This is a genomic window from Seinonella peptonophila (assembly GCF_900129355.1).
GTDB classification, from domain to species: domain Bacteria; phylum Bacillota; class Bacilli; order Thermoactinomycetales; family Thermoactinomycetaceae; genus Seinonella; species Seinonella peptonophila.
On sequence record NZ_FQVL01000014.1, the window covers coordinates 1 to 57,671 of the forward strand.

At 40.2% G+C, this 57,671-nt stretch carries 57 protein-coding genes, 1 pseudogene and 1 riboswitch; of the genes and pseudogenes, 38 read left to right on the forward strand and 20 right to left on the reverse strand.

The window, feature by feature from the left end:
• The first annotated feature begins 612 nt into the window (after positions 1-612).
• Entirely contained in the window at positions 613-1,227 is a 615-nt protein-coding gene (locus tag BUB71_RS15915) for an N-acetylmuramoyl-L-alanine amidase family protein (protein WP_073157076.1), read from the forward strand.
• A 75-nt stretch (positions 1,228-1,302) separates the two neighbouring features.
• On the opposite strand, the gene BUB71_RS15920 is transcribed toward BUB71_RS15915, so the two are convergent.
• The 4 genes from BUB71_RS15920 to BUB71_RS15935 all read right to left on the reverse strand — a co-directional run bounded on the left by BUB71_RS15920 (position 1,303) and on the right by BUB71_RS15935 (position 4,562).
• Positions 1,303-1,740, reverse strand: a complete 438-nt coding sequence (locus BUB71_RS15920; RefSeq protein ID WP_073157079.1) for a peptidylprolyl isomerase — start codon at positions 1,738-1,740, stop codon at positions 1,303-1,305.
• Positions 1,741-2,065: 325 nt separating this feature from the next.
• A complete protein-coding gene (locus BUB71_RS15925) occupies positions 2,066-3,352 on the reverse strand; it encodes a UDP-glucose dehydrogenase family protein (RefSeq protein ID WP_073157083.1) in 1,287 nt (428 codons plus the stop codon).
• 27 nt (positions 3,353-3,379) lie between these two features.
• Positions 3,380-4,240, reverse strand: coding sequence for a sugar phosphate nucleotidyltransferase (locus BUB71_RS15930; protein ID WP_073157086.1), 861 nt, complete (start codon positions 4,238-4,240; stop codon positions 3,380-3,382).
• 64 nt (positions 4,241-4,304) lie between these two features.
• Entirely contained in the window at positions 4,305-4,562 is a 258-nt protein-coding gene (locus tag BUB71_RS15935) for a hypothetical protein (RefSeq protein WP_073157089.1), read from the reverse strand.
• A gap of 189 nt (positions 4,563-4,751) precedes the next feature.
• Here BUB71_RS15935 and BUB71_RS15940 point away from each other — a divergent pair, with 189 nt between their 5' ends.
• The 10 genes from BUB71_RS15940 (at position 4,752) to BUB71_RS15985 (ending at position 20,648) form a co-directional block, all read left to right on the forward strand.
• Positions 4,752-5,045 (forward strand): YerC/YecD family TrpR-related protein, encoded by a 294-nt coding sequence (locus BUB71_RS15940; RefSeq protein ID WP_073157092.1) that lies wholly within the window; start codon positions 4,752-4,754, stop codon positions 5,043-5,045.
• Positions 5,046-5,128: 83 nt separating this feature from the next.
• The gene (pcrB, locus tag BUB71_RS15945) at positions 5,129-5,872 is read left to right on the forward strand and encodes a heptaprenylglyceryl phosphate synthase (RefSeq protein ID WP_073157096.1); all 744 of its coding nucleotides are present in this window, start codon (positions 5,129-5,131) and stop codon (positions 5,870-5,872) included.
• 154 nt (positions 5,873-6,026) lie between these two features.
• Positions 6,027-8,213 carry a DNA helicase PcrA gene (pcrA, locus tag BUB71_RS15950; protein WP_073157292.1) on the forward strand — a complete coding sequence of 729 codons (2,187 nt, stop codon included), beginning with the start codon at positions 6,027-6,029 and terminating at the stop codon, positions 8,211-8,213.
• Between the two features lie 39 nt (positions 8,214-8,252).
• Positions 8,253-10,262 (forward strand): NAD-dependent DNA ligase LigA, encoded by a 2,010-nt coding sequence (gene ligA / locus BUB71_RS15955; RefSeq protein ID WP_073157099.1) that lies wholly within the window; start codon positions 8,253-8,255, stop codon positions 10,260-10,262.
• 104 nt (positions 10,263-10,366) lie between these two features.
• Entirely contained in the window at positions 10,367-12,037 is a 1,671-nt protein-coding gene (locus tag BUB71_RS15960) for a transglutaminase-like domain-containing protein (RefSeq protein ID WP_073157102.1), read from the forward strand.
• Positions 12,038-12,314: 277 nt separating this feature from the next.
• Positions 12,315-14,975: a transglycosylase domain-containing protein gene (locus BUB71_RS15965; protein ID WP_073157105.1), complete on the forward strand. Its 2,661-nt coding sequence runs from the start codon at positions 12,315-12,317 to the stop codon at positions 14,973-14,975.
• Positions 14,976-15,101: 126 nt separating this feature from the next.
• Positions 15,102-16,142, forward strand: a complete 1,041-nt coding sequence (locus tag BUB71_RS15970) for a YkvI family membrane protein (RefSeq protein ID WP_073157108.1) — start codon at positions 15,102-15,104, stop codon at positions 16,140-16,142.
• A gap of 18 nt (positions 16,143-16,160) precedes the next feature.
• On the forward strand, positions 16,161-16,643 hold the full coding sequence (locus BUB71_RS15975; RefSeq protein WP_073157111.1) for a glycerol-3-phosphate acyltransferase: 483 nt from the start codon (positions 16,161-16,163) through the stop codon (positions 16,641-16,643).
• Between the two features lie 73 nt (positions 16,644-16,716).
• Positions 16,717-18,096: a 3' terminal RNA ribose 2'-O-methyltransferase Hen1 gene (locus BUB71_RS15980; RefSeq protein WP_073157115.1), complete on the forward strand. Its 1,380-nt coding sequence runs from the start codon at positions 16,717-16,719 to the stop codon at positions 18,094-18,096.
• Positions 18,096-20,648 carry a polynucleotide kinase-phosphatase gene (locus BUB71_RS15985; RefSeq protein ID WP_073157118.1) on the forward strand — a complete coding sequence of 851 codons (2,553 nt, stop codon included), beginning with the start codon at positions 18,096-18,098 and terminating at the stop codon, positions 20,646-20,648. The genes BUB71_RS15980 and BUB71_RS15985 overlap by 1 nt, the downstream gene beginning before the upstream one ends.
• Before the next feature lie 17 nt (positions 20,649-20,665).
• On the opposite strand, the gene BUB71_RS15990 is transcribed toward BUB71_RS15985, so the two are convergent.
• From BUB71_RS15990 to BUB71_RS16000, 3 genes are all read right to left on the reverse strand, one after another.
• Positions 20,666-21,529, reverse strand: a complete 864-nt coding sequence (locus tag BUB71_RS15990) for a hypothetical protein (RefSeq protein WP_073157121.1) — start codon at positions 21,527-21,529, stop codon at positions 20,666-20,668.
• A 65-nt stretch (positions 21,530-21,594) separates the two neighbouring features.
• A complete protein-coding gene (gene sugE / locus BUB71_RS15995) occupies positions 21,595-21,924 on the reverse strand; it encodes a quaternary ammonium compound efflux SMR transporter SugE (protein WP_073157124.1) in 330 nt (109 codons plus the stop codon).
• A gap of 28 nt (positions 21,925-21,952) precedes the next feature.
• A complete protein-coding gene (locus BUB71_RS16000; RefSeq protein WP_073157127.1) occupies positions 21,953-22,534 on the reverse strand; it encodes a TetR/AcrR family transcriptional regulator in 582 nt (193 codons plus the stop codon).
• A 118-nt stretch (positions 22,535-22,652) separates the two neighbouring features.
• A riboswitch (cobalamin riboswitch) is annotated at positions 22,653-22,837 on the forward strand.
• 69 nt (positions 22,838-22,906) lie between these two features.
• On the opposite strand from BUB71_RS16000, the gene BUB71_RS16005 reads away from it, so the two are divergent.
• The 6 genes from BUB71_RS16005 (at position 22,907) to BUB71_RS16030 (ending at position 28,004) form a co-directional block, all read left to right on the forward strand.
• Complete coding sequence (locus BUB71_RS16005) at positions 22,907-23,860, forward strand: ABC transporter substrate-binding protein (protein ID WP_073157130.1); 954 nt, start codon at positions 22,907-22,909, stop codon at positions 23,858-23,860.
• 2 nt (positions 23,861-23,862) lie between these two features.
• Positions 23,863-24,915 carry a FecCD family ABC transporter permease gene (locus BUB71_RS16010; RefSeq protein ID WP_073157134.1) on the forward strand — a complete coding sequence of 351 codons (1,053 nt, stop codon included), beginning with the start codon at positions 23,863-23,865 and terminating at the stop codon, positions 24,913-24,915.
• Entirely contained in the window at positions 24,912-25,694 is a 783-nt protein-coding gene (locus tag BUB71_RS16015) for an ABC transporter ATP-binding protein (RefSeq protein WP_073157138.1), read from the forward strand. Before BUB71_RS16010 ends, BUB71_RS16015 begins: the two co-directional genes overlap by 4 nt.
• A 140-nt stretch (positions 25,695-25,834) precedes the next feature.
• Positions 25,835-26,380: a cob(I)yrinic acid a,c-diamide adenosyltransferase gene (locus BUB71_RS16020; protein WP_073157141.1), complete on the forward strand. Its 546-nt coding sequence runs from the start codon at positions 25,835-25,837 to the stop codon at positions 26,378-26,380.
• A gap of 4 nt (positions 26,381-26,384) precedes the next feature.
• Complete coding sequence (locus tag BUB71_RS16025; protein ID WP_073157144.1) at positions 26,385-26,747, forward strand: arsenate reductase family protein; 363 nt, start codon at positions 26,385-26,387, stop codon at positions 26,745-26,747.
• Positions 26,748-26,903: 156 nt separating this feature from the next.
• Positions 26,904-28,004, forward strand: a complete 1,101-nt coding sequence (locus BUB71_RS16030; protein ID WP_073157148.1) for a hypothetical protein — start codon at positions 26,904-26,906, stop codon at positions 28,002-28,004.
• 312 nt (positions 28,005-28,316) lie between these two features.
• On the opposite strand, the gene BUB71_RS16035 is transcribed toward BUB71_RS16030, so the two are convergent.
• Positions 28,317-29,141: a hypothetical protein gene (locus tag BUB71_RS16035; protein WP_073157151.1), complete on the reverse strand. Its 825-nt coding sequence runs from the start codon at positions 29,139-29,141 to the stop codon at positions 28,317-28,319.
• Positions 29,142-29,729: 588 nt separating this feature from the next.
• On the opposite strand from BUB71_RS16035, the gene BUB71_RS16040 reads away from it, so the two are divergent.
• Positions 29,730-30,299: a hypothetical protein gene (locus tag BUB71_RS16040; RefSeq protein WP_073157155.1), complete on the forward strand. Its 570-nt coding sequence runs from the start codon at positions 29,730-29,732 to the stop codon at positions 30,297-30,299.
• A gap of 34 nt (positions 30,300-30,333) precedes the next feature.
• Here the strand turns inward: BUB71_RS16040 and BUB71_RS16045 are convergent, their stop codons facing one another.
• Positions 30,334-30,963: an AIM24 family protein gene (locus tag BUB71_RS16045; protein ID WP_073157159.1), complete on the reverse strand. Its 630-nt coding sequence runs from the start codon at positions 30,961-30,963 to the stop codon at positions 30,334-30,336.
• A 524-nt stretch (positions 30,964-31,487) separates the two neighbouring features.
• Between BUB71_RS16045 and BUB71_RS16050 the strand changes: the two genes are divergently transcribed.
• The 6 genes from BUB71_RS16050 to BUB71_RS16075 all read left to right on the forward strand — a co-directional run bounded on the left by BUB71_RS16050 (position 31,488) and on the right by BUB71_RS16075 (position 35,284).
• Positions 31,488-32,048, forward strand: coding sequence for a peroxiredoxin (locus BUB71_RS16050; protein ID WP_073157162.1), 561 nt, complete (start codon positions 31,488-31,490; stop codon positions 32,046-32,048).
• 109 nt (positions 32,049-32,157) lie between these two features.
• Entirely contained in the window at positions 32,158-32,610 is a 453-nt protein-coding gene (locus tag BUB71_RS16055; protein ID WP_073157295.1) for a redoxin domain-containing protein, read from the forward strand.
• Positions 32,611-32,991, forward strand: coding sequence for a glycine cleavage system protein GcvH (gcvH, locus tag BUB71_RS16060; protein ID WP_073157165.1), 381 nt, complete (start codon positions 32,611-32,613; stop codon positions 32,989-32,991).
• A gap of 201 nt (positions 32,992-33,192) precedes the next feature.
• The gene (locus tag BUB71_RS16065) at positions 33,193-33,612 is read left to right on the forward strand and encodes a YgiT-type zinc finger protein (protein WP_073157168.1); all 420 of its coding nucleotides are present in this window, start codon (positions 33,193-33,195) and stop codon (positions 33,610-33,612) included.
• 217 nt (positions 33,613-33,829) lie between these two features.
• Positions 33,830-34,213 (forward strand): S1 RNA-binding domain-containing protein, encoded by a 384-nt coding sequence (locus BUB71_RS16070; RefSeq protein ID WP_073157173.1) that lies wholly within the window; start codon positions 33,830-33,832, stop codon positions 34,211-34,213.
• Positions 34,214-34,420: 207 nt separating this feature from the next.
• On the forward strand, positions 34,421-35,284 hold the full coding sequence (locus BUB71_RS16075; RefSeq protein WP_245815676.1) for an SDR family NAD(P)-dependent oxidoreductase: 864 nt from the start codon (positions 34,421-34,423) through the stop codon (positions 35,282-35,284).
• A 29-nt stretch (positions 35,285-35,313) separates the two neighbouring features.
• Here the strand turns inward: BUB71_RS16075 and mnmM are convergent, their stop codons facing one another.
• Together mnmM and mnmL are read right to left on the reverse strand one after the other, a co-directional pair.
• Positions 35,314-35,886 carry a tRNA 5-(aminomethyl)-2-thiouridylate-methyltransferase MnmM gene (gene mnmM, locus BUB71_RS16080; RefSeq protein ID WP_073157176.1) on the reverse strand — a complete coding sequence of 191 codons (573 nt, stop codon included), beginning with the start codon at positions 35,884-35,886 and terminating at the stop codon, positions 35,314-35,316.
• Entirely contained in the window at positions 35,883-36,866 is a 984-nt protein-coding gene (mnmL, locus tag BUB71_RS16085) for a tRNA modification radical SAM protein MnmL/YtqA (RefSeq protein WP_245815678.1), read from the reverse strand. Before mnmL ends, mnmM begins: the two co-directional genes overlap by 4 nt.
• 87 nt (positions 36,867-36,953) lie before the next feature.
• On the opposite strand from mnmL, the gene BUB71_RS16090 reads away from it, so the two are divergent.
• From BUB71_RS16090 to lpdA, 5 genes are all read left to right on the forward strand, one after another.
• Positions 36,954-37,784: a hypothetical protein gene (locus BUB71_RS16090; RefSeq protein WP_073157179.1), complete on the forward strand. Its 831-nt coding sequence runs from the start codon at positions 36,954-36,956 to the stop codon at positions 37,782-37,784.
• Positions 37,785-38,026: 242 nt separating this feature from the next.
• Entirely contained in the window at positions 38,027-39,118 is a 1,092-nt protein-coding gene (gene pdhA / locus BUB71_RS16095) for a pyruvate dehydrogenase (acetyl-transferring) E1 component subunit alpha (RefSeq protein WP_073157182.1), read from the forward strand.
• Between the two features lies 1 nt (position 39,119).
• Entirely contained in the window at positions 39,120-40,100 is a 981-nt protein-coding gene (locus BUB71_RS16100) for an alpha-ketoacid dehydrogenase subunit beta (protein WP_073157187.1), read from the forward strand.
• A 51-nt stretch (positions 40,101-40,151) separates the two neighbouring features.
• The gene (locus tag BUB71_RS16105) at positions 40,152-41,423 is read left to right on the forward strand and encodes a dihydrolipoamide acetyltransferase family protein (RefSeq protein WP_073157191.1); all 1,272 of its coding nucleotides are present in this window, start codon (positions 40,152-40,154) and stop codon (positions 41,421-41,423) included.
• 1 nt (position 41,424) lies between these two features.
• Positions 41,425-42,843 carry a dihydrolipoyl dehydrogenase gene (gene lpdA, locus BUB71_RS16110; protein ID WP_073157195.1) on the forward strand — a complete coding sequence of 473 codons (1,419 nt, stop codon included), beginning with the start codon at positions 41,425-41,427 and terminating at the stop codon, positions 42,841-42,843.
• 125 nt (positions 42,844-42,968) lie between these two features.
• Here the strand turns inward: lpdA and BUB71_RS16115 are convergent, their stop codons facing one another.
• On the reverse strand, positions 42,969-43,238 hold the full coding sequence (locus tag BUB71_RS16115; RefSeq protein ID WP_073157199.1) for a YolD-like family protein: 270 nt from the start codon (positions 43,236-43,238) through the stop codon (positions 42,969-42,971).
• Between the two features lie 97 nt (positions 43,239-43,335).
• On the opposite strand from BUB71_RS16115, the gene BUB71_RS16120 reads away from it, so the two are divergent.
• Positions 43,336-43,743 carry an acyl-CoA thioesterase gene (locus BUB71_RS16120; RefSeq protein ID WP_073157202.1) on the forward strand — a complete coding sequence of 136 codons (408 nt, stop codon included), beginning with the start codon at positions 43,336-43,338 and terminating at the stop codon, positions 43,741-43,743.
• Here BUB71_RS16120 and BUB71_RS16125 read toward each other — a convergent pair.
• From BUB71_RS16125 to BUB71_RS16135, 3 genes are read right to left on the reverse strand one after another with little or no spacing between them, the layout of a single operon-like run.
• The gene (locus BUB71_RS16125; protein ID WP_073157204.1) at positions 43,740-43,964 is read right to left on the reverse strand and encodes a DUF1128 family protein; all 225 of its coding nucleotides are present in this window, start codon (positions 43,962-43,964) and stop codon (positions 43,740-43,742) included. The genes BUB71_RS16120 and BUB71_RS16125 overlap by 4 nt on opposite strands.
• A 16-nt stretch (positions 43,965-43,980) precedes the next feature.
• Complete coding sequence (locus BUB71_RS16130; RefSeq protein WP_175552402.1) at positions 43,981-44,565, reverse strand: YdcF family protein; 585 nt, start codon at positions 44,563-44,565, stop codon at positions 43,981-43,983.
• Positions 44,566-44,597: 32 nt separating this feature from the next.
• Positions 44,598-44,942, reverse strand: a complete 345-nt coding sequence (locus BUB71_RS16135) for a hypothetical protein (RefSeq protein ID WP_073157210.1) — start codon at positions 44,940-44,942, stop codon at positions 44,598-44,600.
• Positions 44,943-45,108: 166 nt separating this feature from the next.
• Here BUB71_RS16135 and tpx point away from each other — a divergent pair, with 166 nt between their 5' ends.
• The 3 genes from tpx (at position 45,109) to BUB71_RS16150 (ending at position 48,242) form a co-directional block, all read left to right on the forward strand.
• Positions 45,109-45,627, forward strand: a complete 519-nt coding sequence (gene tpx, locus BUB71_RS16140; RefSeq protein WP_073157213.1) for a thiol peroxidase — start codon at positions 45,109-45,111, stop codon at positions 45,625-45,627.
• Between the two features lie 212 nt (positions 45,628-45,839).
• Positions 45,840-46,646: an ATP-binding cassette domain-containing protein gene (locus BUB71_RS16145; protein ID WP_073157216.1), complete on the forward strand. Its 807-nt coding sequence runs from the start codon at positions 45,840-45,842 to the stop codon at positions 46,644-46,646.
• A gap of 150 nt (positions 46,647-46,796) precedes the next feature.
• Positions 46,797-48,242: a TcaA 3rd/4th domain-containing protein gene (locus BUB71_RS16150; RefSeq protein ID WP_073157219.1), complete on the forward strand. Its 1,446-nt coding sequence runs from the start codon at positions 46,797-46,799 to the stop codon at positions 48,240-48,242.
• Between the two features lie 34 nt (positions 48,243-48,276).
• Here BUB71_RS16150 and BUB71_RS16155 read toward each other — a convergent pair whose 3' ends face one another.
• On the reverse strand, positions 48,277-49,119 hold the full coding sequence (locus BUB71_RS16155; RefSeq protein WP_073157223.1) for a sugar phosphate isomerase/epimerase family protein: 843 nt from the start codon (positions 49,117-49,119) through the stop codon (positions 48,277-48,279).
• Positions 49,120-49,648: 529 nt separating this feature from the next.
• Here BUB71_RS16155 and BUB71_RS16160 point away from each other — a divergent pair.
• From BUB71_RS16160 to BUB71_RS19765, 4 genes are all read left to right on the forward strand, one after another.
• On the forward strand, positions 49,649-49,999 hold the full coding sequence (locus BUB71_RS16160) for a PadR family transcriptional regulator (RefSeq protein WP_073157226.1): 351 nt from the start codon (positions 49,649-49,651) through the stop codon (positions 49,997-49,999).
• The gene (locus tag BUB71_RS16165; protein WP_073157230.1) at positions 49,989-50,651 is read left to right on the forward strand and encodes a permease prefix domain 1-containing protein; all 663 of its coding nucleotides are present in this window, start codon (positions 49,989-49,991) and stop codon (positions 50,649-50,651) included. The genes BUB71_RS16160 and BUB71_RS16165 overlap by 11 nt, the downstream gene beginning before the upstream one ends.
• A gap of 52 nt (positions 50,652-50,703) precedes the next feature.
• Positions 50,704-51,333 (forward strand): hypothetical protein, encoded by a 630-nt coding sequence (locus BUB71_RS16170; RefSeq protein ID WP_073157233.1) that lies wholly within the window; start codon positions 50,704-50,706, stop codon positions 51,331-51,333.
• A gap of 96 nt (positions 51,334-51,429) precedes the next feature.
• Entirely contained in the window at positions 51,430-51,600 is a 171-nt protein-coding gene (locus tag BUB71_RS19765; protein WP_175552403.1) for a hypothetical protein, read from the forward strand.
• A 377-nt stretch (positions 51,601-51,977) separates the two neighbouring features.
• Here BUB71_RS19765 and BUB71_RS18940 read toward each other — a convergent pair.
• Positions 51,978-52,133, reverse strand: a pseudogene (locus BUB71_RS18940) (LysR family transcriptional regulator); the annotation flags it as partial.
• A 116-nt stretch (positions 52,134-52,249) separates the two neighbouring features.
• Between BUB71_RS18940 and BUB71_RS16180 the strand changes: the two are divergent.
• On the forward strand, positions 52,250-52,681 hold the full coding sequence (locus tag BUB71_RS16180; RefSeq protein WP_073157237.1) for an SgcJ/EcaC family oxidoreductase: 432 nt from the start codon (positions 52,250-52,252) through the stop codon (positions 52,679-52,681).
• A 70-nt stretch (positions 52,682-52,751) separates the two neighbouring features.
• On the opposite strand, the gene BUB71_RS16185 is transcribed toward BUB71_RS16180, so the two are convergent.
• The 3 genes from BUB71_RS16185 to acnA all read right to left on the reverse strand — a co-directional run bounded on the left by BUB71_RS16185 (position 52,752) and on the right by acnA (position 57,271).
• Positions 52,752-53,888, reverse strand: a complete 1,137-nt coding sequence (locus BUB71_RS16185) for an MFS transporter (RefSeq protein ID WP_073157240.1) — start codon at positions 53,886-53,888, stop codon at positions 52,752-52,754.
• 16 nt (positions 53,889-53,904) lie between these two features.
• Complete coding sequence (locus BUB71_RS16190; RefSeq protein ID WP_073157243.1) at positions 53,905-54,459, reverse strand: PadR family transcriptional regulator; 555 nt, start codon at positions 54,457-54,459, stop codon at positions 53,905-53,907.
• A 100-nt stretch (positions 54,460-54,559) separates the two neighbouring features.
• Positions 54,560-57,271 carry an aconitate hydratase AcnA gene (gene acnA, locus BUB71_RS16195; RefSeq protein WP_073157246.1) on the reverse strand — a complete coding sequence of 904 codons (2,712 nt, stop codon included), beginning with the start codon at positions 57,269-57,271 and terminating at the stop codon, positions 54,560-54,562.
• Between the last annotated feature and the right edge of the window lie 400 nt (positions 57,272-57,671).

Consider the following 57,671-nt stretch of genomic DNA (forward strand, 5'->3'; position numbering starts at 1 on the left):
TTTTCTGTCAATTTGACAGTCTGATCAGCGTACTTCGCTCGATCGACCAGTGGCTCCCAGATGGGAATCTCAATGATAATCAGCAATTTTATTTCTGTTTTATTTTATCATATCTTGATTAGCAGGATATACCAACAGCTTATTGACAATGTCATTTGATCTAATCATGATCGAGGTGCCCGACGGCACTTCGGTTGACAAGTTTGTTCATTGTGCTACATTGCTTTTTGGGGTTTATAATTTGAAATGAAATCTATCAATTCTTGTAAAAAATGATTGTGATCCAAGCAAATATAGGAGAAATATGTCGTAAAATGATGAATATTTCAAGTATCGTAGCGTGAAATCGCGTATTTTTTTCAAAGATTGGCTCCAAATATTATTACACCTATGTTACAATATAATTACATTTTTAATTGAGTCTAGATACTGCAAATCATCCAAATAGCTAAATAATACTACAAAGTTACATAGTGATGACAAAAGGGAAAGTATGGAAATAAAGAAAACTGAATCTTACATTTCCAGTATATTTTGTTTGGAAGTGATGGAAGTTGGGAAAAAGGAAAACATAAACGATAAGTTGCATAGGTTGGGTAAGAGGTGAATCGGATGAGCATCCTGATATGTCTAGATCCGGGACATGGAGGAACTGATCGAGGGTCTATAGGTTTTTCTTCTATAGAGAAAGATATTTGCCTTGATATAGCATATCGAGTAGAGAGAAAATTAAAGCGATATGAAGGCATGAAAGTCATTTTAACGAGATCGTTTGATCTCAATCGTACAGCAGAAGAAAGAAGCGAGTGGGCAAATCGAAGTAAAGCCGATTTGTTGATCAGTCTTCATAGTAACGCTGCGACCGATTCTACCCTGTCGGGTTTTACTTCATATGTAAGTGTTCTTGCAGGCGCAAGAACGAGGCGAATTCAGTGCTGGTTGCATAATCAAATAACATATTTTTTACGGCAGCGAGGTGTACAGGACTTAGGCAAAAAAAATGATACAGAGTCAATGACCGGTTCTCTGCATGTTTTGCAACTATCACGAATGCCAGCGATTGCATTAGGTTCATTATTTATGACGAACCCACAGGACCATCGTTTGTTAAGCGATAATAATTTCCTGGATCAATATTCAAGTTGTATTGCAAGTGGATTAGCTAGCATTTTCCGTTGCCCGGAAAAACAAACCACAGCATCAGAAGTATATGATTACTTTTTATAGGACTGATTCTTTATACTATTACATCAAACCCTCTGGTGCGCACCAGAGGGTTATTTCGTAGAGGATTGAGTTTGATTACTCAGCCCAGACTTCGACCTTGCTCATCCGCGTCCCTTGGCGCATGTTTTGTGCAGCCTCAAGACCAGAAGTAACTTGTCCGAAGACAGTATGTACACCATCTAGATGGGGTTGGGGTTGATGGACAATAAAGAACTGACTTGATCCAGTATCTTTCCCTGCATGAGCCATGGAAAGCGCTCCAGGGACATGAGTATGGGGATTTCCTTCCGTTTCACAAGGAATATTCTTTCCTGATCCACCTGTCCCATTGCCAAATGGACAACCGCCTTGACTTACGAAGCCAGGGATTACGCGATGGAAGTTTAAACCATCGTAGAAGCCTTTTTCTGCGAGCATTTTAAAATTTTCCACCGTAGTGGGAGCTTCCTCAGGAAAGAAGTCTATGAGTATCTCTTCACCTGTTTCTAATAAAATCCTACCTTTGATTGCCATGTATATGCCTCCTTTGCAAACTAACTCCTCTATCAGTCTATCCGAAAGAGTACGCCTACTTCAAGCGTTAGCTAAGTGGGTGGTGAATTTCAGTTCGACGTTAGCCGAAAGGCATTTGTTCCGAACGTTTGATCTTTTTTGTTCTCTATTATATAATCAGCTCCAATAGTAAAAATATTCCATTTAACTAAGTTGATGCTCCCATCGATGTAGCGAAACGTCGAGAATCAAGGAGATAAGTGAGATGAAAACAGATGCACAAGGCATTACGGAAGATTTGCATGTGAAGAATCTGGTCAAAAATCACAACTTAGCCAATACACCATTATTCAACTCGAATCGTAGGTCGTCCCACCGAATGATAGGTGATACGGAAGATACGGGCCAGTTTTTGTGCTCGCTTATATGGAAACAGGTTTCGTCCATCAAACAGATTGGAAATTCGAAATCGTTGAAGGAGTGACCAGTCAAGCTGTTGGAAATCTTCCCAATCTGTTGCAATGATAACCGCTTTGCTACCTTTGATTGCATCTTCAATTGTCTGGGCTAGCTGTAGTTGTTTGCATGGAGTGTCTTTGATCACAGGGTCATATGCCTGGACAATTGCCCCTCGTTGCAAGAGCAGCTCGGCTAGATACATGGCTTGTGATGCTTGAAGATCATTGGTATTTGGTTTAAAAGTAAGTCCTAATAAAGCGATTGGACATCCTTTTAAATCACCTAGCTCTGACTCAATTCGTTGTAATAAGAAATGGGGTTGTTGTTCATTGATTTGTGTAGTTGATGCTAGTAATGGAGACTCAGCTAATGTGGATAAAGCTGTTAGGTCTTTTGGAAGGCAAGGACCGCCATAGCCAAGCCCTGCTTGCAGGAATTGTGGACCAATCCGGGGATCACTTCCCAATCCTATAGAGATTTCTTCAATGTTTGCCCCAACCTGCTCAGCAAAATTAGCCATTTGATTAATAAATGAAATTTTTGTTGCCAGAAAAGCATTTGCTCCCAACTTGATTAGTTCTGCACTTGCTGGCGTACAATATTGAAATAGATGGCTCTTTTTTTGAAAAGGATGGTAAAGTTGTTGAATGACGGCTTGGCTATCTTCATGATGTAAACCAAAAATCAATCGATTTGGATGCTGAAAGTCTTCTATCGCATTACCTTGTCGTAAAAATTCTGGATGACAGATTACATCCTCCACCCGATCTTGTAAACGGTGATAAATTTGCGTTGTGGTTCCGGGCGGTACCGTACTTTTGATCAATAAGTAAGGTGGTAAAATAGGTAAAGATACCAGATCTTCGAGCGCTTGCCAAAGTTGATTGAGGTCGAGCTTACCTTCTGTAGAGATCGGTGTACCCACTGCGAGTAGAATCAATTCACACTGGCTGATTGCCTCTGTCAATGTTGAATGTACCAGGAAATGCTCGCTTGCCAAAGTATCTTGAAGTAACTGATCTAGTGCTGGTTCATAGAAAGGGGGAACGCCCTCTTTTATCTGTTTCACTTTTTTTTCATCTTGATCAAATCCATAAACCTGATGTCCCCAATTCACCAAGCAACATGCGGTAACGAGTCCGACATGACCAAGTCCGATGATGGCTATTTTCATTGTGTCCTCCATTTCGATATCAATGATTCATGTTACTACGTGCTTTTCTATCCAACGGTTTAGCATCTCCCGATAAAGGGGATCAAGTTCAGCATAAATCAGGTTGGCACGGAAAAGATCGGTTGGTGAATAAAGTGGAGCATGTTCACCATAAAAATGGTATGCTAACATGGGTTGTTGTTGGTTATACTGCTGTAAGATTTCAATAAGTGTCAGTTCATCTTTTGACTGGCGAATCTGTTCGAAGACCGAAGATTGCAAAATATAACGTCCCGCCGAAACAAATGTGTTCTCCCCTTGCTTTCGTCCAACTGTTACAATGGGGGCCGTTTCGCCTGGTGAGATTTGTGTTTCTGAGGAGTGCAGCCATATCCCTTCACCAGTATGGTCAGTTGTGGGTGTATGAATGCCTATAAGTGAACATCCCCATTCTTCATGTTGACGGAGTAATTGTTTAGAAGAAGTAGGATATGGATGACAGGGTGAGATGAGATGCTCACTTTCTACTAATAGGAATGGTTCATCACGAATCCATGTTGCAGCTTCTAGTAATGGATGACCTGTGCCATTTTCTCGATATCGAATCACTTGAATTGAGCGTTGTTTTAGTTTATCAAGTTCATCTTTCTTGCGAAAAGCTTTTTCGCTTGTTAATAAGGTTTCCCATTCTAGATGTCTTGTGAAATGATCTTCTATTTGCTGCTTTTGGAAACCTGCGATGATCAATATTTGCTCTATGCCTGCTTGCTCAAGCTCTTCCACAATCCATTGAATAACAGGCTTATGGAGTATTGGAAGCATTTCTTTAGCAATGACTTTGCTGCTAGGGAGATAGGAGAGACTCAACCGATAGGCAAGTATGACTGCCTGATTGACCGAGGCTTGCATTTGCTTCATCCTTTCTACGGTCGAGAAAGAGCAGCAAATTAGCTGCTGCTCTGTCATATGTTTTTTATGATTGATCAGCAGAGAGGCGTCGACCTTCTTCTAGAATCGTTTGTTCCACTTGATTGATTAATTCGATTCCATTTTCTAACTGCTGCATTTTTTTAAGATCAGGTTCAAGAAATTGCACTTTTCCCCCTTGATTCGTGTTTACGAAGCGTGCAACACTTTGAAGCCATTCGTTTCCGTCTTGCATGATTCCATACACAATGATATAAAAGGGGTGTTGCGCTTCTTCCAGGCCACGGATTTCAACTTGAAACATTTTATCACCTCAATTTAGTAGCTATTGTATCAATAGCGCTAAAAAGATGCCACATGTCTTTCTCTCCAATTGATTGTAATCGCTTTATTAATATTGTAATTTTTATTTTACATAAGAGGTTTCTTGACTAATAATGTCGAACTCTTGCGGTAGAATCGTTAAGGGTCTCCGTGTTCGAGGGGGTATAAAATGCATCTAGATAAACTGAACCAGAAAGAGGTTAAACAGCTATTTGAAGCCGTCCTACAGTTAAAGAATATTGATGAATGTTATCAGTTTTTTGATGATCTCTGTACGGTTGGTGAAATCAAATCGATGGCCCAGCGGTTAGAAGTAGCTCGGATGTTGGGAAAAGGCTATACGTATAGCCAGATCGAAGGAGAGACGGGTGCCAGTACAGCAACAATCTCTCGTGTTAAGCGCTGTTTACACTATGGAACTGGTGGTTATCAACTTGCACTGGATCGTTTGGAAGAAAGCTAATGTCATCTGTATACCTCGCCACGAAATGCGAGGTTTTCTTTTTCGTTGTGTATAATGAGGATGTATGAGTTGGAGGGTCCTTCATGTTGGATAAGAAGATAAGACGGTGGAGGCATGTGTTTAAGTTAGATCCGAATCGCATGTTATCTGATCTTGCTTTAGAGATGATCTGTAAATCAGATACAGATGCGATCATTATTGGTGGAACAGACGGGATTACATATGAAAATACCCAACAACTTTTGGATCGTGTACGAAAATATCCTGTTTTTTGTGTACAAGAAATTTCAAAAATCGATGCTGTCGTGCCTGGATTTGATGGTTATTTGATTCCTGCGGTACTCAACTCAGGTGATACAAATTGGTTTCTCGGTGCTCATCATCAAGCATTAAAGGCGTATGGTGACTTTATTCCTTGGAATCATGTATTACTTGAAGGATATCTTACTTGCAATCCAGAGGCAAAGGTAAGTCGAGTTACAAAGGCAAATACAGATTTAACAGTTGATGACTGTGTGGCCTATGTTCGTTTAGCAGATCGGCTCTATCGACTTCCTATTTTTTATATAGAATATAGTGGAACTTTTGGTGATGTTGAAATCGTCAAAGCTGCACGATCTGAAGTAAGTTCAGCAAGGCTCTTTTATGGTGGTGGCTTAACGACAGAGGAGCAAGTAAAAACAATGGCACCTCATGTAGATACGATTGTTGTTGGTAATTTAATCTATTTTAATGCCCAACGAGCAGTACAGACAGTTGCTTGGGTAAAGAAAAATCAGCAGAGAAAAAAGGTAAAAAGAAGCCAAGTTAAAAAAAGACAGAAGTAATTTTTTTGATCAATTCTCGAACGAAGAGGAAATCTGAACCTTTGTTCGATAAAATGAAAGAGTAGATTTTGTCTAAGCATATGAAGTAATCAGGGTAAGAAGGGAAAGGGGGGTTCCATTCGGTACTAGCAAACGATAGTGCTGAATGAAATATATGAACGCATCATCAAAGCACAAAGAACAGTTACTAGCGGGCCTTAACCCACGACAGCAAGAAGCAGTAGAGACAACAGATGGTCCTGTGGCTGTGATCGCAGGAGCTGGAAGCGGCAAAACCAGAGTACTAACCCATCGTGTCGCATATCTGCTCGCTGAGAAACAGATACATCCATGGAATATCTTAGCGATTACTTTTACAAATAAGGCTGCAAAAGAGATGAAAGAGCGGATCCAACAGTTGGTTGGACATCAAGCGGAAGATATATGGATTTCTACTTTTCATGCGATGTGTGTGCGTATTCTCCGCCGAGATGGTGATAAGATCGGTTATTCACGACAGTTTACAATTTTGGATACAACAGATCAACTAAATGTAATGAAGCAAATTTTAAAAGAAGAAAATATTGACCCCAAAAAGTTTGAACCTAGAGCCCTGTTGCATCGAATCAGTCAAGCAAAAAATAAACTGCGAACGTCCGATGAAATGCGTGTACATGCAAGCTCGCTGATTGAAGAAGTAGCAGCGGATATATATACAAGCTACCAGCAAAGGTTAAAGCAAAGTCAAGCAATGGATTTTGATGATTTACTCATGCAGACTGTGAAATTATTCGAAGTCGTTCCAGAGGTAAAAGAATATTATCAACGTAAATTTCAATATATTCATGTTGATGAATATCAAGATACCAATCATGTCCAATACAAATTGGTACAGTTGTTAGCCGAACATCATCAAAACATCTGTGTAGTAGGGGATTTTGATCAATCGATTTATCGTTTTCGAGGTGCTGATATTAATAATATTCTTGACTTTGAGAGCCACTATCCATCCGCTCGCTTGATCAAATTAGAACAAAACTACCGGTCAACACAAACAATCCTCAACGCGGCAAATCATCTGATTGATCATAATACGGAGCGAAAGCCAAAACAGTTATGGACAGAAAATGAAGCAGGAAAGCCGATACTTTTATATGAACTGTCGAATGAGCATGAAGAAGGTCAAATGATTGTAGAAACGATTCAGTCTGGTGTTGGTGAGCGGGGAGAGCAGTATCAAGATTATGCAGTTCTCTATCGTACAAATGCACAGTCGCGGGTTATTGAAGAGATGTTACGCAAGTCATTTATTCCTTATCAAGTAGTAGGTGGATTTAAGTTTTATGATCGTAAAGAGATTAAAGATGTTCTTGCCTATCTTCGTGTGATTGTGAATCCAGATGATGATCTAAACATGCGAAGAATTATTAATGTCCCCAAGCGTGGAATCGGAATTAGCTCGATGGAAAAGATCGATCAATATTGTAGTCGGCATCAACTATCACTTTTCCGAGCCTTATTAGAAGCTGAAATGATGGGATTAGGAAAACGAGTGATGCAGCCTCTACAGCAGTTCGTCAATTTGATTCGGCAGTTGCATGCTATGGTAGAATATCTCTCTGTGTCTGAAATGCTAGAGGAGGTCTTAAATCAATCAGGTTATCGTGAAACGCTTCGTAAAGACCCTTCCTTAGAGGCTGCGAGTCGCTTAGAAAATATTGAAGAGCTAGGCAGTGTTGTTGCTGAGTTTGAAAAAAAGAATCAGGATAAGTCCGTAGTTGCTTTCTTGACGGAGATCGCTTTGGTGGCAGATGTCGATTTACCAGGTTTGCAACCTGCGGATGAGCAAAATATCGATAATGTATCGTTAATGACATTGCATAGTGCAAAGGGATTAGAATTTCCTCATGTTTTTTTGGTTGGGATGGAAGAAGGCGTTTTTCCACATCAACGCTCCTTAGATGACGAGCGCGAGCTAGAAGAGGAACGACGACTTGCGTACGTAGGCATGACACGTGCACAAAAAGAGTTGGTTTTATCCCGAACACATAGTCGAACTCTCTATGGTCAGAGCAGTGCAAATCTACCTTCACGTTTTTTGAAGGAGATTCCAGCGGAGTATCTAGATTTGATCACACAGTCATCGACTCATTCACAAGTCATCTCTGTCCAAAATCAGCCACGTCCTGAACCAAGATTTGATTGGCGTTCTGGTGATCGAGTCAAACATCGTGCATGGGGAATTGGAACGATTGTTGCGGTCAATGGAGAGGGTGAGGGAACAGAATTAGATATCGCATTTCCTGAAATCGGTGTAAAGAAATTGCTGGCGCAATATGCACCCATCGAAAAATTTAATTGATGATCGGTTGATATTGAATGGAAGTGGGCGGTGAGTTCAATGGATATAGGACAGGCAAAACAACGTGTGGACGAATTAAAACAATGGATTGAAATACAAAACCATGCATATTATGTACTTGATCAACCACAGGTGAGTGATCAAGAATATGATCAGAAATTGCGTGAGCTGGTTCTGCTGGAGGAACAATTCCCATCATTAGTCACCAACGACTCACCGACTCAACGGGTTGGCGCTGAACCACTACCGTTCTTTAATAAAGTAAAGCACCAGGAGCCAATGTTAAGCCTAGGCAATGCCTTTAATGAAACAGATTTAAGAGAATTCGATCAACGTGTGAGAAAAGCATTACAAGTTGATCATGTTCACTATGTCTGTGAACTGAAAATCGATGGACTAGCTGTGGCAGCTCGCTATGAGGATGGTGTATATACCTTAGGTGCAACACGAGGAGATGGGGAAACAGGGGAAGAGATTACCCAAAATCTCAAAACGATACACTCTCTACCACTCCGCCTCAAAGAGTCGATCAGCTTAGAGGTGCGAGGAGAGGCATATATGCCTAAGGAACAATTTCTTAGACTGAATCAACAGCGTGCTGAAAGAGGGGAGCCACTACTAGCAAATCCGCGTAATGCTGGAGCTGGATCACTGCGTCAATTGGACCCAAAACTGGCAGCAGAGAGAAAGTTAGACATTTTTATCTATGCGGCTGTGTTACCAGTGGAGCAACAAGCAACCATCCAAAGCCATAGTCAGTTACTAGATCGCCTAGAAAAATGGGGGTTTAAGGTAAACCCCTGCCATGAAAAAGTGACTGACATTGAAGGAGTATTGCGCTTTGTGGAGAAATGGCAGGCAAAACGGACAGAGCTGCCTTATGAGATCGATGGAATTGTGATCAAGGTGGATCGGCTTGAATGGAGACAACGCATGGGCAATACGGCAAAAAGTCCACGTTGGGCAATTGCTTATAAGTTTCCTGCTGAATTGGTCGAAACCATTTTAATAGATATTGAGTTAAATGTTGGACGGACAGGGGTCGTGACCCCCATTGCTCTCTTGACACCTGTACAACTGGCAGGAACAACTGTAAAGCGAGCTTCCTTACATAATGAAGATATGATTCGAGAAAAAGGGTTGTTACTCGGTGATCATGTTGTGATTAAAAAAGCAGGGGATATTATTCCAGAAGTAGTAAAAGTGAACAAAGAGAAACGTACTGGAGATGAACGTCCTTTTGTGATGCCAACGCATTGCCCCGAATGTCAAAGTGAGCTTGTCCGTATTGAAGGTGAAGTCGCTTTGCGTTGTCAAAGTCCAGATTGTCCAGCACAGCTCATCGAAGGTCTGATTCATTTTGTATCACGCCCAGCGATGAATATTGAGGGATTGGGAGAAAAGGTAGTTCGCCAACTGTTTCAAGCGGGGTTGATTCATGATGTAGCTGATCTCTATTCCTTAAAAGAAGAGGAGTTGCTTGCGCTAGAACGGATGGGAGAGCGATCAGTCGAAAAGCTGTTGCAAGCAATTCAGACAAGCAAGTCGAATTCATTAGAAAGATTGCTCTTCGGTCTGGGGATTCGCTTTGTTGGGGCGAAAGGAGCCAAGATCCTTGCGCAGAAATTTGAAACGATGGATCAATTAAGAAATGCGACCTATGAGCAATTGATTGTGATTGATGAAATTGGACCAAAAATGGCGGAAAGTGTCCAGCTGTATTTTCAACAGGAAAAAGTGAAGGATTTGCTGATGCGTTTAGAAAAAGTAGGCTTAAATGTAACTTATACAGGTCCTAAATTGAGTCTAAAAGAGCATGAATTGACCGATAAACGAGTTGTTTTAACAGGGACATTAGAGAAATTGACCCGAAAAGAAGCGACTGAGCGATTAGAAGCGTTAGGAGCAAAGGTGACTGGAACTGTGAGCAAGAAGACTGACTTGTTAGTTGCGGGTGCGAATGCAGGATCGAAGCGGAAAAAAGCTGAACAGCTTGAAATTACCATATGGGATGAAACAAAGTTACTTGAAATGTTGGAGAAAAAGTAATATTTTTAGTAGCTCAATTGGTCTAATTGTGATATTTTCACTTCAGGATATTTCGGATATAGAAGTAGAACCTCTATAAACGCGTTGAAAGGAAGTATTTTACCTTGCGCCGTTATTTATTGAGCTTGCTCGCCGTTTGTCTTATTGGTTTGGCAATTTACCAATATTATCAACCAGTCTCAATCGTTGATGTGATTACAAATGAGAAGTTGGAAATAGCCGCTGATAACTTGAATAAGCGGCATCCAATGAAGACGTTAGAGCTTTCTGACTATGCAAAAAGTCAGGGGGTTACTTTGCAGAGCCCCCTATATCAACAATTCGCAACAAATCAAGTTGTTAATCTCCAAGGAAGAATTTCCCTGCCGAAGCAGTATCCTACACAGTTTGTATGGGTGCAAATCGATTATAAAGGTACAGAATCAAAAGCAGATTTTTTACAGACTTTTCATTATTACATTCCAATAAAAAATGATCAGTTTCAGCAATCGTTAACCCTTCAGGCAGGCAAGGGTGAGTATCAAGTTACCGTTCGCATGCCTTCCAATGAGAAGAAGGAAAAGTTTTATACACTTACTTCATTTGAAGTGACAAATGTAAACCCAGAAATAAATCGTGAAATTAGCTATAACCTGAAAGGACGAGAGAGTCAGCTACAATTATCCAAGCCTGCGTTTGGTTTAGTCAAAACGAGTCGATTGGTGCAGATTTCAGGTAGCATCAAGGAAAAACAGTTACTTGTGCAGTTAAGAAAAGGTGATCAGGTCTGGAGAAAAACATATGCTGTACATGATGGAAGGTTTGACGAATCGATTCCATTGTTGTATGGCGATGGAATTCATGAAGTAAAATTGATGGTACCTGATCATAAGAAAGCAGGGTACTTTGTCGAAGGAGCCCTCTTCTATGTGCAAAATACGTCGCCACAAGTGTCAAAACCAATTGAATATACACGACTTTATTATGAGAAAGGAATCCGTCTAACGAACCCTTTGTCAAGTGGTGATCAAGCAGACCTTACGTATCCAATTGCAGGCACGATTGACCCCAGTAAGCCGGGGACTGACCAGATCAATCATGTAGTGGTTCAGACAGAAAAAGGAAAAGAGAAAGCGACCTACTTTATACCTGTTCATCAGTATCGTTTCGATGGTAACTTTTGGTTTCGGTTTGGTCCAGGCACTTATCGTGTTATTCTCTATATACCTGATGCGTCAACTACAAACCGGGATTATTTCCGATTTCTTGGTGTTGCCAGTTTTCAGGTTACCAGTCATGTGTTGACTGATCAACGAGATTTGTTGCCTAGTCGAGGTATCCAATCCGATAATCCGCAAATTTACCAATTAGCAAAACAGGTCACCCAAGGTGCCAAAACTGATTATAAAAAAGCGCGGAAAATTTATGACTATGTAGCAACAATGATGACTTATGATATGTATAAGCTCCGGCATAATAGCTTTGCTTGGGATGATAGCGCACTAAAGTCGCTTCAGGAACGAAAAGGTGTCTGCCAAGATTATGTGTTCTTAGCCATTGCCATGTTACGATCCCTTGATATCCCTTCACGATTTGTAGAAGGTGAAGCAGGAAATCAACGACATGCATGGGTTGAAGTAAAGATAGGGGATCATTGGATCAGTATGGACCCCACCTGGGGATCTGGTTATATTACACCAAACGGGAAGTTTGTAAAGAAGTATGATTCAAATTATTTTAATCCTAGTAAAAGATATTTAAATAAAACGCATAAGCGAACTGGGGTTGTCTACTGAGCAAAGAAGGACGTAAAAGTTACACCTACTTACGAATAATTTTTTAAGTGAATATGGATACAAATTTATGATATATCCCTTATAATAATGTAATATTCTCTTCGATGTAATGTAATATTGCTGTAACTTTTCCAAAAAAGAACGCACGTATGAGATGAGTTTAAGCTATAATGTTGGAGTATATGATGACAGAGTCATTGCAGGGAATTATTTATTAATCAAAGAAAATCGGATTAAATATAGTGTTTGGACTGTAAGGTCAGGAGGTTTCGAACGAATGGATGATTTTCAAAGAGGAAGTAATCCACTCAGCCCGCTTCCCGCTCGACGACAAACAAAACGTGTGGGCAGATCGAGTGGAAAAGGAGGAGGGGGCGGATTTCGCAGGCTATTTAACTGGAAGTGGCTTTTGCTGGTTCTGCTCACTACAGTACTCCTGATCATCGGTGGCTGTTCAGCTCTCTTGATGCAAGGACAGACTATTGATCTGGATAAGATGGGCAAAATTGACTATTCTTCGACCATTTATGATAAGAATGGGAAGCCCGTCACTAAAGTTGGTAAAGAGATGCGTGAGTTTGTAAAAATTAGTGATATAGAGAAGGTAAATCCAGGATTACCTGAGGCTTTTGTGAAAGTGGAAGATGCTCGTTTTTATGAACATACAGGTGTCGACTATTATGGTCTTTTGCGTGCCGTCTGGGAGAATATCAAAAGTGTAGGTTCTCAGGGTGCTAGTACGATTACAATGCAGGTAGCTGGGAACGTGATCTTAGAAAACCGGGAAAAGAAATTTTCACGGAAAGCAGCCGAGATCGCAACAGCATTTAACTTGGAAAAAAAGTACAATAAAAAGCAAATATTAGAAGCCTATATTAATTATATCGCCTTTGGTAACGGCATGTATGGAATTCAAATGGCTTCTAAATTTTACTTTGGAAAAGATGTTACAAAGGATAAGTTAGAGCCACATGAAATCGCTTATTTAGCAGGATTGCCAAAAGCACCATATACTTATAACTGTTTTAGCCAAAAGAAGAAAAAACGCGATAAAGCATTAGTACGACGCAATGTTGTATTAGGAGAAATGGCAGAAGATTATATTCGTCCTCCAATCATTACAAAAGAGCAATTGGAGAAAGAGAAAGCAATGCCATTAGGCTGTAAGCCAGAAGCAAAAGAGAAAGTATTAAAATCAGCGAAGTTATCCGATAAATTTGCTGCCTATAAGGAAGTCTTAGTTCAGGAAATCATCGAACGTTATGGCATTCCTGAAAATGACATTGCAAGTAAGGGATATCGTATCTATACAGGACTTGACCCGAAAACGCAGATGAAGACATCCGATATCTTAAAGCAAGATAGTATATATAAAAACCACAATGATCTAGATGGTGGTTCGATTACACTTGATCCGAATACAGGATTGATTGCTGCTGTTGGTGGAGGAAGGAAATATGTAGGACGAGGTTTCCTTAATCAGGGTGCTGAGGTCAAGGTGCAGCCAGGTTCCTCTATTAAACCCCTTACCGTTTATGGACCTGCCGTTGAGGAATCAGATGGGAAAGTAAACGAAAACTCGATTCTACAAGATACACCGATTCAGATTGGTAGTTGGAAGCCGAAAAACTCTCACGGTGGTCCCAAAGGGCCTGTCCCAATGATGGAAACGGTGAAGAATTCGTTGAATTTAAGTACGATTCATCTATTAAAAGAAAAAGTAACGCTGCCTAGTGCATATCGCTATGCACAGAAGTTTGGACTACAGCCTAAACCGAACGATGAATCATATGCTCCAATGGCGTTAGGTGGTTTAACAGATGGTGTTTCAGCGATTCAGATGGCACAAGCATATTCAGTTTTCGTTAACAAAGGGGAAATGATTGAAGCACATACGGTGGCCAAGATCACAGTAGATACTGATCGTTCAGATGAATGGACAGAAATTGCACCTAAGCGTGAGCCTAAGAAGGAGCAGATCTTCAAGAAGAAAACGGCTTACTATATGACACGGATGTTAAAAGAGGTTATCAACTCGGGTACAGGAACGGCGGCAAAACTGGGTGATGGTCGTCCGGTTGCTGGGAAGACTGGTACTACCAATAGTGGGAAAGAGGCTTATTTTGTCGGTTATACGCCTCAATATGTAACAGCATCCTTTGTCTATAACACAGGGAAAGATAAGAATGATCATATCGCCCTGTCTGGTGGGAAGTACCCAGCAGTAATGTTTAAGGAAATTATGGATGCAGCTCACAAAGGTTTACCAGTGAAAAACTTTGATTCCTGGGGTATCGAAGATCCACCAGTTCCATATCAACTAAAAGGTCCAGCGCTTAGTGGACACTTTGATGCAGGTCAGAAAGCGATTGTGCTGAACTGGTCAGCAGGTCCAGCAGGTCGTGTCACTTATGAGATCTTCCGCGATGGACAGTCAATCGGGCAAACATCAAGTAATAGCTTTGTTGATCCTAACATTGATGTACCAAATGGTGGAATCTTAGGTGCTATCTTTGGCGGTAAGTCGTATAAGTACAAGGTTGTTGCGACAGATACACAAACACAGGAAAAAGCGGAGTCAAATGAGCTAACTGTCAAAGTTGAAAAAGGTGGAGATAACCAAAATCAACCACCTGATTGTTCCAAACCGGAGAATGCAAGTAAACCAGAGTGTCAAAATCAACCCCCTGACTGCTCTAAACCTGAGAATATGGGCAAACCTGAATGTCAACATCAAGATAATGGCAACCAGGGAAATCAGGGAGATCAAAATAACAACGGTAACACCAATAATGATGGCGGCATCTTTAATAATCATGGTGGCGACCAAAACGGCAATAACAATGGTAACAACAACGGACAAAACAATAACAACAATGGCAATGGCAATGGACAAAACAATAACGATAATGACGATGGCGGCATGTTCCCTGGATAGTGAAAACAGAAGCACTTCTTCTTAATGAAGGAGTGCTTTTTTTGTTCTAAACATGACGACACATAACATAAACTAGGACAAACTTGGTTTCTCAATGGTCATAAACAAAGGGTTGGAGGGTATATTTTGAAACGCTGGATGTTAGCTTTCCGGATCGGATTTACGTATATTGGTACAGTTGTTGGGGCTGGTTTTGCTTCAGGGCAAGAGATATACCAATTTTTCAGTGTATTCGGCAAATATAGTTTATGGGCCATTTTGTTAGCTGTATTTCTATTTGCTTGGCTAGGAACGCGAATGATGATGATTGGCGCTCGTTTAAATGCTTCATCATATCAAGAATTTAATCATTATTTATTTGGAAATCGCTTTGGAAAATGGATGAATGGATTTGTCGCGGTCATCCTGTTTGGTGTGATCACAGCCATGCTCTCTGGAACAGGAGCGCTAGCAAAGGAACAATTAGGACTCTCTTTTCATATTGGGGTTTGGATCACGATTGGGTTAGCATTTTTAGTCATTTTAAAGGGAATGGATGGCATACTCTCTATTAATTCCCTTGTTGTGCCTTTTATGCTTTTTTTTACATGTTTGATTGGCATTCAAAGTTTACAGGCTCCCGGATGGTCTGAAATTTTCCATCTACCAGTGGTAAATCGAGATGGGCATTGGATGTTATCTGCTGTTTCCTATGTTGCGTTTAATTTAGCGATGTCGCAAGCTGTATTGGTGCCGTTGGGTGGCGAAATTCAGGATGCAAAATTACTTCGACTGGGAGGTTGGATTGGCGGAGTTGGTTTAGGGATTATGCTTTGGATTAGCAATATAGCAATGCAATTGCGATTTGAAGATATCCGTTCTGTAGAAATTCCAATGGCTGTTGTAATCGGAACACTTGGTGTATGGATTAAATACTTTTTTCTAGCAGTGATGTGGGGAGAGATTTTTACCACATTGATTGGAAATATATATGGCCTAGCTGCATATTTAAGACAAATTTGGGGGCTGAAAGAGATGACGTGGATTTGTTTCATCTTCATTAGCACTTATTTTTGCTCATTAGTTGGATTTCCTGTATTGATTAGTTACTTATATCCATTCTTTGGCTATCTTGGATTTATGGTTTTATTACTACTGATCGTTCGTCAAAAACCTGTACGATGTTAGAGATAGGGGAGGAGAAGAATGGCAATTTTCATCTCAATTGTAGTTGCTTATTTACTCGGTGTCCTTCCCTTTGAATACCTATGGCGGTATTATTTTTGGCCTAATCCTATATGGTTATGGATTATTAATTGTGCAAAGGGCGTTGCTGCCGTTCTTTTTGCTTGGTTTTATGTAGGTCCAATCGTTGCCTACTTTTGTGCAATTGTAGTTGTGATCGGGCATATGTATCCATTTTATTCTAATTATAGTCGCTCTGGTTTAATGGTTGCGACGGGCGCCTTGATTATTTTAAGCCCGATAATCTTGATTATTGCCTATGCTGTCTTTCTCCTCAGCCTACTCGTTTTTCGCCGCCCACAACTTTCGCTATCATTGGCAGTAACTGCTTTTTTCATTTTCTCAATCGTCATGGCAACCAGTTTAACATTATGGTTTCTCTTTTTTATCTTAGGTATTTTTCTATGCTCCCGCTCACTCGTGAAAGGGTGGTTTCCACGTTAAGCATACTTACTCTAGCGACGCGAAATGCGAGTATGATATCATTTTAGAAACAGATAAATAAAGAGGCGAGAACATGTTATTAACCATTACATATACGGGTCAGTCAGCGGATGATCTTGGTTATTTGTTGCATAAAAACCCTACTCGTGTACAAGAGTTTTCTTTATCATTTGGAAAAGCATTTGTTTTCTATCCTGTGGTGAAAGAGGAACAATGTACCGTAGCGCTTACGCTTGATTTAGATACAATCGGATTATTGCGTAGACAAAAACAAGAGCAGCTCCAATCGTTGCAACATTATGTGAATGATCGCCCTTATGTGATGTCCTCTTTTTTTAGTGTGGCGATTGCGCAAGTCTTTGGAACAGCCTTAAATGGACGCTGTCAGGAAAGACCTGAGTTAGTGGATCAACCACTTGCACTGGAGGCTACGTTATCTGTTGTCTCTTCTCGTGGCGGAGAAGAATTGTTACGGAAGTTATTTGAACCATTAGGATATGATTGCCAACTTGAAAATATACTGCTTGACCCTCATTTTCCTGAGTGGGGACAGAGTTCTTATTTTCGCCTTCATCTCAAACAGAAAATTTGTCTAAAAGATTTATTATCACATCTCTATGTTTTATTACCTGTGTTAGATCGAAATAAGCATTATTGGGTTCAGCAGGATGAGCAGGAGAAGTTATTGCGTCATGGTGAGCAGTGGTTAGTCTCCCATCCAGAACGAAAGCTAATCGTCAGGCGCTATTTAAAACGTCGTAATCTGGCAGAACCGATCATAGAAGCTTTGGAGCAACATGGAAATCAAGCACCAGAACCAGCAGTAACAGTGTCAAATGAGGAAGAGAAAGTGCCGCTTAATCGGCTTCGTTTGCGTGCTGTAACAGAAGAGCTGACTGCTGTTCAGGCAAAGAAAATTCTTGATCTAGGCTGTGGCAGTGGAAAACTGATCCAACATCTTCTGCGAAAGCAAGTTGGAGAAAAAATAATAGGTGTTGATCCAGCTTATTCTGTATTAACAATTGCAAAAAATCGTCTGAAAAAGATTGAAACAAAGGCAATGGTAGAACTCGTTTCGGGGTCTGTCTTTTACCGTGATGATAGGTTACGGGATTTTGATGCCGCGGTTTTGATGGAAGTGATTGAACACTTGGAACCCAACCGACTGCGAGATATGGAAGAAGTTTGTTTCTCATATCTTCGTCCACGTCTTTTTATCGTGACAACGCCAAATCAAGAGTATAACGTGATGTATTCAGGTTTGGAGGCTGGTGAATATCGTCATGGTGATCATCGCTTTGAGTGGACACGGGCGGAGTTTCGAGCTTGGGCGGAGCAAGTCTCAAAACGCCATCAATATGAGCTGCGTTTAACAGGAATAGGTGAAGAAGCAAAAGATGTTGGACAACCAACCCAAATGGCGGTCTTTTATTTGCAGGAGGATAGAAACTAATGGAAATTCGTATACCTGAATCATCACTTGTTGTTTTGATCGGTCCGTCAGCAGCAGGAAAATCAACATTTGCACATCATCATTTTTTGCCAAGTGAAATTCTTTCTTCTGATGCATTTCGACTGATGATCACCAATGATATGAGTGATCAATCAGCTTCTGCTGATGCTTTTGAATTATTGCATCATGCACTCCGTAAACGATTAGCGCGTAATTTGCTAACAGTGGTTGATGCTACAAATCTACAAGTGGAGGCACGGCAGGAACTATTAACAATTGCTAAAGAATATCAGGTGCCTACAGTATCCATTTTATTTGATTTACCGGATGAAAGCGTATATGCACAAAATCGACTGCGAGGAGAGCAGAGCTTAGCACCGCATGTAATCAGACGACATATGTTTTTATTGAAAAAAACCCGGCGAATATTGCGTCATGAACGGTTTCGCTATCGTTATCAATTTCATTCGGTGGAAGAGATGAATCAAGTACGAGTGATTCGAACTCCTTTAAGAGTGGATAGGCGTTTAGAGAGAGGACCTTTTGATATAATTGGTGATACGCACGGGTGTTTGTCTGAACTGTTAGAGTTGCTTTCAAAACTTGGCTATCAGGTGACACAAGTTGAACAAGAGGATCGAACTTTTTATCGAGCCAGACATCCTCAAGAGCGTAAATTGCTATTTTTAGGTGATTTGGTAGATCGAGGCCCCGATTCCCCTGGTGTGATTGATCTCGTTCGTGACTTGGTCAATGCTGGGATTGCACTTGTGGTAAGTGGAAACCATGATCAGAAGTTAGTTCGCTATTTGCATGGAAAGAGAGTAGAGCTTGCTTTTGGTATTGAACAAACAATTGAACAAATGAAAAATCGATCAGAATCATGGAAGAAGGAAGCATTACACTTTTTAGAGGGTTTGCCCAGTCATTATGTCTTGGATGCAGGGAGATTGGTAATCGCTCATGCTGGATTACCAGAACAGCTTCAAGGACGTACAGGAGGGCGGGTGCGAAACTTTGCTCTTTATGGTGAGACTGCAAAAGGCTTAGATCAGTATGGATTGCCCATCCGAATCAATTGGGCTGAATCGTATCGTGGAGATGCATTGGTCTTATATGGTCATACACCTGTGTTAGAACCAACGTTTTATCATAACACCTTAAATATTGATACAGGATGTGTATTTGGCGGTAAATTAACAGCTCTCCGCTATCCAGAAAGGGAGCTTGTCAGTGTACCTGCTAAGGAGACTTATGCTGATCCTAGACGGCCTTTTCGTACCCCCAATGAGATTGCTCCTGGAATTGATGGGTCACTATATACCCGTGATTTATTGGAATCTTTACGGATCAAGTCTCGTTTTCACCCTGTGGTGAATATTCGTAATGAACAGGCTTTAGCTGCATTTGAAGAGATGAACCGTTTTGCAATTGACCCAAGATGGCTAATCTATTTACCACCGACGATGTCTCCATCTGAAACATCTTCGGAATCGGGCTATTTAGAACATCCACTTGATGCTTTTCGTTATTATCAACAGCGTGGAATTGAGCAGGTGATCTGTGAAGAGAAGCATATGGGTTCACGGGCGATTGTGATTGTTTGTAAAACGCCAGAAGTAGCAGTCTCGCGATTTCGGCTTGAACAACCGAGTTCTGGAATCATTTATTCCAGAACGGGGCGTCGCTTTTTTGATGATGAACATTTAGAACAAGCAATGTTATCGCGAATTGCAACAGCAATGGAAAAAGCGGGTTTCTGGGAGCAATTTCATACCGATTGGGCCTGTCTAGACTGTGAATTAATGCCCTGGTCAGCGAAAGCGCAAGGGTTATTAAAAAATCAATACGCTGCTGTTGGTGCTGCAGCAGAACATGCATTACAAGATGTCGTTAGTCAGCTCAATCTAGCAAAAGAGAGTGGAAGAGAGGTTGATCAACTTCTATCATTATATGAAGAGAAACAGAAACAAGCCCATCTCTTCCGCAGCGCATATCGGCAGTATTGCTGGCCTGTAAATCGGTTAGAGGATTATAAATTAGCACCTTTTCATCTGATGGCAACAGAGGGTAAAGTTTATGATGAACAGAACCATCTTTGGCATATGCAGGCACTGGCTGATATTTGTAAACATGATGAAGAATTATTGATGACTACAGCAACACGAATTGTTCATCTGCAAAATGAAGAAGAAGTAAATGAAGCCATTCAATGGTGGATAAAGCAGACAGAACAAGGCGGCGAAGGCATGGTCGTAAAGCCTGAACAATTTTTAGTTCGGGGGGAGAAGGGATTAATTCAACCTGCCATTAAGTGCCGTGGACAGGAATATTTACGGATCATCTATGGACCAGAATATAACGCTCCACACAATTTAGAACGACTTCGTAAGAGAGGACTAAAGAAAAAGCGTTCACTTGCTGTACGTGAATTTGCTTTGGGACTGGAATCATTGAATCGTTTTGTAGAGCGAGAGCCCTTATACCGGGTTCATGAATGTGTCTTTGCCATACTTGCGCTAGAAGCGGAGCCAATTGATCCGCGTCTATAGGAGAGAAGAGCCCAGTTCTACAGAATGGGCTCTTCTCTTGCTTTTTTGATTGGATTGATCCATAATTTAGGTTTTTTCCACCTATTCGTTAGATGTTGCGAAAGTTTTCTTTTGGAATGGTTTCTCTCTTGTTCTTTTTCTCCCATTGAAAACAGATAATAGGCAAGGGGTAAAGAGAGTTTTCTATCTTTTTCAATCAGTAGGCTGGCCATTTCAACCCATTTTTGATTATGGGTCATAGATTGGACTAGCTGCCTTGAGATTGGATGACTAAAAATGCTTAAATCAGAAATGGTTAGTTGATTATAAAAAGAGACTTCTTTTGGATGCGAAATCGTCCTTGGATCATTTAATGGGATATACTGATAGGGATGCTTTCTTTGAAGTCGTCTTCGCTGGATTATATTCCATCTATAAAGTATTTTGGCGTTTCGTAACCTTGCAATCTGACGAAGTTCTCGGTCAAATAACTTTAGAAAATCAGGTGAATGTATATACGATATATATTCAGCTCGAAATTGAGCTGGTGTATAGGCTTGGACTTTATGTTCGGGCGTTGTTTGTTGATTTTTGTTTTTCAGTCTTTGGATATAGGCTCTTTTTTCCTCAGTGGTCATCCGATCATACTTCGCTATATCACGCTTTAATTTATAACGATACATGAGACTCCGAGGTCCACGTAAACGTGTAGAACCTATAAAAGGCTTTTCTCTATCTTTTTGAAGAGCATGTTGATCTTTTCGTCCAAATATAAAATCCTCAAGCAGTGGTGTTAGTAAATTAATAGTATATAATTGTGCTTTTTGATTGTTAGGAGAATGATAGTTCTTTACAAAGTGCTGTTCTGCCCGTTTTTTAAATAAGTAAGTGGTCAGAAACATCTTCAGATTCTCCCTGATTTTTTAAAAAAATTATACTAAAGGAACAATTAGTTGTCGATATTTGCTTATTCTGTTGAGCCTCCTGCTGACCATTTTAAACCCACGATTCCGATCACAATCATGAACAGGAATAAAATTCGAAGTAGATTCTTTGGTTCATTTAAAAATAACATGCCAACAATTACTGTGCCCAAAGCACCGATTCCTGTCCAAATCGCATAAGCTGTTCCAATTGGCAATTGTTTTAAAGAAGTAGAGAGTAAAAAGAAGCTAATTCCCATTGCTGCAATTGTGATAATCGATGGGAAAAGTTTGGTAAAACCATGCGTATATTTTAAGCCTACTGCCCAAACTACTTCAAAAATCCCTGCAATGACTAAATATAGCCAAGCCAATCTAATTCCTCCTCTTATATGATTGGAATCATTTCCCAATTCCTTGCCAAAAAAGAGACCAAACTTCAGGTAATCGCTGTTCAAAGTGTTCTTGTCCATAATAAAAAATCTGTAAAAACAGACCATCGAGTAAACAGTAATAGCCTGCTAGTAGAGAAGTGATCGGGAGTTTTCGAATCAACCCTTGATCAATTCCAGTCTGAAATAATGTTTCAAGCTTCATAGTAAGTTTTTGTTCAATCGCCAGAAATGAAACGCGAAGCTGTCCTTGCATTGATGGGGGTGGAAAGAGCATGATCCGCTTTAAAAATGTGATTTTACTTGGATTTGTACGGTGATAGTATGTGCATACTTGCTCAAGGATATGAAATAGTTGATCTTGAATCGATAAGTTTGGTAATTGAGCTAGCACTTTCTCTGTTTGCAAAACATGCTCACCTAAAACAGATTGAAATACTTGTAGAAAAAGGTCCTCTTTATTTACAAAATGTGCATAGAGGGAAGGCTTTTTGATCTCTACCTTTTTTGCAATATCGTTTAATGTTGTTCCTTCATAACCATGCTCAGCAAACAGATGCATGGCTGCTGTTATAATTTCATCTCGTTTCAATAACGGTTCACCTACCTAACGTTAGGTAGTATTATTATAATATATTTTTATTACATGAGCAAATCAATATGATCCTACATGTACTTTAGAATATGGCTTCGTTATAATGAATAGGGGATGTAACCAGAAATGATAAGGTGCTGATCAACAGTCAGTGAAAAGGGAAACCGGTGCAAATCCGGTGCGGTCGCGCCACTGTGAATGGGGAAGCGGTCTGCGATAACCACTGCTTGTAAGAAGCGGGAAGGTGCAGTCCAATGAGGAACCATGAGCCAGGAGACCTGCCTTATTATCAATCCTTCGCGTTAAAGGAGCTTGGAATGAAGGAATTCCGTTCTCCTTTCACTATTATAGGGAAAGGTGGATATATTGATGAACAGACGGTTTATTCGGAAGGTTATGGTGATTTCGCTTCTTTTTGCCATCGCGATTTCGCTGGTAGCATGTGCAGGATCATTAAATAATCAAAATCAAGCGGGTAATCAGTCACCCCGTCAACCTGGGAGTATTGAATACCCATTAAAGTTAAAGGATCAAGCTGGTCAAATTGTTACTATTAAGCAGGAGCCCAAGCGAATTGTCTCCTTGATTCCAAGTGCGACAGAAATCGCATTTGCCTTAAAACTCGATGATAAGGTAAAAGCTGTAACCAGCAATGACGATTATCCGAGTCAAGTAAAGAAATTGCCCAAAGTAGGCGATATGAAAATTAATCCCGAAAAAGTGTTGGAGCAAGCCCCAGACCTTGTCCTTGCTTCTTCATTGATTGGCAAAGACGTACTTGATCAACTAAAAAAGCGAGGACTTACCGTATTAGTTGTCGATGCAAATAATATTCGTCAAGTTTACCAGTCAATTGATCTTATAGGAGATGCTACGAATCATACTCGTCAAGCGGATCAATTAATTGCTTCCATGGAAAAGAGAAAATTAACGTTGTTCCGACAACTTGCGGCGATTCCAACTGCAAAAAGGGTGAAGGTTTGGTTAGAGATGGGACCAGAGTTATTTTCAGTGGGTGGAGATACGCTGCAAAATGAATTAATTCAGGTGGCTGGAGGAAACAATGTTGCAGCGAAAGAGAAAGGATGGCCACAAATCTCAGCAGAAAAGGTAATCAGTTGGAATCCTGATGTAATCGTCTCTAGCTATGGTGGGGAAGATAAAATCATACAACGTTCTGGTTGGAATACGGTTCATGCAATTCAAACAAAACATGTCTTTGTGATTGATCCAAATTTAATAAGCCGTCCGGGGCCAAGAATTATTGATGGGATGGAAAAATTAGCCCAACTGTTCTACCCTGATCAGGTAGGGACGAAGTAAACATGAACAAACGATTACGATTTTTGGTATGGAGCGGGGGAGGAATCCTCTGCTTTCTTTTTACGTTTATGATTACCATCTCACTTGGTAGTGCTGAACTTTCTGTAGGGGATGTTTGGGACGTAATCTTCTATCAAATGACTGGTTTGTACCTAGATCATAAGCCAGAACCATTTGTGATCAATATTATTTGGTTTGTACGTCTTCCGAGAGTATTATTGGCAGGTGTGGTTGGGGCGATTTTAGCAATGTCAGGTGTGATCTTTCAGGGAATCCTCCGCAATTCACTCGCTGATCCATTTGTACTTGGGGTTTCATCAGGAGCTGCCGCTGGTGCCGCGCTTTCACTCTTTTTTGGATTTGAAAATTTATGGCTTTCGATATGGGCAACACCATTGGCGGCAATGTGTGGTGCATGCGTAGCGATAGGGGCTGTACTCTTCTTAGCTAGAAATGGATATACTTGGGGACAAGAGCGACTGATTTTAGCTGGCATGATCATACAAGCATTTTTTGCCGCATTGCTCTCACTGATCGTTTCACTTTCCACTTCAGAAATTCAACGGATTATTTATTGGATGATGGGTAGTCTGAGTATGCGAGATTGGAATCAACTTCTTTATGTAAGTATTGCCTTAATGGTTGGGTTTTGTATTGCTTTTTTATGGAGCCGAGAGCTGAACTTACTGGCATTAGGTGATCAAGCGGCTGCTCAGCTTGGTGTTCGTGTGCATTTTACGCGTATACTTTTGATTTTATGCGCATCGATGATGACTGCGGTGGCAGTCTCTGTAGTTGGAACAATTGGATTTGTTGGGCTGATTATTCCACATATATTGCGATTTTTATGTGGTGGAGATCATCGTTTCCTTCTCCCTCTTGCTGCCCTATATGGCGCTGTTTTTTTGATGTGGTCGGACTGTTTCGCTCGAACTTTATTTTCCCCAAAAGAGCTACCAATTGGTGTGATCACGGCATTTATAGGTGTTCCTTTCTTTGCTTACTTACTAAAAAAACAGCGTAAAGCTGCTTTTACAGGAAGAGGGATTACATGATTCAAACACATCAAATCTGTAAGAGCTGGCAAGATAGGACTCTTTTTTCTAAGATTTCATTTACGTTCGAACAAGGTATTTGTTATGGCATCTTGGGGCCAAATGGAAGTGGAAAAACCACATTATTACGCTGTCTCTCTGGAGAATTAACTCCTGATGAAGGTATGGTCACACTGATTGATAAGCCCATTCTTAGCTTTTCACCGCGTCAACGAGCAAGGAAAATTGGTGTGTTATCCCAAGAATCTTTTTATGATCTCCCTTTTACAGTCGAAGAAATGGTTATGATGGGTCGTTATCCCTATCAGCGTCGGTGGCCTTGGGATAATGAAATAGATTATCAATCTGTCAGAGCGATGATGACAGAACTTGATGTTGAGTCATTGGCTCAAATGCCTTTTTCTAGCCTGAGCGGTGGTGAGAAGCAACGAGTCTTAATAACTCGTCTTTTGGTTCAAGAGGCTTCTATTTTACTCCTTGATGAGCCCATGAATCATTTGGATATTCAACATCAAATACGTTTCTTAGAGCTGATTCAAGAGATTCGAGACCAGCAGAACATGACGATTATCATTGTCTTACATGACTTAAATATAGCGGCACAATTTTGTGATCGACTACTCTTTCTAGCAGATGGTAAGTTATTAGCAACAGGGACTGCGGAAGAACTTTATACAGCAGACCTAATCAAACAAGTCTACCAAGTTGATCCAATAATAGTAAAACATCCAACGTTAAAAGTGCCCCAGGTTTTCATGCAGTTATCGCAGAATAGATGAAAATGGAGCTTTGCCGATCACCTCTCCACTCGCTCAAAAGGTTTTTCATCAGGGCTGAATAGACTAAGTTATTAGTATTTCCCGCTTCGGGCTAGCTATCTAAATAAATCTATCTATTATCAGTAGGAGGTTATTGATCTATGAAAATATATACAAAAAAAGGGGATCAAGGTCATACTTCATTGATCGGCGCTCGTGTTTCAAAAGATCATATCCAGATTGAAGCATGTGGTACTGTGGATGAATGTAATGCCCAACTAGGTGAAGCGATCACACATTGTCAGAAAGAGACTTTCCTACACCCAGTGGCTCAGATTTTAGAACAATTACAACATCAATTATTTGATCTCGGTGCCGATTTGGCTCAAGCTGGTAAACAAAAACAATTCACGGTACATGAGAGGATGATACAACGCTTAGAGGTCTGGATTGATCAATTTGAGGATGAATTAACGCCTCTTCGAGCATTTATTCTGCCTGGGGGAACACCTGCTGCTTCAAGTTTACATCTCGCGCGAGTACTAGCTCGGAGGGCAGAAAGACGGGTTGTGACGTTACTTCATCAAGAAGAAGGGAATCCTGAAGTTCGCCGCTATTTAAATCGATTGTCCGATTTATTATTTGTATTAGCTAGGGTTGCAAACGCTCGCTCAAAAGTGGAAGATGTAGAATATAGGAGAGGATGAGTAGATGCTGACCCTTTATGAATATAACCGTTGTGGCACATGCCGAAAAGCGAAGAAATGGCTAGATGTACATGGTATTGCTTACCAAATTGTACCCATCGTGGAACAACCGCCTTCTGAGGAGCAGTTGCGGGTATGGGCTGAAAAAAGCAATCTCCCTGTGCAAAAATTTTTTAACACAAGTGGGAAAAAGTACCGAGAAGAAGGTTTATCTCAAAAGACGAAAAGCATGTCCGATGAAGAGAAATTGCGTTTATTAGCGAGCGATGGCATGCTGATCAAACGCCCGATTGCTGTGAATGGGGATCGAGTGACAGTTGGGTTTCAACCAGAGACCTATGAAAAGACTTGGCGTGCACATACATAAAAAAGAGCCAACAGTGGCTCTTTTTTACCATTATTTGCGAAGATCGAGCTTTTTCAGATTGATAAATGCTGGACCAACACTCAAATTCAAGATTGTTTTATACTAAATATATCCGATACGAATCTTTATAAATAGTTGGGATAAGGAATGATAGATATGACAGCCCCAAAAGTAGTGGAATGGAGAGCGGGAAGTACAGTCGACGTCTCGATTAAAGAGTCAAATGATCCGACATCTTTAATGAAACAGCTAACATTTCATCAACGAGGAGCACTTGCATTAGCCTTTGTTCTTAATAATTTACAACGTGAAGCACAGGGATTTGATAAACAGAGTAATGGTCGAGTTTATGCAGCTCATATTATAAAACAGCGACGAATTCCAAGGATACTTCAGCGATTCGGAAAAGATAAAAGTGAAGTTTCATATGAGCCTATTTCATATGCTTTAAAATTAAAGTTGGGTCAAGAAATTGATTCAGGGCAAATTGTAGAGGATTTAAAAGCGAGAGGATTAACAGAAGAAGAAATTATTGCAGAAGCGAAACAAATTGATCCAGAGATGGAATTAGATGCAGCTGATTTGGATCAGATTCAAACGCAAAAAATGCCCCAAACCGGTCAGCAAAATGCACCTTTACTCTTGAAAACAAAAGACGACCATGGACAGGTGCATTTTGTATTGATTGAAAAAGGGGGAGATACCAATCAGGCGGGAAAAGTAGCGATACCTGGAAATATGGTAAATGAAGCTCAAATTCGATCGAGTAGACCATCTCAGCCATTGCGAGAGAATGCATTAACTGCTGTTAAAAAGCTGGGGTTAGATGCTGAACATGCACAAGTAAGTGAACAGCCGATCCTCATGATGGTTGGTGAACATGGCAATCCAGATTTTCGTAATTATGTTTATGAAGTCCAAGTTCCAAAAGAGCATTTGCCTTTAGATGCAGTGCTTATTCCAGCAACACCTGAAGGCGTGAAACAGTTTATACAAGAAGTATCAGAAGATAGACGGCCTAGCTATTTAAAGCCGTTACTTGAAGCTGAAGTGGGTCGAATGCAGAAAAATGAATTCATTCGGTCCGTTAGACAAACAGCACAGTCGTTTGGAAAATATGCACATACAATAGTGCCTAGGACAATGAATGAAGGAAAGTTTATGCAAGATCGTTTAAAAAGTAAACTAGAAAAAATCACAACCAAAATTGGACAGTCTCCTTTCTCGGTCCGTGGCAAAAAAGGAATCGAGAGATAATATTTCGCCCGCATCATTTATAAAATGATGCGGGCTAGATGTATAGAAATAGCAGATTAGGGAAAATTCGCTGATATGTTAGCTGTTTTTTCTTTTGAAAATTCAATTTTCTACAGTCTGATTTTATTAATAGACTCATATTCTGGTTTAGCAACTTCGTACAATGTTAAATCAATATTACTCTATACTATTTATTGAGTATCAAATGGTTAAATTGTTCATGCTTTACGAAGTTCTATTCATATATACTATTTAATTGTTTATATACTTTTATTATATTCAAAATCATAGTGTGCTCATATTCTCTTAAAACTATCTCGTTTTGGTAGTTGTTTGCTTTTTTTCAATCGGGCGGCCGATCGAGCTAAAACCTCTCGCTTCTTGCTCTTTTTCATATGCTGCTTGTAGTGAGAGGATCGCAGCGTTTTGTTTTGGAGTCAAGGAGGTTTGCATGATTCGGTTTTTGACACTTTGTTCTACAGTTGAATCTGGGTGAATCTCAGCAATCATTCGTGTGATCTTACCTGTGCGAAGTTGCATCGCTGCTGCATATGCTTTTTCCACCTTACTCTCCTCTGTAAATAGTGGCTCTCTAAATGAACGGATCGCATGGTCATCCAAGAGCTGAAAAAGACCTTTATCGCTGCGTAGAGCGGGGATGACATGATTTCGAATGACCATTCCATCTAGCATGGTAAGTTGACTTTGTTGATATAAATCAAGCAGCTTCTTCCCACTCATAGAATCTGACTCACTCGTGCGAAATTCCTCTGGTAATGCACGAACTACCGCTTCAAGCTGTTGGTCACCAGTAGTTAAAGCCAGTAATTGATCATATTGTTTTCGACTCAAGGTTTCTCGATATGGTTCAGTATTTGGCATTTTGAATTGGATAAGCATCTGCCGGAGCTGATCAATCGCTTGTGCCCGTTCGGAGTCTCCTTTTTTAATGGCAGTATAATAGGCTATATGAAATGCAGGTAGGCTTGTATATTTTATTCTCATCTCTTCTGGAAGTGTGCTTTTATCTAGGGAACGGGTATATGAGTCCAGCTTGGCAATCTGCCCACTTAGTGGAAGCGGAACAGGGTTTTCAAAATCACGGATCTTCAAAAGCTTTTTAAGCAAATCATCCACATGATCACTCCTTTTATTAGGAAGATTCATTATAATCTTAACGCAAAATGCTATATGATCACAATTTATAGCTTTGCGAGCAAGAAAACTCATAGCTGAAGCTATAGGGATGAGAGCGAGCGTCAGGCGAGGGAGTTTTTTACCCCTCTCGCAGCCTGACCATGTCTCATATTTGATGTAAAATTGGCAATGATTATTCAGAACAAAGGCTCCCTCGTCTGAAATCAAGTTTGCCATCTCTTTGGACAAATTTTTACTTTGTTGCCACAGTTGGCACTGCCGTGAAGTAGTATATCGAAAATCATATGATCTGCTCGTAATCGTAATTCGTGGCGACGCTACGTTTCTCCTTGCTTAAGGTTTTCTCATATTTGAGGAAATATATTTAACTTAGCGCTAAATTATATATTTGATGGTATTTTATCTACATATTGGATATATTTAGATAAAATTGGAATCAAGGTGATCTTAGTGCGGCAACCCCTTTATTTGACTGAAGTTTACAGTTTAAAATAGATAAATACATGCTTGCCTATTGTTTGTGAAACGTATATCTTAAATGATAGTTTTATATATGGGGTGATTGTGATGGGCTTATGGAATCATCGAATATTTTCTTGGATTGGTTTTGTGATGGCGATTGTCCTACTGACGGGTATGTCAAGTTGTGATCAATGGATTGAGACTGGTAAAGGATGGTTTGGTTTCGATACAAAAGAGAAAAAGCAAACCGATCAAAAGGCAAAGAAAAGTCCTTCGACAGAGCAACCCAAAATAGCTGAAACAAAACAAATCTCTTCTACAACAATTGATTGGATCAATGGCCCGCCGCCTTTGCCTGATCATGGTGGAGTTTACCTATATACACAAAAAGACCATCCGGCAGAGCTAGATAATGTGTTTCGCTATCAGTCACATAATGGTTGGCTAATCTTGCTTGATCGGTATACATTATCTAAATATATGGGTTATAAGATGCAGGTAAAGCGAGTGGCGAAAACTGATCAACCGAATTTATATAAGATTGTTGTTTCATTAACACCAGGTGGTGATACCACCCAGCCAGCATTTTGCTTTTTTGAAGTGAGTAAGTCGGATCTACCGGAAAAAGCGCGCATCATTGTTGAAACAGAGAAAGGCGAGTTGTTAATTGGCTAAAAAAAAGCAATGATCCATTCTGATCATTGCCTTCCTACATAATGCGATTTAAAAATAGGGTTGGTGCAACCCAGATTTGCCCTGTGCCGGTAAATGTTTCCAGCGCTTCCGTTCGACCCGTAAATGATTGAAAGAGATTTCGGAGATTTTGCATGGGTGATTGGAGAGAAGCACTTCGTAAAATAACGCCTCCTGGTTCTATTTGTAACCGCTCATTATATAATTCAAATTTAAGAATCTGACTTTCCGGGATTGGAGAACGGAGTACACAAATCCCTGTACCACTCAGTTTTGTTTGGGTGATATAAGTCTGGTTGTCCACTTTCTTTGGTTTGATGGGACTGACACGAATTGTTGATTCGCAACAGTAAAACATTCCATGATCGACTATAATTTCCTCATTATCAAGTTTATGTAAAAAATAGTGACAAAAGTCAGGCTCTAGATAGAGTTCACCACGACCCTGATAGGCTGGTTTTATGTCATTTGTTTTTGTTCGCCTGGAAAGAGTAAGTTTGTGAAATAGATTTTTTTGCTTTTGGTGGGAGTCAGAAGAGATGTGTCCTTGGATTTGTTGAAGCGCGCCTGTTTCTGTGACGACAGTTCCATTATCCAAGATTACACGAACCTGCTTTAAACGTGCTCCATCAGTGGAAATCGGCATACATTGGTTTTCTCTATACTGCAAAATTTCGAACTTTGCGTTTTCACAGTCGTAGGAATCAATTATTTCAAATAGGTTTCCCATAGGTGATTTCTCGCTTACTCTCTCAATGGAGCAAGCGCCTCCTTTCAGATCTCGATGTAATGCAGTGGTGGGGAATCATTACCTCCAAATCGAAAGAGACGAATCAATTTAAACTGTATTATTACTAATATTATAACATCAATTTAATTAATTAGATATGGCTGAGCAGAATTTTTTCATCTCTTTTTAGAACCGCTTTCTGTTAACTAATTAAATAGATAACGTTATTTTAGGTAACAATCAAAGATATAAGCAAAATCAATAATAATGATAATTCTTTTCAATTTGTATTTAATATAATTTAGTATTGACTTCAATGTGAGCCTGTGATATTTTTTATTTGTTGTGTTTTGAAACGCGATGAAATCTTATAAGGGGGTGAATACTTGCTACACCCTGTCTTTTGACGAGAGACAGATGATGAGTAGCAAGTACTACATATGGCAGTAGTAGCAGAACAAACAGTAGAACGTTTAGTTGGGAAACCAGCACCGGACTTCGATATGGAAAGCACGAAAAATATAGAGACACTGGAAGAACGTGTAAAGCTCTCCGATTACCGCGGAAAATGGCTAGTTCTCTTCTTTTATCCGCTTGACTTTACTTTTGTATGTCCAACGGAAATTACCGCATTGAGCGACCGTTATGAAGAATTTACTGAGCTGGACACAGAGATTTTGGGTGTGTCTACTGACAGCAAATTTTCACACCGGGCATGGATTCACACACCACGTGATGAGAACGGTCTAGGTGATATTCAATATCCACTAGGTGCTGATACCACGCACAAAGTGAGCCGTGATTATGGGGTATTGCTTGAGGATGAAGGTGTTGCACTCCGAGGTCTATTTATCATTGATCCTGAGGGAATTGTACGTTATCAAGTTGTGACAGATAATAATATCGGTCGCAGTGTAGATGAAACGCTTCGAGTATTGCAAGCCCTTCAAACTGGCGGTCTATGCCCATCCGATTGGAAACCTGGTCAAAATACACTCTAAATGAATGAATAAAAGGGCCTATCCCCAGTGTTAGGCCCTTTTCATAAATATCCATTCAACGGAGTCATTCACAATCTATAGACTACTGATTGAGGTGATTGAAATGCCAATGCGTTTAAAAACGGAGATACCTGAATTAACTGGAATTGCTGAATGGGTAAATGGTGAAGCAAAAAAAGAAGACCTGTTAGGCAAACCGATTCTGGTCCATTTTTGGTCGATTAGCTGTGGAATATGTAAAGAGAGTCTACCTGATGTGAATAAAATGCGTGAGGAATACCCACAGTTACAATTTGTTGGTGTTCATATGCCGCGTTCGGAAAAGGATCTTGCGATTGATCCAGTTAAAGATACTATTACCAAATATGAACTCACACATCCTCAAGCGATAGATAATACACATACTGTTGTGGATCGTTTTGAAAACCAATTTGTACCAGCATTTTATCTTTTTGATGCAAGCGGCGTATTGCGTCATCGCTCTGCTGGCGAAAAAGCGTTGAAGTTATTAAAAAATCCTCTGGAACGCGTGTTAAACGAAGAAGAGAAGGAGGCTGAATAGATGGAATTCCCTCAGGAGCTGAGATATACAAAAGAGCATGAATGGGTAAAGATTGAAGATAATCAAGTTCGGATTGGGATTACCGACTTTGCACAAGATGAATTAGGAGATATTGTGTTTGTAGAACTTCCAGAAGTAGGACAAGAGATCAAAGCAAATACTTCTTTTGGCAATGTCGAATCTGTAAAAACTGTTTCAGAACTATATGCACCTATTGATGGTAAAGTAGTAGCTGTCAATGAGGAATTGGATGGATCACCAGAGAATATTAATGACTCTCCGTATGAAGAGGGTTGGATGATTATTGTAGAGCCAAATAATGTAAATGATGTGGAAGAATTATTAACGGCGGAGCAATATAAAGAAGTCATCGAAGTATAATACGTCGAATACATTGGTTTCAAGCATAGTGGTATCACTATGCTTTTTCGGTTATGTTACTGAGATAACAGATATATTTTTGTTTTTTTTAATGAAACAATTGATTGCTTGTGTTTATCTTTTGTACAGGTTGGGTAAATAGTAACTAACTCAAATTCAGTACCGACTTTATGAAGTGGGGAAGAGGAGGGGGATGTAAAAATGTACTGCTGTGGAGCTGCTATGATAGGTGCAATTGGTTCTTTGCGAAAGCATTCCGTCTTTGTACACAACGTTCCTTTGTTATACTGTCCGGTTTGTCATGAAATAGAGGTGCACCCGGCTGTGAAGGAAGAATTTGAATTAGTTGTTCAGTATGCAGTTGAAGATGGTGTGAAAGAGACCACCCTCCGTGATAAAATCGACCCCGAATTGATCGCTGAATGGAAAGAGTACTGTGTAAGTTTTCAGGAGGCGGACTTAGAACCGATTTTGCGCGAGCAGATTGATTACTCACTTGATTTGTTAAGCGCAACAAAACAGCTTGGAGATGCTGAATGGGGCGAGGAATTGAAAAATCGTTTGAAAGTATTAACGGGTCGCCTAAAAAGATTAGAAGAACAGAAAGAAAGTAGTAAATAAAGACTGACACTTGAGTGATTGAATCACTTTCACATAGTGTAGCAGTAAGGGATACATGGCAAGAGCTGTGTATCCTTTTTAGTACAAAAAAAGATGTTGATTCCACTAATGGAAAAGATGACTTATTTTTCCATGGTTGGGTTAAAAAAATTCGTTGACTTAAAAGGAAAAAAGTGATATCTTCGAACAGAGTGAATTCCATTTCGGGAGTGTTATAATGAGCCAGTTAAAGGTAGGGGACATCGTAACGGGAGAAGTGATTTCAACAAAACCTTTTGGGGCTTTTGTCAAGCTAGGATCAGGTGAAACTGGTTTGATTCACATCTCTCAGATTTCTACCAAGTATGTTGAAAAGGTGGAAGATGAGTTAGCAGTAGGTGTAGAGGTGAAAGCCAAGGTAATCACCATAGACCCCGCAGGTAAAATTTCCCTATCCATCAAAGCGTTAAGCGAGAATGCCCCACAAAGTCGAAGAGGTAGCGATCGTCGTGGGAGTAGAAAGTCTCCGGGCGATTTTGAGGATATGATGAAAAAATGGATGAAAAGTAGCGAAGAGCGTTTAAGCGCACTTGCTGCTAAACATAAGAAGAATCGAAGTTAAATAGCAAGTGAGTTTGATCCTTGCACACCTAAACGCATCTTCCAGCGAGAGGAAGATGTTTTTATTATGAAAAATGAAATGCTTGAAGGGAGGAAGGTCGTTGCGAAAGAGGTAAGTCTAAACAGTCTCTACATGATGATTCATCACAAGGTCATCGGATATACCATCATTGCTTCACAATAGAGCGAAACTGCCGTTGTTTGGCATGTGCAGAGTATTGCGAATCATTCGACCTTTGCATGGTTAGACTTTATTTTTCGTGACGGTAACTCAGTGATAAATAAAGAGAAAGTGTTAATCACAGGTCCAACATCAGGAATCGGTCTTGAGTTAGCTCGTCTTTTTGCCATGAATAATTATGAATTGATACTAGTTGGTAGAAATAGGCAAAAATTAATAGAATTACAGCGACTTTGGAAGTATGAATTTAATTCTACGATTCATATGATTGAAGAAGATTTGGCGCTTCCTGATGCAGCTAAGAAAATCATACAGACCGTTTCAGAACGTGGATTATCGATTGATATTCTTGTGAATAATGCTGGCTTTGGTGCATATGGACCATTTACCCAAACTTCTTTGACAAAGGAGCTTGAAATGATTCAGGTAAATGTGATAGCGCTTACATCTCTAACAAAGTTAGTCAGTTGTGAAATGGTCAAACAAGGAAATGGAAAAATATTAAATTTATCATCTGTTGCTGGTTTTCAGCCTGGTGGGCCATTGATGGCCGTATATTATGCCACGAAAGCATATGTGCTTTCTTTTAGTGAAGCTTTAGCCAATGAATTGGAAGAGGCCGGGGTACAAGTAAGCGTACTCTGTCCTGGACCAACAGCGACTCGTTTTGAAAAGCGCGCCAACCTGGAGCAATCAAAACTTTTTCAACGTAATATAATGACTGCTGAAGAGGTTGCGAGGATTGCCTTTCGGGAGTTTATGAGAGGAAAACGTTTGATCGTTCCAGGCACGACCAACCGGATTTTAGCTCGATCTGTACGCTTTCTGCCGCGTAAAGTGGTAACCGGAATGGTTCGTAGAATACAAGAAGAGCGAAATCCAGATCAATAAGGCAATAAAAAACACCTGATGAATCAACATCAGGTGTTTTTTTCAATGATTAGGATTGATGGAGCTTGATGACGATTTAAAATTTGATACCAATCGACTCGGAACTGTTTAGTGGGAAGTGAAGAAGCCCAATTAATGACTGTAGAGGCCTCTGCTTCGCCGCCAGAATGACCTGTGTAGAGGACAAGGGTCATTCTTCCACCCTTCATCAGCCATTCGCTCGCTTGTTCTGCTGCATATTGTGTCGTATGTGCTGTGGTGATGATCTGGTGATCGCCATTTGGCAGATAGCCAAGATTAAACATGATAGCGCCTATTTTCCCTTTATATACCAGTGGAATATCTTGATGAAGTAGGGCATGGTTATTTAAAAAAAGCTCTACTTGCTCTGAAGCATGATGCTCAATCAGTCGTTTTCTCGTAATAGAAATCGCTGTTTGTTGTATATCAAAGCCATAAACGCGACCTTGGCTACCTACTTGTTTGGCAAGAAATAATGTGTCGTATCCGTTACCAACCGTCGCGTCGATGGCAATTCCTCCCACGGATAATACTTCGCCAATCACTTGATGTGTATAAGCTAGAATCTTAGGTAAGCTCATACCGTGCCCGTCTTTTGAGACAATGTTGAGGCTCGTTTGCCTTGCCAACTATCCCGACGCTTTAATTCATCATCGATCGCATTGAGTACTTCCCATTTTTTTGTACTCCACATCGGCCCAATTAACAGATTAGGGGGGCCATCACCTGTAATGCGATGAATAATCATTTCTGGTGGGAGTAGCTCAAGCGAATCTACAACAAGTCGAACATAGGTCTCTTTATCTAAAAATTTTACTAGCCCTTGTTCGTACTGTTTGACCATGGGCGTATTTTTCATCAAGTGAAGCAAGTGAATTTTAATTCCCTGTATATCCATCTCGGAGCATGCTTGTACCGTTTGAAGCATTTCCTCTTCACTTTCGCCAGGTAGCCCATGGATAATATGCGCGCAGGTGCGAATCCCACGTTTTTGCAGCTTCTCAACACCTTCTAGAAAACAAGCAAAATCATGGCCGCGATTGATTAATTGTGATGTATGTTCATGAATCGTTTGTAGTCCTAATTCCACCCAGAGATATGTGCGTTTATTTAACTCAGCTAAATACTCAACCACATCATCGGGTAGACAATCGGGTCGGGTGGCAATCGAAAGCCCTACAACCCCTTCTTGTTCTAAAATGAGTTCGTACATTTCCCTCAGTTGTGCAACAGGTGCATAAGTATTACTAAAAGCTTGGAAATAACCAAGATACTTCGCTTTTGGCCATTTTTGATGCATACGTTTCTTCACATCATGAAATTGTTTTAATAAATCGTCGCGTCGATTGCCGGCAAAGTCGCCAGAACCACGAGCAGAGCAAAAAGTGCAGCCTCCAACAGCAACTTTTCCATCACGATTTGGACAAGTAAAACCTCCATCGAGAGCAACTTTAAATACCTTTTCTCCAAAGGTTTGCCGTAGATGATAATTCCAGGCATGGTAGCGTTTTTCTCCCCAATGAAGCGACATTTCAATCACCATCCATTCAGCTTTCATCATAACCGATTGTTAACATGAAATCGATCGTATGTAAATTCAAAAGATATGATAGAATCTTGGTACATATTGTTTACAGGGAGAGAGAAGATGAGCAAGTTTCACAAAGTAACAATGGTGTTCATGGCCACTTTTTGTTTGCTTACTTTTAGTGGGTGTTCTGTAATCAGTTCTTTTGCTGATCGATTTACTTCTGCTGAACAAGTTGCACATGATTCAATGGGTGAATTAAAAAAGACAAAAGGTTATCAATCTGTTGCAAAAGGTAACGAAACTCAAACATTGATTCACAATCAAAAGAAGACTGTATTACATAGCCAATATCATTTTCAAGAATCTTATAGTTTTAAACCAGTGAAGATTCATTCTATCCGACAATACATAACCAATGGTCATACCGTTCGCTCAGAATTATATTATTCTGATGGAACGGTTTATCAGAAAACAGGAATTAGTGGTTGGCAAAAAGAGAAAGGAACAATTGAGCAATTAAATTTAAACTATCGACCCGATCAACTACTTCAAGCTGTCACAAAAGGTAGCGCAGGAAAGGGAATACAAGGTCGCTTTTTTGTGTTAGAAATTGGAAAAGCAGCCAGTAAAGAGTATCTTACCCAAGCATACCATGACTTCTTATCCGCTTTCCAACAAGCAACCAATGTAGACCCAAAGGCAAAAGTTTCAATTCAGACGGATCGCCTATCTGAAAGAATTTTTATCGATCGACAGACCAAACGACTGCATCATATTGAATTGAATCTTAAATTAAGTACCAAACTAAAAGAAATTGAGTTTTCTCTTGAAAGAAAAGGAAAAATAGAACTTACTGGAGACTTACAACAACCTATTCTCCTTCCCGATTATGTAAAGAAAGATGCAATTAGTCATGAGATGGAGGAAGAAGATAAAACAGAAGAGTAAATAATTATTTTTTTATACGTTTTTATTTTTAATTGATCGGGAATTTATACGGATCAGATGCAAATTATAAAAAAGGACCGCTCAATTGACAATTTTTATCATGTAGTTGTATTATTTACGTATATTCCCTTGTCCTAGTGAGAAAAAGGGCGTGGTATAAATGATAGAAAGAAATGAACGGTCCTGTTATATGACAGATGTTTTTTATTTTATAACAGATTATCACGGTGAGGTGATGGACGTTGCCTAAACAGACAACGAGAAAAAAGACGTCCCACGTAGTTCAAGTAAAACCGTTGGAAACGTTATCAGTTCTCTCGCTAGAAGGAGAGCGAATCAGAGGTGAAGAGACGCTCTCAGATGATCAACTAAAAGAATTGATGCGTCGTATGGTGTTTACACGTACTTGGGATCAACGAGCAATCGGTCTAGCAAAGCAAGGACGACTTGGCTTCTATGCACCTGTTTCTGGACAAGAAGCTACAATGATTGGAAGTCAATTTGCTTTAGAAAAAGAAGATTTTATCTTACCTGGTTATCGGGATATTCCACAAATATATTGGCATGGCTATCCAATGTATCAGGCTTTTCTCTGGTCACGTGGTCATCAGCATGGTGGTGAGATTCCAGAAGATGTGCATTGTCTTATCCCTCAGATCATCATTGGCGCACAATATGTGCAAACGCCTGGTGTAGCAATGGGTTTAAAACGCAGAGGTAAGAAAAATGTCGCCATTACTTATACGGGTGATGGTGGTAGCTCTCAAGGGGATTTTTATGAAGCATTAAATTTTGCTGGAATTTTTAATCTGCCTGCTATTTTTATCGTGCAAAATAATGGATATGCAATTTCTACCCCAGTAGCAAAACAGACTGCGGCTGATAGTATTGCGCAAAAAGGCGTAGCAGCAGGTGTCCGTAGCCTACAAGTCGATGGTATGGATGTACTTGCAGTATATGAAGCAGTTGCTGAAGCGCGTCAACGTGCAGTCGAAGGCAAAGGTCCTACCTTGATTGAAGCATTAAATTATCGATTGGGCGCACACTCCATGTCTGGTGATGATCCTAAGCGATATCGGGAGGAGAACGAGTCTACCGAGTGGGCAGAAAAGGAACCGCTTGTTCGTTTTCGTGATTATGTAGTGACAAAAGGAATTTGGACTGAAGAAGAAGAGAATCAGGTTATAGAGGAAGCGAAACAAGAAGTTTCTGCGGCAATTAAAAAAGCAGAAACCTATTCGAAAATGACAATTCCTGGATTGATCGATTCAATGTATGAAACGACTCCTCCACAACTCGAAGCACAAAAAGCATGGTTTAAGGGGGATTCCTAAGATGGCGCAGATGAAGATGCAAGAAGCGATCAATGATGCATTACGAGTCGAGTTAGCACGTGATCCCGATGTCTTGATCTTTGGTGAAGATGTGGGGAGAAATGGTGGGGTATTTCGTGTGACTACCGATTTACAACAGGAGTTTGGGGAAGAGCGCGTTTTTGATACACCACTTGCAGAATCAGGGATTGTAGGTTTAGCGATTGGACTTGGAACACAAGGCTTTCGCCCTGTTGCAGAGATACAGTTTATTGGCTTTATCTTTGAAGCATTGGATAGCATTGCGGTACAAGCTCCAAGACTTCGCTATCGCTCAGGTGGACGATATCATGCTCCTTTGACGATTCGAGCGCCTTTTGGAGCAGGAGTAAAGCCGCCAGAGTTGCATGGTGATAGTTTGGAAGGGTTATTAGCTCAGACTCCAGGGATTAAAGTAGTTGTTCCTTCTAATCCTTACGATGCAAAAGGATTGCTGCTCTCGGCGATTCGCGAAAATGATCCTGTCTTTTTCTTAGAGCACTTAAAGCTTTACTTCTCGATCAAAGGTGAAGTCCCTGAAGGTGATTATACAGTACCCATTGGAAAGGCAAATGTCGTTCGTGAGGGCTCTGATGTCTCGATCTTTTCGTATGGAGCGATGGTACATACTTCCCTAAAAGCCGCTGAAATGATTGAAAAAGAGCGCGGTGCAAAAGTAGAAGTGGTAGATTTGCGTACAATTAGCCCCTTAGATACAGAGACAATTGTTGAATCAGTCAAGAAAACGGGTCGTGCAGTTGTAGTTCAAGAAGCGCAAAAGTCGGCAGGAATCGCTGCAGAATTGATTGCTCAAATTAATGAGCAAGCAATCCTTCAGCTGGAGGCACCTGTAAAAAGGGTAACAGGGCCAGATACAGTACTCGCTTTTCCACAGATTGAAGAAGAATGGTTGCCGTCTCCAAAGCGCGTTGTCGATGCATTAAATGAAGTTCTTGATTTCTAAAATTTATTCAAGATAGGATTACTGTTTCGACTAGATTGGAGGAATGCTCTCGTGGGTCTATATGAATTTCATTTGCCCGATGTAGGGGAAGGAATGCACGAGGTTGAGATTGTTAAGCTTTTGGTTAAAGAAGGGGACAAGATTGAGGAATTTGATACCTTAGCTGAAGTGCAGACAGATAAAGCTGTGGTTGAGCTTGCTTCACCTGTTTCAGGTGTTGTGAAATCGCTCAACATAAAAGAAGGAGACATCGCAATTGTTGATAGCGTAGTAGCCACTTTTGAAGTGGAGGGCGAGGGGAACCAATCTGAGCCATCAGCAGCTGAATCTGTCCCTTCACAACCCACTGCTACGGAAGTGCCATCCGATTCAGCTACAGCTCGCTTAGATCAAACAGAAGAGAAATCAGTAGTAGAGACTGAATCGGAAACCACAGACAAAAAGAATGTCTCAGCTATGCCCTCTGTACGTAAGTATGCAAGAGAGCAAGGGATAGATATTAGCCAAGTTACTGGAAGCGGAAAACATGGACGGGTCTTACGGGATGATATCGATTCTTACCTGCAAGGCGGAGCAAAACAAGCAAAAGCACAGCCAACCTCTGTTTCATATGAGCCAGGAACAGAAGAGCGGATACCTTTACGTGGTATTCGACGTACGATTGCAAAACGCATGGTTGAAAGTAAACAGACTTCACCACATGTTACATTCTTTGATGAGTTTGATGTGAACGAATTAATCGCCCTGCGTAAGGCTGGTAAAGCAATTGCAGAAACACGGGGTACGAAACTTTCTTACTTACCGTTTATTATCAAGGCAGTTATTACTGCTTTAAAAGAATATCCAACTCTTAACGCTTCGATTGACATAGAAAATAATGAGATTGTTATTAAGCATTTCTATAATATTGGATTAGCGGCAGCAACTGATCAAGGATTAACTGTCCCTGTCCTACACAATGCTGATCAAAAAACGATTTTTGAATTAGCAGATGAAATCAATGATAAAGCAAGTCGAGCGCGTGAGTTGAAATTATCACCAGATGAGATGCGCGGTGGTACGTTTACCATCTCAAATATTGGTGGTTATGGAACACAGTTCTTTACTCCAATAATCAATCAACCAGAGGTAGCAATTCTCGGTGTCGGAACGATAAAGGAAAAACCCGTCGTCATCGATGGTGAAATCAAAGTTCGTTCACTCATGTTTATGTCACTCACATTTGACCATCGACTCATTGATGGGGATGTGGCAGCACGCTTCTTAAATCGATTGAAACAGCTATTGGAACACCCAAATCTATTAATGATGGAGATGAGGTAAGATGGTAGTTGGCGATCTAGCACAAGAAGTAGATGTAGTAGTAGTCGGTGGTGGAATTGGTGGATATACAGCAGCGATTCGGGCTGCACAATTAGGACGAAGCGTCATGTTGGTCGAAAAAGGAAATTTGGGTGGAGTATGTTTAAACATCGGATGTATTCCATCAAAAGCACTGATTAGCGCAGCAGAACGGGTAGAGCATATTCAATCAGCAGGCGAGATGGGGATTGATGTTGCTGGTGAAGTTTCTGTTGATATGAAAAAACTAATCGGATGGAAAGATAAGGTCGTGAAGAAGTTAACAGGTGGCGTTAGTTCCCTGTTAAAGGGAAATAAAGTAGAAGTAGTGAGTGGTGAAGCATTTTTTTCTGGTACGGATCGTCTCCGTGTGATAAATGATGACGCTTCCCAAACCTATCAATTTAAAGATGTGGTGATTGCAACAGGATCAAGACCTGCTGAATTACCGATTCTTCCCTTTGATAGACAGCGGATTATCTCTTCTACAGAAGCTTTATCATTAAGTGAAGTACCACAAAAACTTGTCGTCGTGGGTGGAGGCTATATCGGCTTAGAACTAGGAACTGCTTTTGCAAAACTGGGCAGTGAGGTAACGATTTTAGAAGGGCAGAAATCTATCTTACCTGGCACGGATGCAGCTTTGAGTAAAATGGTTTCTCGCAAGCTGAAAAAGCTTGGTGTAAAAGTTTTAACAGAGGCTTTGGTACAAGGTGGCGAAAACAAAGGCGATTCTGTTGAGGTAAGCTTTACCCATAAAGATGAGCAACAAACGATTACTGCCGATTATGCGTTAGTCTCAATTGGTCGTAAGCCAAATACGGATGAACTTGGTTTGGAATCGATTGGTGTTACTTTAGATGAGCGAGGATTTATCAAAACAGATCAACGTTGTCAAACCAATCAAGAGCATATCTATGCGGTTGGCGACTGTGCCGGTGGTGATTTACTGGCTCATAAGGCTGGCTATGAAGGGAAAATCGCTGCGGAAGCTCTTTGTGGACAGAAGAGCATCGTTGACTATCAGGCAATGCCATATGTGATCTTTAGTGACCCAGAGATCGCTTATACAGGCTTAACAGAGTCAGCGGCAAAAGAGGCAGGCTATGAGACAAAAGTTAGCCGTTTTGCTTTCCAAGTAAATGGTCGTGCTCTATCGATGAATCAGACCGATGGCTTTGCCCAAATTGTAGCGGATGCAAAGACGAAGCAAGTGCTGGGCGTTCAGATTGTAGGGCCTGAAGCTTCAGCATTGATTGGTGAAGCTGTCTTTGCGATTGAGATGGGGGCGAATGCAGAAGATTTGAGCTTAACGATTCATCCTCATCCAACATTAACGGAGCCATTGATGGAAGCGGCTGAAGGGATTTTAGGACATGCAATTCATATGGTGAATCGTTAAAAAGATATGGATTTACAAACCCCCCTTTCCTCATACGTGGAAAGGGGGGTTTTGTTTGAATAAAGATAGAAAAATTTTTCAATAAAGGCTTGAAAAAATGTTGTCAAGATGTCAAGATACGTTTGTTAGTCAAATAAATCAATCTGTAGCAGGTTTGTAAAAAAGATTCGCTTGTATAATACTCCATTGCGAAGTTGAAGCCATCGTTCATAAGGATCAATCTGATCAACATACCCACAAAATTGATGCTCCATTCCACTTGCCACGCGATAAATCACAGAGAGCGGAATTTCCTGCTCAAAGGCAGTTTGAATGGATTGACTGATCATCAAAGACTGCTCAGGGTCGAATGATCGGTTAAAAGGATGATACTCGATTGAGATATGACGTTGCAATTTCATCACTCCATTAATGAACGCGACGTTTGATTTAAGATGATTGTATCCGAATATATGTTCGTAGTCAAGCTAATATTTAGCGAGGTGGCAACACATGAAGACAGAAATTGAAATCGAGGTACGACCTACGGAAATTGACGTGATGGGGCATGTAAATAATGCAAAGTACATCGAGTACCTGGAGTGGGGAAGAGAAGATTGGTATAACAAGGCGGGTATTCCATTTGATGAATTACAAGCAATTGGAATCGGTACAGTTGTTGCGAGGATTGAAATTGATTATCGGAAAGAGGCTCGCTTAGGGGAACGACTCTTGATTAAGACGCAGCCCCATAGCAAGGGGAGAACAAGCTATCTACTTCAACAACAAATTTTTAATCAAGAAGATCAATTAGTAACAGAAGCGATTGTGACAGGCGTTACCATTTCTTTAGAGAAAAGAAAGTCTGTGCCATTGCCCACTATTCTCGCTGAACATTTTACAAGAGAGCGGGAGCGTTAGCTTTTTAACTCCCGCAGCTCTTCCAATACGCCCTCTATTTCCATCATTGTTAAATTCCCTTTTCTTTGCTCTATAAAATGATAAATATCTAGTAGCTCATCATATTGATCCAATGAGTAGTTTTCAGAGCGGATTAAAGCGGCGTTGACGATATTTAATTGTTGTTTGATCGATTCAATGACATGTTCGAGATTCGCTTGATTTGCTGATTTTAAATCCAAATGAAACATCCTTTCTTTAAGAACGCATATACTCCATTAGATATTGTTTAATGAGTGAAAGTGACTCTTTTGTTTTATAATACGGCATAAACATAACGGTCGAATGAACAGGTGATGGTTTGGCATCGATTTGGAGCTGGTGTGCAATTCGCAAAGCACGGTAGAGATGATAATCATGTGTAATAATGGTTACTTTTTTAAGATGATACTGCTGCAAAAGTTGCTTGGTGTTACGTAAGTTTTCCCAAGTGTTGCGTGAGTTATCTTCTAGAATGAGTCGGTTCTTGGGTAGCCCTTGTTTTTGAAGATATTCAAACATCGCCTTAGCTTCTGTGTGTTGGTCATTTCCTAGACCACCTGAGAGTACCAAATATTTTACCAGACCTGAACGGTAAAGGGAGAGACCCAGATCACATCGTTCTTTTAGCGCTGGGCTCAATTCACCGTCCCACAATGCAGCGCCCAGAATAATGCCTGCTTCCCTAGATTCTGAAGAAGGGTTTACTTCATCAAATTGTGAAGTCAGATAGTACAAGTAAAAGTAGAGACTGAGCAAAAGAATTAATATAATCGTCAATAAGTATATCCACTTTTCTGTCAAAATTCTATTCCTCACCATATTTGAATCCCTGCTTATGAGGGCAATGGACATCCTCCCATCTCTGGGGGATTGGGATGGTAGACACTAAAGCGACCTGTGTCGCGATTTACGTCGATGACAAGTCCATCTAACCAATTACTTGTCGCCACATCATATAGAAAGGGAACACCTTTTACTTCGATTTTGGAATCACTTATTTTCCATTCAGTCATTTCGATTGCAAATGATGGGGTGTTACAACCTGACGTAAGTGGAATCACGCGAAAGCCAAGCCAGTCTGAGCTTTGATCCTGCTCTTGGGTTAAAAGCCATTTTAATTTTGCCGCAGCAAGATCGCTAATGTCTACATGCAAATTTTGTTTACTGGTAGGTTTCATGTGTAGGACTCCTTTCTACATCATCCATACATTATAGCTTATATTTCTCTCACTTGAAATGACAAGGAAAGTATGGAGCAAATATGTTAATATAAAGTAGGCAAGTGAACGTCATAATCTTTGAAGGGAGGCAGCTCATCCGCATTTTGTCGAATGAGCCTTACATATGGAAAAACGTCATGGAGCAATTACGTTTAAAGGAAACGCTGTTACTCTATTAGGACCAGAGGTAAAAGTCGGTCAGCAAGCTCCCGATTTTACTGTTTTAGCAAATGATCTCACACCTGTCTCTTTAGCTGATAGCAAAGGGTCAGTCAGAATTATTAGCGTTGTTCCCTCGCTTGATACTGGCGTTTGTGATCAGCAAACACGCCGTTTTAATGAGGAAGCTGGGAAATTACCTGATGTAAAAATATTGACAATTAGTGTTGATCTACCTTTTGCCCAGAAACGCTGGTGTGGGGCTGCTGGAGTAGAACAGGTACAGACACTCTCTGATCATCGTGAGCTCTCTTTTGGGACTGCTTATGGTGTTGCCATTGAAGAGTTAAGACTATTGGCACGTGCAGTATTTGTAGTCGATCAGAATGATCAAGTTGTCTATGTTGAATATGTTTCAGAGGCAACAGAACATCCAAATTATGAAGCTCCTATTCTGGCTGCTCAGCAAGCGTTAGGTAAATAATTCGTCAAGTTGACGTGAAGATTAGTTGAACCCTAGTACTTCGTTCTTGAGGTACTAGGGTTTTTATGTGAAAATAGAGGAATGAAGACGCAGAATTAATGGAAAGTTGACGAAAGATCAAAGATGTCGATTTGCATGATGTTCCTATATTGATTAATAGATATGGCTCTTTACATAATAAGATGATAGCTTATGAAAGGATGTCGTTTCCTTTGTGGATACATTGGTCGCATGTAAGTAAACAATATGGGCAGCAAGAAGGGCAGAAGTCACTGAAACAGATGAAAAAACCTTCTTCATATGGTCTCCTTGATTTTTCTGCTCAGGTTCGCCAAGGAATTACTGTCATCCTAGGACCAGAGGGATCAGGCAAGTCAACATTACTGAAAGTTACTGCGGCTGTAATGCTTCCCGATGATGGTCGCATCACCTACCGTTTTCAATCTGATCAGCACTATGTATGGTCACGTGGAAGTGTTATTGCTTCTGGGACTTCTGGCTTGGGTGACTTAAAAGAAAAGATCGGATATGTACCTGACATAGAACATGTGAAACATCATACAACTTGTGAAGAATCATTAATTCATCTGGCTCAGTTGCATCGTCTTTCCAGACCGCGAGCTCGCGTGAGGAAAATGCTAGCTAAATGGGGTCTTGCTGCATTTCGTAAACGTCCGCTTGCCGATCTGCCAGTCAGCGAATTAAAACGGTATTTAATTGTCCAAAGTTTGCTTGTACAACCACAATTTTGGATTTTGGATGAGCCAACACGCGGACTTGACGATTATGGTCGGCAGCTATTAATTCATGAATTAAAGAGTCTTGATCGTAAACGAATTGTCCTTCTATCTACTCAAGATATGGAATTGGCAGAATGTGCTGATGAAATGATTCTATTAGAATATGGTTCATGTCGCCGGATGGGAAAACGAAATTTGCTGACAGCAAGCGTTTCAGAAGGTACGGTCGCAGCATGGTATAAGGCGATGCAGACCTTTACTCGCGCCACAGAACAATAAAGCACGATTTTCACCAATATGATTATCTCACCTCTCCACTCGCTCGTTACTTTCATCAATTTGACTCTCACATCATGGATATGTGGGAGTTTTTTGTTGATCAGATCAGGGAAGGAGTTAAGGATAAATGAATTGCTTTGGAGGATTGAAATGAGTGAGGAAAAGAAACAAGACAAACGCTCTCGACTACAACGATTTCTAGAATGGCTAGAAAGAGCAGCAAATAGAATGCGGAAAATGTGGCAACACCCTTTTACCAAGCAGATGAAAAATTGGATTAGTCAGCATAAAAAAGCGGTTTTAACAACGACTACGATTATTTTGACTATCTTCATTGGACTTTATACGATATCTATTTTAAAAGTCGACTCAGATGAAGCCATTACGCAGTTTACGCAGGCTTTAGAACAAGAGGATGTGTCTGGGCTGCAAAAATTGATTGAACCGGATCAAGCTCGATTCAAATTTAATCAGAAACAGGCGAAAGATTTAATCAAATTTTCGCAACAGGATGAGGACTTCTTTTATGGTTCAGATGGGATTCTTGCACTATTACGAAAGGAACAAGGATTAGATGAAAAAAGTGTGACCGCTGATGCTGTTTCAAAGCATCCTTCATCCTTTTTTTATCTGAAGAAAAAAGAAGGGTTTTTATGGGATACATATTGTATAGGTGTCAAAACAGGATATATAGAAGTGACAACCAATCTTCCAGGTGTTCAGGTTTGGATTAATCATCAGCCGGTTAAAATCGTTAGGAATAAAGGGAAATCAGGGCCTTTTTTGCCTGGGATTTACCAAATAAAAGGAAGCAAAAAATTCCCATATACTACCGTTACGACAGAACGGGAAGTAAATTTATTTCAAGCGGAAAATCGAATAGCAAAAGAGACATTGGCGCTATCGATTGGGACGATTCGCGTTTACTCAGGAATGCCAGATACTGAAATTGTAATAAATGGTAAAAAAACAGGACAGACCGTAGGCAACACGATCGTTGATTTTGGTCCAGTCACAGATGATGGATCATTGCGTATAGATGGGGAGCGCTCATTTCCTTGGGGAGTGTTAAAAAGCACACCCATTCCAATCAAACCGAATGTCTGGAAGTTTGATTTAACCCCTAATCCTTTTTCAAGTCCTGAGTTAAAAAAGCCCATGCTTGATTTAATCAATCGCTATGCCAAAGAACGAGTAAAAGCAAAGTTGACCAGTAGTACAAAACCATATACCTCAATTCATTCTAAATTAAAAGAAAAATATGAAGGTGAGTTTCGTGATCAGAAGCAGTTTCAATCAGGGGATCGGTATCAAGGAGTGGCTGTGAAAACAATTGTAAATCCGTTGAAAGCAACGGCTACGATAGAAAACGATGGACAAGTCAAAGTGAAAATACCTGTCCAATTCCACTTTCGTGAACGGGTCTATGGCAACTTTGATCATGGGGATGAGCCACTAGAAGATGTTGTCGAAGATGCTTATGTGTGGGTTGTCTATGATGAACAATCAAAAGAGTGGTTGATTACAGACTTAAATTCCATATTATTTTCAGATGATCTGTTTCGAGATTCGCATAATCTCATTACAAATTTTTAGCTAAATAGACTTGGGGCGTAAAAAATTGCGCCCCTTAGATGATGTCCTGGATTGTTTGGCTTTTAAGGCAGCTATTCAGATAATTGACTTCCTCTTTTAAAAATTGCAAACGAGCATTACCAAACCATTCAAGTGTAACTGTACGGTTATAACTTCTACGCCCTAAGTATTCAATTAAAGGTTTTATCTCTACAACTCCCTGCTTTAAAGAAGCTAGCTCATGTACATTTCCATTGGGATGAAACACATTCGTTGGTCGAAATTGATCTGTCTTTTTGCGTGCATTTTTTAGATGAACATGTTTAACATAGGGATACCAATTTTGGAGACATACGAGAGGATCAACGCCGAGTTCCCATACATGGAAGGCATCAAAGTTAAGTCCTACATGTGTCCAATTCCGTTTATCGATATTTTTGAGAAGCAGTTCAACCCCTCTGATATCATCTAGTAAAGTTTGTGGATGAACTTCAAAGACTACATCGATTTGCGCTTCTTGCGCAAGCTGGTTCAGTATATCTATTCGGTCTAACCATTGTGTTTGAATGGTGGTGGTGCTGTCTCGATAGGAAAGATTGCCTGAGAATAAACGAAGTGTGGATATTTTTAATATATGACTGAGGTGAAATTTTGCTTGAAGCGATTCCTTCCAATTGTAAGAATCCGATGAAAAATTGGTGAGGTCTAAATATGCACCTAAAACATACATATGTAAATCCGTCTGTTTGGCTAATTGGATCAGTTCATCCTGATGTCTATTTAAATGTGGCTCCCATAATTCTAGTCCTTGAAACCCACAGTTTCTAGCAATTCTGACCAAATCGTTTGGTGAATACATGTGATAACGAAAAGTGACTGTAGCCATAAGCCATTTCACGAGTTGCACCTCTTTCTATTTGTATAAACATTATTATAACATTCTATAAATAAAAGACTTATAATATATAAAATATAAATGTTAATTTAATATAAAAAACGCCTGATATTGAAAACAGGCGTTTTTATGCAAGTTGAATAAGGAATTGGATGAACAAACTGTTCATAGTAACAATAGATGTAACACAATAAATGGATTTTCCCACCAGTTATAGCAGATTTCAGGTAGATTATACCAGGAACTGATCATAAAATATCTTTCAATTTAGATAGTTGATCAACATAATTGAACACGCATACATAGGTCATCAGTCGATGGTGATGTACATGTGAAAAACCGAGATAGTTATTTCTATATCTCGGTTTTTGTTGTTTTGCATTTCACATAATGTGAATAATGAATTGAATGTCATTGAATGGAGGAGATAGAACTAGATGAGAAGTTTAAAGAAGCCAATGAATATTTTTCGCACAATACCTTGACAGAAATAGTATTGTGTAATAGATTATATATCGAGAGGTGAGTATATATGGCAGGGAAAATTTCGACTGATCTCATTCGAGGTCATACGAGCACAATCATTTTAAATGTACTTCGACAAGGTGATAGCTACGGATATGCAATCTATAAACAGATCATCGCGCTCAGTGACAATCAATATGAGCTGAAAGAAGCAACTTTGTATACAGCTTTTCGACGGCTAGAGAAAGAAGGCTATATTCTGTCTTATTGGGGTGATGAGACGACAGGTAGTCGACGCAAGTACTATCGAATCACAGAAGCAGGTAGTCAATTTTATGAACAAAGTCAAAAGGATTGGGCGTTCGCTAAGAATATCTTAGATAAACTGATTAATGGGGGATTGAATCATGATGAATAATTCATCTGTAGATAAAAAGGTAAAAGAGCGGATAAACGAGTTGTTTGCTGGAGTTGGATCCAGTCAAGCATTATTTGAGTTAAAAGAAGAGTTGAGCACTAATATCAAAGAGAAGGTTGCTGATTTTCAATCGCGTGGAATGGATGAACAGCAATCGTTGCAAGAGGCGATGATTTCGCTGGGGGATCTGAGTGAATTAGTGGAAGAGATGCGTCAGCTCGGGCAAAATCAGGCGAAGCAGAAAGTCTACTCGACGAGGGCGGCACAGATTTCGACGATTGGAATTGTTGTGGGTGTTTTGTTGATCCTATTTGGAGGGTTGGTCTGCACGATGTTGTTTTTCCAAACTTCTGAAACAATTAGTGCAGTGGGGCCGTTAATTTTTGTGGTGTTGGGTGGAGCGATCACAACGTATAGCGTGCTGACTCGGGAAACGAAGAAGTGTTATGGTATGAATAAAATTCGAGCAACGATATATGCTGCGGCAGTTGGAACAGGTCTGTTTGGATTTTTTGTATCCATTATGACATATGCTGGTATGGGTAAAATCTACACAGCCATCGCCCCATTTATGGTGTTTTTTATGATCAGTGTAGGAGTCATTCTTTATCTTATACTAACGGAAGTAGACCGAAAGAAAGAAAATTCATAGCATAGTTCTTTGTTATGTCAAGAAGCTTAACTACAGCAGAGGAGGACATCTGATGATAGTTGAATTATTGATCCAGGTGGGGCCCATAGTAGTAGTGCTTCTCCTCATCATTTGGCTCATTGGCTGGCTTGGTAGCAAAAGATCAAAGAAATTGAGTATGGCTGCTAAAAATGGTTGGTTGATTAGTCACATTTTCTTTTTCATTATTTATTTCAGCGGATTATTCGCTACTTTGCTACTGACTATTGGTAGTACGTATACGACTGATCCGATACTTATGCACACAACGCATTTATATGCAAAATATTCCGATTGGTTTTTGATTATTCCTGGTGCATTTGGCTGCATTATCACTGGAGTGTGGTTAGCTGTACGAACACATTGGGGACTGATGAACTATTACTGGGTAATCGCAAAAACAGTAGGGAATGTGCTTTCCATTGCTTTTGGTAGCTATTGGATGCGTGTTTGGTATGGAAAAACCATAGAATTCACGAAAAATGGTCATTTTGACTTCTTCCATAATGCGGTATATTTGGAGAGTCGTCAAGGGCTCATCTACGGAAGCATTGGTGCGATTCTCTTTCTTGGCTATTTAGTGGCTATTTCTAAATTTAAGCCTTGGGGTAAACGAAAGAAACAGAAGCAAATACCCACTGCTGTTAAACCAATAATGAAATAGTCGTCTAAAATGGGTTAAATGAATAAGAAAAAGCTGAAGTTGCTAGGGAGCAAGGGGCAAAACAGACGGAAAATTACTTTTCTTTGATGCTATCCCATGTCAGGAAGATTTACAAATAATAAAGAATGGATCGTATTTGCAGGAAATGAAAGTGGGACTGGGGCAAAAACAGCGGTTGGTTATGGACAATTTGAAGTAGTCGGTTGTTATATAAAACAACGCCTTGATTCGACTCAAGACGTTGTTTTTGAAATCCATTTGTATTGAGAATGACTGTAAGCCAAATGTTTGGATCTAATTTAGCATTTAGTTGGAATCTGAATAACAAGAACGAACACCGTTCATTACTTCTAAAGCGAGATCGGATATAATTGGATATAGATGGTATGTACTCGGATGAAAGTAAATGAAGGAAGAAAATGAAAAAGAAATTATCAATCGGGATTAGTGATTTTAAGATGATTAGAACAAGCGACTATTATTATGTGGATAAAAGTTTAAAGAAATTATCGATAAATGAAAGATTGTAGGAAAAAATCTCGAAATGTATTTGCAGCTTGTGATAGATATCGTTCTTTTAGCCATGACAATTGATAAGTACGTTGACAGATTGGTTGTTTAATATGCAGTAGATGAAATAAATTACCTTTACGATCAAATAATGGTACACCTATATCTCTCTCCAAGCGCGCAATTGTTTTGCTGAGAGCTGGTTGTGCAATCCGAAGATCTTTCGCTGCCTTCGTCATGTGCTCCATTCTTGCGACCCTTTGGAAATATTGAAGTTGTAATAATTCCAAAGTTGTTGCATCCTTATATACTAAAAGGAATATAGATATATACAAATATATATTTTTATATATCTATAATCAAATGTATGATGGATATGAATAGAATCAAAGGAGAGAAATGATCGATGACCAAAAAAAATGATGTTCTTGAAAAAGAGATCAATATGATCAAACAAATCATTATTGAAATGGAAACAGCACATAACAACCATGACGCTGATGAGCTTGATCGTCACTTTACTTCCGACGCATCATGGGTCAATGTAATGGGTCAACGATTATCGGGTTGGAAGGAAATAAATGAAGTGCATAAGGCTGTCTATAAAGAACCGCTAAAGAATTCATATGCCCGCTATGATGTTGCGAATATTTCCTTTATCCGACCAGATGTAGCGGTAACACATATTAGGCAATATTCAACTACCCCTGATAAGAAAATAATAAAAGGAAGTCAAGGGAGCATGGCTGTATATGTGATGATCAAAGAGAACAGTACATGGAAAGTTGCCGCTGGGCAAAATACGTTGATCCAAGGAGATGATCATACCAATCCATAAAATGATAAAACATCTTTTGGAGAACCCAATAAAGGCAACCGAAAGCTAATTGGAGAATCGTTCTGGATGATTATTTATCCTGTGGTTGTTTAACGATTGTTATCAATAACAAAAGAGATAGGATCACAGAGATGGATGCGGCAAGAAATAAAATTTCATAGCTTGTTATTTGAGAAATCCAGCCCAAGATGATTGAGCCCAAACCAATTCCAAGATCAAATGCGGTAAAAAATGAAGCGTTGGCGACTCCTTTCCGGTCTGGATGAGCAAGGTTAATGATCGCTGTTTGGAGTGCGGGTTGTGCTGATCCAAAACCGATGCCATAAAGAATAGCTGCGATGATCAGACCGACCAATCCTTCAGAATAGCTAATCCAAATCAGTCCGATGCAAGTCAGGATAAGTGATGGGATTAATACAGCTTTTTCGCTAAAACGATCGGATAGCTTTCCAGAGATAGGTCTTGATAATGTCAAGGCAATGGCGTATACAAGGAAAAATGTCCCTGCGTTCACTTTTAATGAATCAGCAAATAAAGGTAAAAAGGTGGTGATCCCCCCATACGAAACCGCAAGAAAAAAAATGACAATAGAAACGGGTAGGAGTGATGGATCGAATATTTCGATCCGCTTTTGTTGATTTTGGTTAGATTTAAAAGGTGTTTTTGTAAAAAATAAGATAAGAAAAGCAATAAAAGTAATCACAGTTGCGGTTAGAAAAAGTGTATGAAATGAATAATGGTTTAAGATCCATAAACCTAAAAGAGGACCTATTGCCATGGCGAGAGTTGTTCCAATTCCATACCACCCCATCCCTTCCCCTCGACGTGAAGCAGGAATGATGTCAGTAATGGCAGTGCCTACTGAAGTAGTTGATGCTGCCCAACTTAAACCATGAATAAAGCGTAATAACATCAAAACGAAAATTCCACTTACCCAATCATAGAGATACATAGAGACAACAAATAATAGAACCCCCCAGATGATAAAGGGTTGTCGCCCAAAACGATCTAACATTCCGCCGATCACAGGTCGGAACAATACAGCAGAAATCGTAAATAACCCAACAATCAGACCTATTTCAGATTCAGAACTCCCTAATTTTTTGATATATAAGGGAAGAGTAGGGAGTAGGAAATAAAAACCGGTGAAGATGAGAAACAATGAGAATGTGAGAAAGATAAACTGTTTTGTCCAAAGCTTTTCCATGTGTGATTCTCCCTTGTCAATTGATTGAATGCAATTGGGAAACTTGTTCGATTTCTGATGTAACCCATTCAATGCCTGTGAGTGTAAGTTGTATTCGATGATCGAATATCTTTAATAACTGGTTTTGTTGCGCCTTTGGCATAGTAGTAATGGGTTTTTGTTCAATGATATTGGTTTCATTTCTCAGATACTCTAACTGGTTTTGCAAATATTCAAGGTATTGCTCCAAACAAGCTAGTTGAAATTCTTTATTAACAAAATGTGAATATGCCATTTTAAACATGAACACAAGATCAGTATCCATATTAAATTTCAATGGTTTTTTCATAAGTGTGTAAAAATGTTTTCTACCTGTTTCTGTAATCCTATATACTTTCCGTACTCTTTTTCCGATCAATTCCTTCCCTTGAATTTCGATATACTGATCTCTTTCAAGACGTGTGAGCAATGGAAATATGGTTCCTGAGCTGATCTGACGATAGGGACCGGCTGCATGTTTTAATTTTTCTTGGAGACGATAGCCATGCCAGTCATTTGACATTAATTCACCTAAAACAAACAGTTCATACACATTTGTACCTCCTATATATCGATTCGACATATGTGGATTAATTATATGTCGAATCGATATATAAAACAACCCCCTACTTAAAAGTAGAGGGTTGCATGTATTAAACAGCTGCTTCTTCTTTGTCATTCAAAATTTGACGTAATACAGTAGGAAGGATACCACCATTTCGATAATATTCAACGTCTACTACACTATCGAGTCGAACTAATGTTTGGAAAGAGATTTTACTTCCATCAAGTCGAGTTGCCGTAACGTTTATTTTAGATCCGGGCTGGATCTCATTTGAGATATCTGGGATATCAAAAGTTTCTTCGCCTGTGAGTTCGAGTGATTGCCAGCTTTCACCACCAATAAATTGTAGTGGAAGGACACCCATACCGACCAGATTACTGCGGTGAATCCGCTCAAAGCTTTCTGCAATCACTGCTTTTACACCCAGCAAGTTGGTTCCTTTCGCAGCCCAGTCACGTGAACTTCCTGTGCCATATTCTTTACCAGCTAGAACAACAAGTGGCGTTTCGCTCTCTTTATATTTCATCGCCGCATCATAGATTGACATCACTTCACCTGTTGGGAGGTACTTGGTTACACCGCCTTCTGTATCAGGCACCATTAGGTTACGAATACGGATATTGGCAAAAGTTCCTCGAGTCATGATTCGATCATTGCCCCGACGCGAGCCATAAGAGTTGAAATCTCTAGGTTTTACACCATGCTCTTGTAAAAACTGACCCGCTGGACTAGATGTGGAAATGCTTCCTGCAGGTGAGATATGGTCTGTAGTTACCGAGTCACCTAAAAGGGCTAATGTTTTCGCTCCAAGAATGGGTTTAATCGATGGTGCTTCACTTTCCATATCAACAAAGAAGGGTGGCTCTTGGATGTAAGTCGAGTCAGCATCCCATTCATAAAGTTCACCTTTCGGGATCGGCATTTTGTTCCATCTTTCATTCGCATCAAAGACGTGACGGTATTGATTTCGGAATTGTTCAGGGCTCATCGAGGATTGAATCATCGTGGTAATCTCTCCAGGAGTTGGCCAAATGTCTTTTAGATATACAGGTTTTTCTTCTTGATTATAGCCAATGGGCTCTTTTTCAAAGTCGATATCGACTGTTCCAGCTAATGCATATGCGACTACAAGTGGAGGTGAGGCAAGGTAGTTCGCTTTTACAAGGGGGTGAATCCGACCTTCAAAGTTTCGGTTTCCACTCAATACAGAGGCAACGGTTAGATCGCCTGTTTCAACCGCTTTGGCAATTGGTTCAGGGAGCGGTCCGCTATTTCCAATGCATGTTGTACAACCATAACCAACAACATGAAAGCCTAATTTCTCAAGGTAAGGCAATAATTTTGCTTTTTCCAGATAGTCAGTTACGACTTTTGAACCTGGGGCTAAGCTCCGTTTTACATAAGCAGGAACTTTTAGTCCTTGTTCCACTGCTTTTTTCGCTACCAAACCTGCCCCTAACATTACGCTGGGATTAGAAGTATTGGTACAACTGGTAATCGCAGCAATGACAACGGAACCATGAGTAAGCTCAACAGAATCATCGTTCATTTCAGTTGAAACTTTTTGTTGGATTTGCTCTTCGTTAAGACCAAATCCGCGTTTTTCGATAGGTCGACGAATGGTTTCGCGCCATTCATGTTTCATTTGATTCAGTTCAATTCGATCTTGTGGGCGTTTTGGTCCAGAAAGACTGGGTACAACATCACTTAAGTCAAGTTCAATCGTATCAGTGAAGACAGGGTCTGGTGTATGATCGGTACGGAACATGCCTTGTGCTTGATAATAGGCTTTAACGAGTGAAATCTGCTCCTCGTCTCTTCCTGTGCCGCGGAGATAGCGAAGTGCTTCTTCGTCAACGGGGAAGAAACCAATGGTTGCTCCATATTCAGGAGCCATATTGGCGACAGTTGCTCTGTCAGGCAAGCTAATGTTGCTTAGACCAGCACCATAAAACTCAACAAATTTCCCTACAACACCTTTTTTCCGTAGCATTTCAGTTACGGTCAAGGCTAGATCAGTTGCGGTAGCTCCTTCTGACAATTTACCAGTCAGTTTAAACCCGATCACTTCAGGTGTGATAAAGTAGAGCGGTTGCCCGAGCATACCAGCTTCTGCCTCGATTCCCCCGACACCCCAACCGACCACGCCGAGACCATTGATCATAGTTGTATGGGAATCCGTTCCGACAAGGGAATCTGGGAATACATATGTGTGTCCATCCTGCTCTTTTGTCATTGCTACACTGGCTAAATACTCTAGATTCACTTGGTGAACAATACCTGTAGCAGGTGGAACAGCTCTAAAGTTATTAAATGCATCTGTAGCCCAACGAAGTAGGCGATAACGCTCTTCATTCCGTTCAAATTCTAAATTCATATTGTAAATAAGCGAATCATTTGTTCCAAATCGGTCAACCATGACAGAGTGGTCAATGACGAGATCAACGGGAATCAAAGGGTTAATTCGTTCAGGGTCTCCGCCGACTCTTGACATGGCTGAGCGAAGAGCTGCAAGATCGACGACAGCCGGAACTCCTGTGAAGTCTTGTAACACAATCCGTGCTGGTTTGAAAGCAATCTCTTTATCTGAGCGATCCGTTACCCATGTGGCAAGCTGTTTTACATGTTCTTTCGTAATGGCTTTCCCATCATATTGGCGCACAGCTGCTTCTAATAGTACTTTTACGGAAAAAGGGAGTTGAACAATGGACTCATATTCCTCTTGCAATTTTGGTAATGAATAGTAGTTATAAGTTTTGCCGCCTACGTTTAATTGTGAATGAATATGTTGATAACTCATAGAAAGGCCTCCTTGTTTCGTATAGTGAAACTCGGTTTCTTTTTTTCGGTACCTATTATACAATGTAAGCAGCTTGTTGTATACATGTAATATGCAATAAAACCATTTCTTTCATACAGATTAGACTGTTTACAAACATGGGTAGGGGCAGATGAAATCTCATCGGAAACATCGTGAAGGCAATATTGGCGGCGGAGCGGAGAAATGCTCCTAAATCCACATTTTTCTAGGTACTAAGCAGCCTTTGTGTAACAAAGAATAGTCTGCACACTCCATACTCAAGTTTCGTTAAGCAGCTAACGCTACAAGTCTCACTATGACACGCTTAGCCTAGTTGATACCGCCCTGAGCGAGTAGCCGCGGCGTCTGAAGATATCTGTGCAGCTTGAAAGGAAGTCGC

Bases quoted from the DNA above. Each gene is read 5' to 3' on its own strand.
- BUB71_RS15915 (WP_073157076.1), top strand. From the start codon at position 613: ATGAGCATCCTGATATGTCTAGATCCGGGACATGGAGGAACTGATCGA.
- BUB71_RS15920 (WP_073157079.1), bottom strand. From the start codon at position 1,740: ATGGCAATCAAAGGTAGGATTTTATTAGAAACAGGTGAAGAGATACTC.
- BUB71_RS15925 (WP_073157083.1), bottom strand. From the start codon at position 3,352: ATGAAAATAGCCATCATCGGACTTGGTCATGTCGGACTCGTTACCGCA.
- BUB71_RS15930 (WP_073157086.1), bottom strand. From the start codon at position 4,240: ATGCAAGCCTCGGTCAATCAGGCAGTCATACTTGCCTATCGGTTGAGT.
- BUB71_RS15935 (WP_073157089.1), bottom strand. From the start codon at position 4,562: ATGTTTCAAGTTGAAATCCGTGGCCTGGAAGAAGCGCAACACCCCTTT.
- BUB71_RS15940 (WP_073157092.1), top strand. From the start codon at position 4,752: ATGCATCTAGATAAACTGAACCAGAAAGAGGTTAAACAGCTATTTGAA.
- pcrB (WP_073157096.1), top strand. From the start codon at position 5,129: ATGTTGGATAAGAAGATAAGACGGTGGAGGCATGTGTTTAAGTTAGAT.
- pcrA (WP_073157292.1), top strand. From the start codon at position 6,027: ATGAACGCATCATCAAAGCACAAAGAACAGTTACTAGCGGGCCTTAAC.
- ligA (WP_073157099.1), top strand. From the start codon at position 8,253: ATGGATATAGGACAGGCAAAACAACGTGTGGACGAATTAAAACAATGG.
- BUB71_RS15965 (WP_073157105.1), top strand. From the start codon at position 12,315: ATGGATGATTTTCAAAGAGGAAGTAATCCACTCAGCCCGCTTCCCGCT.
- BUB71_RS15975 (WP_073157111.1), top strand. From the start codon at position 16,161: ATGGCAATTTTCATCTCAATTGTAGTTGCTTATTTACTCGGTGTCCTT.
- BUB71_RS15980 (WP_073157115.1), top strand. From the start codon at position 16,717: ATGTTATTAACCATTACATATACGGGTCAGTCAGCGGATGATCTTGGT.
- BUB71_RS15985 (WP_073157118.1), top strand. From the start codon at position 18,096: ATGGAAATTCGTATACCTGAATCATCACTTGTTGTTTTGATCGGTCCG.
- BUB71_RS15990 (WP_073157121.1), bottom strand. From the start codon at position 21,529: ATGTTTCTGACCACTTACTTATTTAAAAAACGGGCAGAACAGCACTTT.
- BUB71_RS16005 (WP_073157130.1), top strand. From the start codon at position 22,907: ATGAACAGACGGTTTATTCGGAAGGTTATGGTGATTTCGCTTCTTTTT.
- BUB71_RS16010 (WP_073157134.1), top strand. From the start codon at position 23,863: ATGAACAAACGATTACGATTTTTGGTATGGAGCGGGGGAGGAATCCTC.
- BUB71_RS16015 (WP_073157138.1), top strand. From the start codon at position 24,912: ATGATTCAAACACATCAAATCTGTAAGAGCTGGCAAGATAGGACTCTT.
- BUB71_RS16020 (WP_073157141.1), top strand. From the start codon at position 25,835: ATGAAAATATATACAAAAAAAGGGGATCAAGGTCATACTTCATTGATC.
- BUB71_RS16025 (WP_073157144.1), top strand. From the start codon at position 26,385: ATGCTGACCCTTTATGAATATAACCGTTGTGGCACATGCCGAAAAGCG.
- BUB71_RS16030 (WP_073157148.1), top strand. From the start codon at position 26,904: ATGACAGCCCCAAAAGTAGTGGAATGGAGAGCGGGAAGTACAGTCGAC.
- BUB71_RS16040 (WP_073157155.1), top strand. From the start codon at position 29,730: ATGGGCTTATGGAATCATCGAATATTTTCTTGGATTGGTTTTGTGATG.
- BUB71_RS16045 (WP_073157159.1), bottom strand. From the start codon at position 30,963: ATGCCGATTTCCACTGATGGAGCACGTTTAAAGCAGGTTCGTGTAATC.
- BUB71_RS16050 (WP_073157162.1), top strand. From the start codon at position 31,488: ATGGCAGTAGTAGCAGAACAAACAGTAGAACGTTTAGTTGGGAAACCA.
- BUB71_RS16055 (WP_073157295.1), top strand. From the start codon at position 32,158: ATGCGTTTAAAAACGGAGATACCTGAATTAACTGGAATTGCTGAATGG.
- gcvH (WP_073157165.1), top strand. From the start codon at position 32,611: ATGGAATTCCCTCAGGAGCTGAGATATACAAAAGAGCATGAATGGGTA.
- BUB71_RS16065 (WP_073157168.1), top strand. From the start codon at position 33,193: ATGTACTGCTGTGGAGCTGCTATGATAGGTGCAATTGGTTCTTTGCGA.
- BUB71_RS16070 (WP_073157173.1), top strand. From the start codon at position 33,830: ATGAGCCAGTTAAAGGTAGGGGACATCGTAACGGGAGAAGTGATTTCA.
- mnmM (WP_073157176.1), bottom strand. From the start codon at position 35,886: ATGAGCTTACCTAAGATTCTAGCTTATACACATCAAGTGATTGGCGAA.
- mnmL (WP_245815678.1), bottom strand. From the start codon at position 36,866: ATGATGAAAGCTGAATGGATGGTGATTGAAATGTCGCTTCATTGGGGA.
- BUB71_RS16090 (WP_073157179.1), top strand. From the start codon at position 36,954: ATGAGCAAGTTTCACAAAGTAACAATGGTGTTCATGGCCACTTTTTGT.
- BUB71_RS16100 (WP_073157187.1), top strand. From the start codon at position 39,120: ATGGCGCAGATGAAGATGCAAGAAGCGATCAATGATGCATTACGAGTC.
- lpdA (WP_073157195.1), top strand. From the start codon at position 41,425: ATGGTAGTTGGCGATCTAGCACAAGAAGTAGATGTAGTAGTAGTCGGT.
- BUB71_RS16120 (WP_073157202.1), top strand. From the start codon at position 43,336: ATGAAGACAGAAATTGAAATCGAGGTACGACCTACGGAAATTGACGTG.
- BUB71_RS16135 (WP_073157210.1), bottom strand. From the start codon at position 44,942: ATGAAACCTACCAGTAAACAAAATTTGCATGTAGACATTAGCGATCTT.
- tpx (WP_073157213.1), top strand. From the start codon at position 45,109: ATGGAAAAACGTCATGGAGCAATTACGTTTAAAGGAAACGCTGTTACT.
- BUB71_RS16150 (WP_073157219.1), top strand. From the start codon at position 46,797: ATGAGTGAGGAAAAGAAACAAGACAAACGCTCTCGACTACAACGATTT.
- BUB71_RS16160 (WP_073157226.1), top strand. From the start codon at position 49,649: ATGGCAGGGAAAATTTCGACTGATCTCATTCGAGGTCATACGAGCACA.
- BUB71_RS16165 (WP_073157230.1), top strand. From the start codon at position 49,989: ATGATGAATAATTCATCTGTAGATAAAAAGGTAAAAGAGCGGATAAAC.
- BUB71_RS16170 (WP_073157233.1), top strand. From the start codon at position 50,704: ATGATAGTTGAATTATTGATCCAGGTGGGGCCCATAGTAGTAGTGCTT.
- BUB71_RS19765 (WP_175552403.1), top strand. From the start codon at position 51,430: ATGTCAGGAAGATTTACAAATAATAAAGAATGGATCGTATTTGCAGGA.
- BUB71_RS16180 (WP_073157237.1), top strand. From the start codon at position 52,250: ATGACCAAAAAAAATGATGTTCTTGAAAAAGAGATCAATATGATCAAA.
- BUB71_RS16185 (WP_073157240.1), bottom strand. From the start codon at position 53,888: ATGGAAAAGCTTTGGACAAAACAGTTTATCTTTCTCACATTCTCATTG.
- acnA (WP_073157246.1), bottom strand. From the start codon at position 57,271: ATGAGTTATCAACATATTCATTCACAATTAAACGTAGGCGGCAAAACT.